Source organism: Enterobacter cloacae complex sp. S1, from assembly GCF_014930525.1.
In the GTDB taxonomy this organism is placed as follows: domain Bacteria; phylum Pseudomonadota; class Gammaproteobacteria; order Enterobacterales; family Enterobacteriaceae; genus Enterobacter; species Enterobacter hormaechei_C.
Genome location: NZ_JADBRE010000039.1, coordinates 1 through 49,300, shown reverse-complemented (window position 1 = coordinate 49,300; position 49,300 = coordinate 1). Strand labels below are relative to the sequence as shown.

The following is a 49,300-nucleotide window of genomic DNA, read 5'->3' as shown; positions in this document are numbered from 1 at the left end:
CGTTTATTGACACTCCTTTAAATTTATTTAACTTATATTTTTTAAAAAACGTCACCTCAAATTTATTGAACGAAGCGATTGAAATACATTGCGGAAACACATTCAAATTCGCTGAAATAAATTAAATAAAAAACATTATTCATTTTTTTCAGTTGCATTATTTATTTAACCCGTCCATTTTTATTGCTCAGTCATTTGAGAACGGAAATTCATATGCAATGGCGTAACTCCTCCCGCCGCTACGGAATAATATCCATGTGTTTACACTGGCTATTTGCACTTGCCGTCTATGCCATGTTTGGTCTCGGACTGTGGATGGTGACATTAAGCTATTATGACAGTTGGTATCATCAGGCCCCCGAATTGCACAAAAGCATCGGGGTTCTGCTGATGATGGGTCTGGTTTTTCGCGTGATCTGGCGACATATCTCTCCGCCCCCTCCAGCACCCAAAAGCCATGGCCGACTTATCCGCATAAGCGCTGTTGGCGCACATATCGCACTCTATGCCCTGCTGTTCGCCATTCTGATCAGCGGCTATCTCATTTCGACCGCAGACGGTAAACCGATCAGCGTGTTTGGGCTTTTTGACGTCCCAGCCACGCTGGCTGACGCCGGTTCACAGGCTGACACCGCAGGTGTGGTTCATCTGTGGCTGGCATGGAGCGTGGTGATCCTGTCTGTCCTGCATGGCCTTGCGGCCCTGAAACACCACTTTATTGATAAAGACGATACGCTGAAGCGCATGCTTGGCCGTTCGTCAGTTGACTCTGGAGCATAAAATGAAAAAACGCCTGTTGGGTATCGCATTAGGTTCGCTGCTATTTACCACCGGTTCGGCCATTGCCGCTGACTATAAAATTGATAAGGAGGGCCAGCATGCCTTCGTCAATTTCCGTATTCAGCATCTGGGTTACAGCTGGTTATATGGCACATTCAATGATTTCGATGGCACATTTACTTTCGACGAGAAAAACCCTGCTACCGATAAAGTGAACGTCACCATTAATACCAACAGCGTCGACACTAATCACGCCGAGCGTGATAAACATCTGCGCAGCGCTGAATTTCTGAACGTGGGCAAATTCCCGCAAGCTACTTTCGCGTCGACAGAGGTGAAGAAAGACGGTGATAAGCTCGCTATTACCGGTAATCTGACGCTGAACGGCGTAACAAAACCGGTCACACTGGATGCCAAATTAATTGGACAGGGCGACGATCCGTGGGGTGGCAAACGTGCTGGATTTGAAGCCGCAGGCAAAATTCATCTGAAAGATTTTAATATCACCACGGATTTAGGCCCGGCATCGCAGGATGTTGAGTTGATTATTTCGGTGGAAGGCGTTCAGCAGAAGTCATAAAACAGGCCCGGCAGGCTTTCGCGCCGCCGGGCAGTGTTTTACTCCGGGTCCGGAATACCCAGTTTGGTATTCAGTCGGCCCCGGGATTTATTAAAGATCTTATTCCCGTTTTCGCGTCCGGCACGGCGACGACGTTGCTCTTCTTCAGGCAAGATACTCTCTTCACTGCACAGCTCGCTACAGCAGCCATTAAACTTCTCGGCACATGCAGGGCACTGAATAAACAGCAGATGACATCCGTCGTTTTTGCAGTTGGTATGCGTATCGCACGGCGTACCGCACTGGTGGCAGTGCGCGATCACGTCCTCTGAAATTCGCTCGCCCATACGCTCGTCAAACACAAAGTTCTTACCGATAAAACGCACCGGTAAACCCTGCTCACGGGCGCGACGGGCATACTCAATGATCCCACCCTCAATGTGCCAGACTTTATTAAACCCGTTGTGCTTCATCCAGGCGCTGGCTTTTTCACAGCGGATCCCCCCGGTGCAGTACATAACGATCTTTTTGTCTTTATGCTCCTGCATCATCTCAACGGCTTTTGGCAGTTGCTCGCGGAAGGTGTCGGCAGGAATTTCCATCGCATTCTCGAAGTGCCCCACTTCATATTCATAGTGGTTACGCATATCAATGAACACCGCATCCGGATCGTCGAGCATCGCGTTCACTTCAGCGGCCTTCAGGTACTCCCCCACATTAGCGGCATTGAAGCTCGGATCGTCAATGCCATCCGCCACAATACGCTCGCGCACCTTCATGCGCAGCACCCAGAATGATTTACCGTCATCATCCAGCGCAATGTTCAGGCGTAAGCCGTTAAGCGCCGGATCAAACCCGTAAAGGAGGTCGCGGAAGGCGCTGACCTTGCTTTCCGGCACGCTGATCTGCGCGTTAATCCCCTCACGCGCCAGATAGACGCGACCAAACACGTTCAGGGCGGTAAAAGCCTGGTAAAGCGCATCGCGGGTCGCCTGGGGATCATCAATGGTGAAATACTTATAGAAAGAGATCGTTGTGCGCGGTTCGGTTTCGGCCAACATACGCGCTTTCAACATCTCATTCGAAACGCGGTTGTGTAACACTGGCATGGTGTACAAGTCCTGCAATCGTTGAGAATTAAAAATCGGTCGGCATGATATAGCAAACAAAGACAATTTACATCCACACAATTTACGCTACATTTCAGTCAACCTGATTAATCAGACTTAACATTTGCATATTCTTTCATGTTTCGATGACAGACATTTTGGCTATGCCTTAAAAAATGAGACAATATCCTTTCAGGACGTTAGAACACAGGACAGACATGACCCAGTTACCGAAATTTACTGCCGCGCTTTTGCATCCCCGCTATTGGTTAACATGGTCAGGCATTGGCTTGTTGTGGCTAATTGTACAGCTGCCTTATCCCGTCATTTTCCGCATGGGTAAAGGACTGGGCCGCATTGCTCAGCAGTTTATGAAGCGTCGCGCCAGGATCGCGTATCGTAACCTTGAGCTTTGTTTTCCTCAGATGAGTGAATCTGAGCGCCACGACATGGTGGTTAAAAACTTCGAATCTGTCGGCATGGGGCTGATGGAGACCGGTATGGCCTGGTTCTGGTCGGATAAACGCATGGCGCGCTGGACGGAAGTGGCCGGGACCGGCATGGAGCCGGTGCATACTCTTCAGGCCAACCAGACTGGCGTCCTGCTGATTGGCGTTCATTTCCTGACGCTCGAAATTGGCGCGCGCATGTTCGGCATGCAGGCCCCGGGTATTGGCGTTTATCGTCCTAACGATAATCCGGTGATCGATTTGATCCAGACCAACGGACGCATGCGCTCCAATAAAAGCATGATCGATCGCAAAGACCTGAAAGGGATGATCCGCGCCCTGAAATCAGGTGAAGTGGTCTGGTATGCCCCGGATCATGACTATGGCCCGCAATCCAGCGTGTTTGTCCCGTTCTTTGCGGTGGAAGATGCAGCGACGACCACCGGGACCTGGATGCTGGCGCGGATGTCCAAAGCGGCTATCGTGCCGTTTGTGCCGCGCCGTAAACCAGACGGTTCAGGCTATCAGCTCATCATGCTGGAGCCGGAACTCGCGCCACCGCTGATTGATGCAGAAACCACCGCCCGCTGGATGAACGGCGTTGTCGAGAAATGCATTATGCTCGCGCCGGAGCAGTACATGTGGCTGCATCGCCGCTTTAAAACCCGGCCTCAGGGCGTCCCTTCCCGGTATTAACCTGCGTGCGGCCTTCCGGGCCGCATGTTGTTTTAGCTTTAAAAGCTCCCCGTCATTGCGGCAATCATACCCCGGGCGCATAATTAGCAGGCTTATTACCTCACTGTTCACGGTGCCCTGCACCTCATTATGCGGATAGTTATGTCCCCCACAGATGCTCCCATAAACTGGAAACGTAACCTGACGGTTGCGTGGCTGGGTTGTTTTCTTACTGGCGCCGCCTTTAGCCTGGTGATGCCCTTCCTGCCCCTCTACGTTGAACAGCTCGGCGTCACCGGACATAGCGCCCTGAATATGTGGTCCGGCCTGGTGTTCAGCATTACGTTCCTGTTCTCCGCCATTGCGTCGCCTTTCTGGGGTGGGCTGGCGGATCGCAAAGGCCGCAAAATTATGCTGCTGCGCTCCGCGCTCGGCATGGCGATCATTATGCTGCTGATGGGGGTGGCGCAGAACGTCTGGCAGTTCCTGATATTACGTGCACTCCTGGGCCTGCTCGGGGGATTTATCCCTAACGCCAACGCCCTGATCGCCACCCAAATCCCGCGCCAGAAAAGCGGCTGGGCGTTGGGCACGCTCTCCACTGGCGGCGTAAGCGGTGCACTGCTGGGCCCACTGGCGGGCGGGCTGCTGGCCGACCACTACGGACTGCGGCCGGTATTCTTCATTACCGCCAGCGTGCTGTTCCTCTGCTTCCTGGTGACGCTTATCTGTATCCGCGAGAATTTCACGCCCGTGGCCAAAAAAGAGATGCTGCACGCCCGGGATGTGCTGGCCTCGCTGAAAAACCCAAAGCTGTTGCTGAGCCTGTTTGTAACCACCATGATTATCCAGGTGGCCACCGGTTCAATCGCGCCTATACTGACGCTCTACGTACGCGACCTGGCGGGAAACGTCAGCAATATCGCCTTTATCAGCGGCCTAATCGCCTCTGTTCCCGGCGTGGCGGCGCTACTGAGCGCGCCGAGGCTCGGCAAGCTGGGAGACCGTATCGGCCCGGAAAAGATCCTTATCTGCGCGCTGATCGTCTCCGTCCTGCTGCTGATCCCCATGGCGTTGGTGCAGTCTCCGTGGCAGCTCGGCGTCCTGCGCTTCCTGCTGGGGGCTGCGGATGGTGCGCTACTCCCGGCTGTACAGACGCTGCTGGTCTATAACTCCACCAACCAGACAGCCGGTCGTATTTTCAGTTATAACCAGTCGTTTCGCGATCTGGGTAACGTCACCGGACCGCTGGTCGGCGCGGGGATTTCGGCCAGCTTCGGTTTCAGGGCGGTCTTTATCGTGACGGCAGGCGTCGTGCTGTTCAACGCCGTTTATTCGTGGCTCAGCTTATCCCGGGCACTACGCCCGGCGCGAATAAGACAACATCGTGACGGCTAATTTTCGCATTCATACTTGCAAAATCACATAATCAGCTATTCTTTCCCTGAATACCTTCACGAAAAACAGGGAGACACCAATGACCATGTACGCCACGCTGGAAGAAGCAATTGATGCCGCTCGCGAAGAGTTCCTCGCCGATAATCCCGGCGTTGAGGAAGAAGATGCTGACGTGCAACAACTTAATATCCAAAAATACGTCCTACAGGACGGCGATATTATGTGGCAGGCCGAATTCTTTGCTGATGAGGGTGAAGATGGTGAATGTCTGCCGATACTGAGTGGTGAAGGTGCACAGGCGGTATTCGACGGCGACTACGACGAAATTGAGTTACGTCAGGAGTGGCTGGAAGAAAATACGCTGCACGAATGGGACGAAGGTGAGTTTCAGCTCGAACCGCCGCTGGATACCGAAGAGGGTCAGGCCGCAGCGGACGAATGGGACGAGCGATAAGTCACTGCTACTCGTAGGGGCCGTGGCTGGCATCGATGGGCAGCAGTAGCGTGTCGAAAATCAGCGAAAACGGCAGATCGAGCACGGTGAGATAGCGCCATGCGGAATCACGGACATCCCACTGTACGCCGGGGTAGTACTGATTCCCGTGGCCCTGCCCGGGGATGGTGCGGCTGATAATGCTGCCGCAGCCGCTGAGCAGGCATGCCATCATGATTACAATGACGACTTTCATTGTTAAACCTCTAAAAAAATACCGGCGCTTAAGCCGGTATTTTATTTGGCGAGCAAAGAAGCGTTACTTCGCCTTCAGTGCCAGCGGATTGAGCTTCACGTCCTTGTAGTAGTTCACCCACGAAGAGTATCTCTCCGGAGCAGACCACACGCGGTAGTGAAGCCGTGCCATCGTCACCGGATCGCTCAACAGCACCAGACGACGGTCGCGGTTAAGCTTTTCTGGCGTCTCGTTCAGCGCCTGCTCAACGTGGCGATCGCGGGCGATCTCCAGCACCTGGCTGGCGCGGTGACGCGCCGTCGCCATCGCGGTTGCCAGCGCGTTGAATGACGGGTTAAACACGGCATGCATAAAGCCATCATCCAGCGTGCGTTTGCGGTTCTGCTCCAGATAGGTATCGGTATCCACCAGCACCTGCGGCGGGGAATACTCTTCCGGGATCAGGAACAGCTTCCAGCGTTTGGTACGCAGGCCCACCGTGGAACGGCTGGAGATCACCGACACAAACGGCGACAGGATCAGCGAGAAGACGATTGGCGCCAGCCAGAACAGGAAACGCAGATCCAGCCAGGCCATACCAACGGCCCACACCAGGCCCAGCAGCAGCTGAGAGCCGTGGCGCATAAAGGCTTCACTCCACGGCGTAGAGTCATCATCACGCTGCGGTGAATTCCACACCACTTCCCATCCCAGGAACGCGCTCACCACAAACACCGTATGGAACAGCATACGCACCGGCGCCAGCAGGACCGAGAACAGCACTTCCAGCAGCAGTGAAAGGGTCACGCGGCAGAAACCACCGTACTCCTTCGAACCTTTGCACCAGATCAGAATGATACTGAGCAGCTTAGGCAGGAACAGCAGCACCATGGTCGACGCGAACAGCGCGATCGCCAGCTCCGGACGCCACTGCGGCCACACCGGGAACAGCTGGCGCGGTTGCAGGAAATACTGCGGCTCCGTCAGGGCATGCACAACCTGCAACGCGGTTGAGAGCGCCAGGAACATAAACCACAGCGGCGCAGACAGATAGGACATAACGCCCGTCAGGAACACCGCACGGTGAACAGGGTGCATCCCTTTCACCAGGAACAGGCGGAAGTTCATCAGGTTACCGTGACACCAGCGGCGGTCGCGTTTGAGCTCATCCAGCAGGTTCGGCGGCAGCTCTTCATACGAGCCAGGCAGATCGTAGGCAATCCAGACGCCCCACCCTGCGCGACGCATCAGCGCAGCTTCCACAAAGTCATGCGACAGAATGGACCCGGCAAACGACCCTTCACCCGGCAGCGGCGCCAGGGCGCAGTGCTCGATGAATGGCTTCACGCGGATAATGGCGTTGTGGCCCCAGTAGTGGGATTCACCCAACTGCCAGAAGTGCAGACCGGCAGTAAACAGCGGCCCGTAGACGCGGGTCGCAAACTGCTGGCAGCGCGCATACAGCGTGTCCATACCGGACGCTTTTGGCGAGGACTGAATAATTCCCGCGTTCGGGTTGGCTTCCATCAGACGGACCAGCCCGCTCAGGCAGTCGCCGCTCATCACGGAGTCTGCATCCAGTACCACCATGTAGCTGTACTGGTTACCCCAGCGACGACAGAAGTCATCAATGTTTCCGCTCTTACGCTTAACACGACGACGACGACGACGGTAGAAGATCTGCCCTTCGCCCTGCACCTCGGCAATCAGTTCCATCCAGGCTTTTTGCTCCGCCACGCAGATATCCGGATTGTAGCTGTCGCTCAGGATATAGACGTCGAAATGCGCCGCGTTACCGGTCGCCTTTACGGACTCCCAGGTAGCACGTAGCCCGGCGAATACGCGGTCAACGTCTTCGTTACAGATAGGCATGATCAGCGCGGTACGGTGCTCAGGATCGAGGGGTTCATCCCCGACCGTCGACGCGGAAATGCTGTATTTGTCACGCCCCATCAGCAGTTGCAGGAAGCCCATCAGCGCCGTCCAGAACCCGGCGGAGACCCAACAGAACAGCACCGCGAACAGCAGAAGAATGCCGCTCTGTAAAATATACGGCAGCAGCTGCATGAAGGAGACCCAGATATCCTGGCCAATCATGTCAGCAGGGTTAATCAACGCCCAGCCCTGGTACGGCAGAATGGTTTTCATGTACCAGGTTGCGACAACCGTCTGCGCCAGCGTCAGCAGCAGCAGAATGTAACGACGAATCGTTCCCACGGTACGCCATTTCTGCTCGGATGCCTGCTGTTCTTTGGTCAGACGTGACAGATAGCGCGGCGTCACGTCACGCCCACGCAGGCGATCCCAGAAGCGGCCCACCGGGTTGGTGCGCCACGGATCGGGGAACATGGAGGAACGCGTGGCCTTCGGCATCGCCTGTAGCTGGTCACGCCCTTCGTCATCCTTGATTAGCTGCCCTTCTGCCAGCGAGTCCGGCCATGCCTGCTCCAGACGTGCCTTCACTGACCCCAGCGGCGTATCATCATCACGGGAAAAGTGACGATGTTCACCATCCAGCGCGGTGTGAACCGCGCGGATGTCGCTCGCAGGGAGTGCCGCTTTTTCAATGTCCGTCAGCGGCATGGCATCAATATATTCAGATGTATTATTCATTGGCAGGTAGCTGATAGCTCCAGGTTTCACTCAGCGGCTTATCGTTACTGACCAGCGCGGCGCGCATTTCAGTGGTCTGTTTCGGATCTTTCACCTTCACGCGCAGGGTCAAACGCCACCCTTTGGTGACCGGGTTGTAACGCACGGCGTTCTCAACGATTTCACCGTTATCGCCAATGCTGGCCTGTGCCGTCACGGCAGTATCCGGGGCCAGTTTTTTCATATCCTGCCCGGTGAAGTCCACGATAAATGCCAGCGTGCCATCCGGCTGACGAATCAGGTTGGACTGCTTCACGTCACCCGTCGAACGACGCGTCTGCATAACATACGCGTTATCCGGTGCGTGCAGTTTGTCTTCGTCACGGCTGAAGGTGATCGCATACTTGAAGTTCATCTCTTTACCGGCTTCCGGCAGCTGATCCGGTGTCCAGTACGCCACAATGTTATCGTTGGTTTCATCGTTAGTTGGAATTTCAACCAGCTCAACCTTGCCTTTACCCCAGTCGCCTTTCGGCGTTACCCAGGCGCTTGGACGCAGATCGTAGCGGTCATCCAGATCTTCAAAGCGGGAGAACTGACGGCCACGTTGCAGCAGACCAAAGCCCTGCGGGTTTTCCATCGCAAAGCTGCTGACGGCGAGGTGTTTCGGGTTGTTCAGCGGACGCCAGATCCACTCGCCGTTACCCGCATGAATGGAGAGGCCGTTGGAATCATGCAGTTCAGGACGGAAATTGGTCGCCGGAGAGGGCTGGTTCGGCCCGAATAGGAACATGCTGGTCAGCGGCGCGACGCCCAGTTTGCCCACTTTATCGCGCAGGTAAACTTTAGACTGTACGTCAACCACCGTGTCACGCCCTGGCATGATCACGAAGCGATAAGCGCCTGTCGCACGAGGGGAGTCCAGCAGCGCATAAATTGTCAGACGTTTGTCGGTTGGTTTTGGACGTTCGATCCAGAACTCGCGAAAACGTGGAAATTCTTCACCTGATGGCAGCGCGGTATCAATTGCCAGACCGCGCGCAGAAAGCCCGTACACCTGCCCCGCGCCAATCACGCGGAAGTAGCTGGCGCCAAGCATGCTGACGATTTCGTCGTTTTTATCTTTGCTGTTAATCGGGTAAAGCACCTTGAAGCCTGCGAAGCCGAGGTCTTTCACCGTGTCTTTATCGTGTTGCACATCGCCAAAATTGAAATAATCCGGGCTGTACTTGATTTTGCGTACCGCGGTCGCCGTCACTTCATTGATGGCAACCGGCGTGTCGAAGTACATACCCTGGTGGTAAAATTCAAGCTTGAACGGGGTTTTAATATTGTTCCAGTACGCTTTATCGTGATTGAACTGGATCTGCTGATAGTCCGCGTATTTCATGTCGCGGAAAACGGAGGGCAGGTTACTTTTTGGCGCTTCGTAGCTCTTGCCCGCCATCGATTTAGCCTGTTTTGCGACATCATCGATGTTAAAGGCCAGTGCAGATGAGGTATACAGTGACAACAGCACTGCTACACCCAACCAACGCATTTTCATCATTTGTGGTTTATGTTTCATAATAAGTAAGCACTTCCCCCTTTGTGTGCTTATATCGATCCGATCCATTTTAATGGAAACTCAGGCAATCCGACAACATTATCACTGCTTTGTTCAGCTCGCTGGCTCATGGATTAAGCAAATGAAAGAACCCGCTTTTCACTTTGCGTGCTTATCCTGGAGACAGGGTGTCGGTCTTGGTGTAGGGTTGGCTCCGAATGTAACCATTATGAGCCTTAGGGATAAGGCGAAAAGTCTGAGAATGCGCAAAGTTATATGAGCACAACCCCTGTACAACGTGAATATTTCCTCGACTCGATCCGCGCATGGCTCATGCTATTGGGGATCCCTTTTCATATTTCACTGATCTATTCCAGCCACACCTGGCACGTGAACAGCCAGATGCCCTCCTGGTGGCTGACGCTGTTTAATGATTTTATCCATGCCTTCCGCATGCAGGTGTTTTTTGTCATTTCCGGTTATTTCTCTTACATGCTCTTCTTGCGCTATCCCCTCAAACGATGGTGGAAAGTGCGCGTGGAGCGCGTGGGCATACCGATGTTGACGGCCATTCCGCTGCTGACGCTGCCGCAGTTCATCATGTTGCAGCATGTTAAAGGCAAGGCGGAAAACTGGCCGAATCTCTCCTTCTATGAGAAATACAACACTCTGGTCTGGGAGCTGATTTCCCACCTCTGGTTCCTGCTGGTACTGGTGGTGCTAACCACGGTGAGTTTGTTGATCTTCAGCCAGCTGCGCCAGCGCGCAAGCACCGCATCCTCGACCTTCTTCGCCAACATCACCCTGGGCAAGCTGTCGCTCCTGTTTCTTGCGCTGGGGGTCGCGTATGCCGCCGTCAGGCGTACCCTGCTCATTGTCTACCCTACCATTCTGAGCGATGGGCTGTTTAATTTCGTGGTGATGCAGACCCTGTTCTACATTCCCTTCTTCCTGATTGGGGCGCTGGCATTTATTCATCCCCGGCTTAAAGCGCTGTTTACCACCCCCTCCCCCTGGTGTGCGGTGGGTGCTGCGCTGGCCTTTGCCGCCTATCTTCTCAATCAGCGCTATGGCAGCGGGGACGCGTGGATGTATGAGACAGAGAGCGTGATAACGATGCTGATGGGCCTGTGGATGGTTAACGTGGTGTTCGCCCTTGGCCATCGTCTGCTGAATTTTAAATCCAGCCGCGTTACCTATTTCGTTAATGCTTCGCTGTTTATCTACCTGGTTCACCATCCGCTGACGCTGTTTTTCGGGGCGTACATTACGCCGCATATTGCCTCGAATGCGCTGGGCTTCTTCACCGGCCTGGTCTTTGTGGTTGGTATTGCCATCGTGTTGTATGAAATCCACCTGCGGATCCCGCTTTTGCGTTTCCTGTTCTCAGGCAAACCTCAGGTTAAAGCGGGATAACAAAACGGCGCCTCCAGGGCGCCGTTTTTGCATTCAGACATCAAAATGCCTGGCTGCGCGCGGTCAAAATCCGCTGATACAGGTCGGCGGTGTGCTCATCGAAGCAGACAAAAATGACTTTTTCCGGCATGGGTTTGAGGGAAAGGTAGTGATAAACGGTATTCACGGCGATTGTAGCTGCCGCTTCCTTTGGATAACCGTACACCCCGGTGCTAATGGCGGGGAACGCCATGGTCTTATACCCGTTATCCGCCGCAAGCCGCAGGCAGTTACGATACGCCTGCTCCAGAATCTCAGCCTCATGGCGGTCGCCACCGTGCCAGACGGGTCCAACGGTATGGATCACCGCCTTGGCCGGGAGATCGCCCGCAAGCGTAATAACAGCATGCCCCGGCGGGCACTCTCCCTGCTGCTGACGCACGGTTTTGCATGCTTCAAGGAGTTGAGGGCCTGCGGCCCGGTGAATGGCACCGTCCACCCCGCCCCCACCCATCAGGGAGGAATTGGCTGCGTTGACGATCACGTCAACGTGTACCGTCGTGATATCGCCATGAATAACGTCGATTTGCGGTCTCATAAACACCCTCTGCAACCCGCCTTTTTCATCAGTGTATCGCAGAGGGAGAAGGAGAAAAACTGCCGCGAAAAAAACGTCGGTTAGCGGTAATCCACCTGAACGACCGCAAGCGTTTTCTGTTCATTCAGGTATTTCATGCTGACAGCGGCCAGAGCTGAATGAGGATGATGGCCCCGGAGCGCCTCGTCATAACTGATGGTATGCGTTTTCATACGGTTATTTTCCGGACAGGAGATCGCAAACTGCTGATGCCGGGGCGTGACTTCGCACGGGTCAGCGACCACGGCGCCACGAAAATGAATCACCCCACCATTTTCTATAGTTGCTGAATAAGCCGGAGATAAAAAAGAGGACAGGATCAGTCCCAGACCAGAAATAATACACGCTGCGGATTTGAACATTATTTGTACTCCTCAATGAAATTCGTCCTTGAGGGGTAAAAACGCTCCGTTATGACGTATCAATTTAAGCAACCCGATGACTGGGTTCTTGATATCAGCATAGCTTACCTGTGCAGCGCCGCCACTTTATTAAATCATTGATTTCATGAATTATTAAAGCGTACTTACCGGTGCGTTCCACTGCTGTGATAAATGAAGCGATTTTCCATCGGAAACGGTGACGATTATTTTTACCGCCTCCCCTGAACGAATATTTAAACTGATTCGCGTTAAATCAATCGGCTGATTAGCGGGTATAAAAAGAGTATTTTTCTGCCGCGATGTACTTTGTCCCGCTTGCCCTTGTCGGACAGATAACACCTCAACCTGACATTCGCAGGCGTCTGCCAGCGTGACCTGAGGAATAATGGTTGTCATATTTGCCTGCTGTGAGGTGCTGAACGTTATCTGGCTGGCAAGCGCGGCAAGAAGAATGAAGGTGCTCATGAGATCCTCCCGAAAAAAAACAGGGCGCATGCCCTGTTTTTTGGTACAGAAATGAATCAGTACTGATGTGCGGTCGCGTTGTTGCCAAAGCCAACCTGGTGCACAGTCACCGTTGAGCCGGACGCTGTCTGGTCTACCGCCGCGCCGTTGCCGCCGCCGAACTGTTTCACGTTGATAACAGAGTCTTTGCTATTCCACTGGTCGATGGTGGCGCTGTTACCAAAGCCTTTTTGCAGCAGATCGATAGAACTGTCATCAGAGCCCTGGCCAACATCTGCACCGTTACCGCCACCGTGCTGGGTAATGGTTAATTCAGAATCTCGGGCGTCCGTCTGCAAAGCAAGTGCGGAGTTACCGCCGCCGTACTGGTAAATGCTCAGGGTTGAGTCAGGGCCGTTATTGCCGCCACCCCAACCACCACCGTGGCCGCCGCCAAATTGTGGTACCGCACCTGCGAAAGCACTGCCAGAAACTACGATTGCTGCAATAACTGCCACTTTGAAAAGTTTCATGGTAAACCCCCATCGGATTGATTAAGGCGTCACACATCGCTAGCGTTGAATAACGCGAATAGCCATTTGCGACTGTCTCTGTACTACAACTGCTGTTTTCTGCGTACCATACTGCGTTATATTCGCCCTGTTACCCGAGCCTTTCTGGATAATCATGGCGGTGTTGCCAAAAGCGCCCTGCTTAATACTCGCATCGTTGCCGTTACCGGTCTGATCGATATAAGCAAGGTTATACGTCCCTGACTGATCAACATGCGCGCGGTTATTCCCGCCCTCCTGGGAAATAATGGACAGCAATTTAGAACCGCCCTGGCGTACATCAGCATTATTACCTGCGCCCTGTTGACCAATAATGGCTGCCTGATTGTATGAAGCTTTACTTAATTCATTTATCGCAAAATTATATTCAGAACTGGCTAAATCTGAATCACCTGCGACTACAAACCCAGGCGCACCCAGTAATGTAAACATCATAAACAACATTTTGTTTTTCATGCTGTCACCCTGGACCTGGCTATAAAATAGGTATGTCTTTACCCGTTAACGCGATTCGTTTTGTTAACGCCGCGTTACGGAAAAGAGTATGTCTGCCGAAACATATTTAATATCTCACCCGTGTGCCTTATTTTTATATGCTCATTCACCTCAAAGTCGTAAATCTCGCCTGAAACGACGCGACACACCACTAATGCAGAAATAAATTCTTGTCTGAGCGTCTGGACAACAGCGAGACAGGCTGTCCAACCTGTACCGGCTTCTACAGACAAACATGGCAATGTCTTTTGCCAGGTGCGTGACACGAAGCAAGTTTTCTTAAGAAAAATTTCCAGCTTAGAGAAGTCTTAACTTTTTAGCTGAGTTCATACTTTTTACCGGCTGGCTTACAATAATTAAAAGCCCAATAATTCAATTCGTTATAATATATTGTATGACTTTCAAAATCTGTGCACGTTTATACACCTGTACAACTTTCCCCTTATCTTAAAATCTATTCACCCTTAAAAATACACAACTTAATATCGAATTTTACATTCTGTTACATGATTAACACTTGCTTTAAAGTTTGCAATAGCTAGATTGAAAACAGCAGTACGTTATTTGTTTTTAATTTTACCGCCTCCTTTGGAGGAAGGTTTTTTAACTACACACAGCAGTGCCACACCTGTCAGTACTTCTGGTGCCCTTTTCAATAATACGAGGGCAGCTGCCGGGTGTCATAAATAACGTGGGGTTTCATCATGTTTAATGAAGTCCATAGCTTACCCGGTCATACATTATTGTTGATCACAAAACCTTCCTTACAAGCGACAGCATTATTGCAGCATTTAAAACAATGCCTCTCGCTTAACGGGAAACTGCATAATATTCAACGTTCTTTTGATGATATCGCTCCTGGCAGCATCATTCTTCTCGATATGATGGAAGCGGATAAAAAACTGGTCCATTACTGGCAGGATAATTTAAGCAGGAAAAACAATAATATCCGCGTATTGTTATTAAATACGCCTGATGAGTATCCTTTCCGCGATATTGAGAGCTGGCCGCATATTAACGGCGTGTTTTACGTCACTGAAGAAGAAAACCGTGTCGTGGAGGGTTTGCAGGGCATATTGCGGGGGGAGTGTTATTTCTCGCAAAAACTGGCCAGCTACCTCATTACCCACTCCGGAAATTATCGCTATAACAGTTCAGAATCTGCACTTCTGACGCACCGTGAGAAAGAGATCCTGAACAAACTGCGTATTGGTGCTTCAAATATTGAAATCGCCCGTTCGTTATTTATCAGCGAAAATACGGTTAAGACGCATCTTTATAATCTTTTCAAAAAGATAGCTGTTAAAAATCGCACGCAGGCGGTGTCGTGGGCCAACGATAACCTCAGGCGTTAATAGCATGAAACGCACCCTAAGTTGGATTGCCGCCGCAGGCATTATGCTTGCTGCCGGAAACCTTCAGGCTGTTGAGGTGGAAGTTCCCGGACTGTTGACCGATCACACCGTCACCTCTGTCGGACACGATTTTTATCGTGCCTTCAGCGATAAGTGGGAAAGCGATTATCCGGGTAACTTAACCATCAACGAACGGCCCAGTGCGCGGTGGGGAAGCTGGATCACAATAACCGCTAATCAGGACGTTATTTACCAGACTTTTTTATTCCCAACGAAAAGAGACTTCGATCAGAACGTCGCTTTCGCGCTGGCACAAACAGAAGAAGCTATTAACCGCCTACAGTTAGACAAAGCCCTTTTGAGCACAGGCGATTTAGCAAAAGATGAGTTCTAGCAACGACACCTATTTCGGAGGCTGTAATGCGTCTCGCACACACAGTGATTTCGTTAATGCTCATTGCGCCGTTGAGCTGGGCCGGAAATATGACATTCCAGTTCCGCAACCCTAATTTTGGCGGCAACCCGAATAACGGAGCCTTTATGCTTAACCAGGCTCAGGCTCAAAACTCTTATAAAGACCCCAGCTATGACGATGATTTCGGTATCGAGACCCCGTCGGCCCTGGATAATTTCACTCAGGCCATCCAGTCGCAAATATTAGGTGGCTTATTAACCAACATTAATACCGGAAAACCCGGCCGGATGGTCACTAACGACTTTATCGTCGATATTGCCAATAAAGACGGGCAGCTTCAGTTAAATGTGACAGACCGAAAAACCGGTAAAACGTCGACAATCCAGGTTTCCGGTTTGCAGACCAGTTCAACTGATTTCTAAACAACCCCGAAATAAGGACAATTATTATGCAGCGCTTTTTTATTTTAGTTGCAGTGTGCTTATTAAGCGGTTGTTTAACTGCCCCGCCAAAAGAAGCCGCTAAACCCACCCTGATGCCTCGTGCCCAGAGCTACCGGGATCTGACGCATCTGCCGGTCCCTACCGGGAAGATATTCGTCTCGGTCTATAACATTCAGGATGAGACGGGCCAGTTCAAACCGTATCCGGCCAGTAACTTCTCGACGGCCGTACCGCAGAGCGCCACCGCGATGCTGGTCACCGCCCTGAAAGATTCTCGCTGGTTTATCCCGCTGGAACGTCAGGGGCTGCAAAACCTGCTTAACGAACGAAAAATCATTCGTGCCGCGCAGGAGAATGGTACCGTTGGCGTCAATAACCGCATGCCGCTACAGTCTCTCACCGCAGCCAATATCATGGTGGAAGGCTCGATTATCGGCTACGAAAGTAACGTGAAATCGGGCGGCGCGGGTGCGCGTTACTTTGGCATCGGGGCCGACACGCAGTATCAGCTGGATCAGATTGCCGTCAACCTGCGCGTGGTTAACGTGAGCACGGGTGAGATATTATCCTCCGTGACCACCAGCAAAACGATTCTCTCTTATGAAGTGCAGGCCGGGGTGTTCCGCTTTATCGATTACCAGCGTCTGCTGGAGGGTGAAATTGGCTATACCTCTAACGAGCCGGTCATGCTGTGTCTGATGTCGGCCATCGAAACCGGCGTGATTTTCCTGATTAATGACGGTATCGATCGCGGCTTGTGGGATCTTCAGAATAAAAGTGACGTGAGTAATGCGGTGCTGGTGAAATACCGTGAGATGTCGGTGCCGCCGGAGTCATAATCGGCGGCGCATAAAAAAGGCGAGATTTCCGTCTCGCCTTTTTTTATTTACTTACCGCAGGAACGCTCTGGCTCTTCTCGCGTCGGGCCGCAAGCCAGAGGCCGCTGTTCTTCATGGCGTAGCCAAACAGTAACCCCAGCATGAGCGAAGGGACCACCAGCTTCCAGTCCCCCTGCCCCGCAAAGGTCGCGCAGGCACCCATGAACGTGCCGGGCACAAAGGACAACAGCAGATGTTTTGCCTGAACGCACATCAGGAAGGCCACAATGCCGGTGATGGCGTACCCCAGGATTTCCACCTGCGGCGCCAGCGCGCTGCCTTTCATAATGACCAGCGCCCAAATCACACCGCTCATCAGAGTACAGCCGGAGATGAAGAGCCCTTTGAGACCACCCTGCGGGCAGGCGAAATAGGCCGTGCAGCCAAGAAAACCAGCCCAGCTCAACAAGCCGAGAGAGACAGCCACCCAACCCCAGAGGCCGGAGAGGATGCCAGTCGTGATTGCAATACAAAGTAGTATGTTCATGGTGCGCATCTTAGCAGATGCGCACCATAGAAATGAGATCAGAAGCACATTACGTGCAAGTTGAAATGTATCGTTGCAGGATTTTTGTGATTCAAATCACTCTTCGTTCTCTTCTTCCAGCTCGTCCCACATGGCAGCGATAGCGTCACGCGTCAGCGGAGCCAGCGTTCTCCAGAACGGCGAGGTGGCATGGGCTTCAACTTTACCCAGGAAGGTGCCAACCCACGGAAGCAAATACGTTTCGAACAGGGTTTCAATCGCCTCGTTCTCATCATCACCTGCATTATCTTCAATCCAGGAGGCCGCCAGCAGCAGGGTACCGATATGATCGGCAGGCATATCCGTCAGCGGCATGCCCCGTTCTGAAAGAAACGCCCGAACTTCCGCTTCGGTCGCACCTTCCTGCCAGGCAGAACGATACGGCGACACGCGACACTCTTCCCCCACAAACAGCGCGTTGTAATCCGTTGAAATCTGCTGCATATCACAGCTTTTTTGCAAGCGTTCCAGCAACTCATCCTGTTCCAGCGGCCAGCTCTGCGCCAGTTTACCTTCACGAATCAGGGTAAACAGCGGAACCAGCAGCGGATCCTGCGGCTGGCGGTAATATAAGGTGCCCAGCACGCGGCAAAGGATGGAAAACTCATTCATGTTTTTATTCCGTTATTAATTAAAGATCGGCAAATTCATCAATCGGCGCCATGCCGCGCGACTCAAGGAAGTCGAGCATACGACGCGGCGTGACGTTCAGGATCTGTTCTTCCGGGAAATTCACGTCCCGCAATATTTTCAGGCACTCGCTGAAATCACCCAGCGTGAAGGCCGTGTGTGAATCAGAGCCCAGCGCCACCATGCCGCCCGCGTCACGCACGGCCGCCGCCACTTCGCGGCAGTTGGCTTCACTGCCCTTACGCGAGTGAACAAAGGAGGAGTTGTTAATCTCCAGCGCCACGCGGTGCTTCGCTGCCGCCTGCGCCACGGCCTGAATATCAATCGGGTATTTCGGATTTCCCGGGTGGCTAATAATGTGCACGTTGCCGCTGGCAATAGTGGCAATCATCGCTGCGGTGTTGGTCTCTTTATCCTGGGGCGCAAAGACCGGCTCGTGGAAGCCGGCGAGGATCAGATCTAACGAGGACAGCATCGGGCCGGTGCAGTCAATCTCACCGTCAGTATTTTTGATGTTCGCTTCGATGCCGCGCAGTATCCCGATACCGTCCACCAGGCGTGGCCAGATACGCATATTCACAAAATGCCAGTAGTGCGGCGCATCCGCCATATCCGGACCGTGATCGGTTATCGCAAACAGTTTAATGCCTTTCAGCTTCGCCTGAGCGATATAATCATGGAGGTTACTGTAAGCGTGGGTACTGGCGACGGTGTGCATATGCAGGTCAACGGGATACATCTTTCTCTCCTCTGCGGTTTTTCCAAAGGATAGCAGTTATCAGCGGCGAATATTAGCAAAAACCCGGCGAACGCCGGGTTTCTCTCAGTAGCCTCGCTGTCTGTCGACCTGTCCGGTCACCGCGTTGCCCTTCTCTATTTCGCTGATGGTATGCGAGATGTACGCCACGGCCTCCGCCGGTCGCGTCACGGCCGCAATATGAGGCGTCATCGCCACGCGCGGATGTGCCCAGAGCGGGCTGTCTTTTGGCAGCGGTTCGCGGCTATACACATCCAGCATTGCGCCTTTCAGTTTACCGCTATCCAGCGCTTTCAGCAGATCGTCTTCCACAACGTGTACCCCGCGCGCCAGGTTCATTAAGTAGCTGTCTTCTGCCAACTGGTTGAGGAGCGTGCCATTGATAATGCCGACCGTTTCCGCCGTATTCGGCAGCAGGTTAATAAGGACGCGAGTCCCTTTCAGGAACGCCGGGAGTTCGTCCGTTCCGGCAAAGCTCTCGACGCCTGGATAATCCTTACGGCTCCGGCTCCAGCAGCGCAGTGGGAAGCCCCACGGCGCGAGCGCTTCGGCGACTTTCGAACCCAGTACACCCGCGCCGAGGATGCCGATGGTGAAATCTTCATGCTGATAATCCGGAAGCGGTTCCCAGTGGGATTGCTGTTTAAACGCCTGATAATCGTCGAAACGGCGGAACCAGTGCAGCACCTGGCTCACGGCATATTCCTGCATCTGCTGCCCCATACCGGTATCTTCCAGACGAAACAGGGGAATATCCTCCGGCAGCATTTCAGGGTGTGCCTTCAGCTTACTGAGAATGGAATCCACACCCGCACCAAGAGCAAACACCGCCTTCAAACGGCGTCCCTGAAGCATTTCGACCGGGGGATGCCAGACCAGCGCGTAGTCGGCATGTTCATTATCGCCCTGTTTCCATTCGCGAACGCGTGCGCCAGGCAGTGCCGCCGTGAGCGCGTTAATCCAGTAAGCCGTATCAAAAGTGGGGTGATAGAAGATAATATCCATAGTCATTGCCTTTTATTGCGCTGTTTTATTTTCATTTTCAACTGGCTTGCCAGCATAACAAATTTATCGCTAAACCGCGTTGCTGATAAAAGAGGCGCATTTCGCACATTTCGGAATCAGGTTGCCTGAAGTTTGTCTAAACACGCTAAATTACTGAAAAAGTGGGTTGACGGCAGTACGGCTTTTCCTTACATTAGCGCCCGTCCCGACAACAACGGGATGACAATATGGTGAGGTGTCCGAGTGGCTGAAGGAGCACGCCTGGAAAGTGTGTATACGGCAACGTATCGGGGGTTCGAATCCCCCCCTCACCGCCATATTTGAAGAAGAGCTCGCATGAAAATGCGGGCTTTTTTTTCGTATGTTGCACGCCTTTGGGGGGGATGAGAACCCCCGACCGGGGTTCGACAACTGGCGCAGCCAGTTGGACAGACTGAGAGCGTAGCGAACAGGCTGCCCGCAGGGCGAGCGAAGCGAGTCAATCCCCCCCTCACCGCCATATTTAAGATGAGAGCTCGTACGAAAGTACGGGCTTTTTTCTTTTATATTCTCCGTAAGGAGATTCGCTCCCTGCGTTCTTTATGTCGGGTGGCGCTACGCTTACCCGACCTACAAAAAGCTAGTCTTCAACCATCTTTGCATACTCTTCGGTGAGAAAATCCACCAGCGTCCTGACCGATGGCAGCAGGCCGCGCCGGGATGGATACACCGCGTGGATCACTTCCCGTCTGGGTTCCCAGGCATTCAGCACCCGAACAAGTTCACCTGAAGCCAGCTGATCCTTCACCATCAAAATGGGCAGCTGTACCACGCCCACGCCCGCCATCGCCGCCTCCCGCAGCGCCAGCATGTCGGTAGTCACCAGGCGCGGCGTGAAGTGAATTTCTGCCTTTGCGCCCTCCGGCCCGCTCAATTCCCACTTATGCAGGTGCTTGCCCGCCCCCATACTTAACCCCGGCCACTCGCTGAGTTCAGAGGGCATCGCCGGGTTGCCCATCCGTTCAATCAGTGCCGGCCCGGCAACCAGACAGTGCCCCCTGTCCGCCAGCACCCTTAATACCAGATCGCTGTCATCAAACGGGCGCGGACGAACGCGGATCGCCACATCCACCCCCTCCGCCACCAGATCGACCCGGCGGTTGGTGGCTTCGAGCTGGAGGTTGATCCCTGGATAGCGCGCCATAAACCGCGCCAGCATGGGCCCCACGTGAACGTGCAGCAAGGTGACAGGACAGGTGATCCGGACCATACCGCGCGGCTCAGCCTGTAAAGCAGCCACCGCCTCCTCCGCAGCTTCAGCTTCCACCAGCATGGCTTTACAGTGCTGATAGAACGTCTGCCCCACCTCCGTCACCGCAAACTGCCGCGTGGTACGTTGGATCAACCGAACGCCCAGGCGTTCTTCCAGCTGCGCAATCCTACGGCTCAGTTTCGACTTAGGCTGATCGAGCGCCCGACCCGCCGCCGCAAAGCCACCATGCTCCACCACCTTCACAAACCATACGAAATCATTGAGATCCTGCATACGCCTCCATTGTTCCATTTAAGGAACAGTGAATGTCATTTTTGCTATCTACCGGGATATTAACCCTGAATATAAGCTAATTCCATCAACAGGACATCAGGAGTTAATCATGAAAAACGTAACAGGCGTGTATACCGCACCTCGTCCGCACTGGGTCGGTGACGGTTTTCCGGTTCGTTCGATGTTTTCTTACCAGACGCACGGCGAGCCCCTGAGCCCGTTCCTGCTGCTGGACTACGCCGGACCGCATACCTTCCCGGCGGACGGCGCGAAACGCGGCGTGGGCGAGCACCCTCATCGCGGTTTTGAAACGGTGACCATCGTCTACTCAGGCGAAGTGGAGCACCGTGATTCCACCGGCAGAGGCGGCGTTATTGGCCCAGGCGACGTGCAGTGGATGACGGCAGGCGCAGGCATTTTGCACGAGGAGTTCCACTCCAGCGCGTTTTCGCAGAAAGGCGGTGAACTGAAAATGATGCAGCTGTGGGTCAACCTGCCCGCCAAAGACAAAATGGCGACGCCTGGCTACCAGAGCATCACTCAGGCGGATATCCCGGTGGTCACCCTGCCGGATAACAGCGGAACATTGCGCGTGATTGCTGGCCGTTTTGGAGAGGTAACCGGCCCGGCGCATACCTTCTCACCGCTGAACGTGTGGGATCTCGCGCTGCGCCAGGGTAGCCATCTGACGCTCAATCAGCCCGAAGGCTGGAGCACGGCGCTGGTTGTCGTTGAAGGCAGCGTGACGGTGAACGGCACCACGCATGCCGGTGAGGCGCAACTGGTCGTGCTGAGTCAGAGCGGTGACAAACTGCATCTCGAAGCCAGCAGCGATGCCAAAGTGCTGCTGATGGCCGGGGAGCCGCTGAATGAACCCATCGTGGGCTATGGCCCGTTTGTGATGAACAGTAAAACCGAAATTGCCGAGGCTATTCGCGATTTCAACTCCGGCCGCTTTGGCCAAATCTAAACGTAATAAGGAGCGCATTATGTCTACCCCTGCAAACTTCAACGGTGCACGTCCCGTTATTGACGTAAACGATGCCGTTATGCTGCTTATCGATCACCAGAGCGGGCTGTTCCAGACCGTAGGAGACATGCCAATGCCTGAGCTGCGCGCCCGTGCAGCAGCGCTGGCAAAAATCGCCTCGCTGGCGAAGATCCCGGTGATCACCACGGCGTCGGTTCCACAGGGACCGAACGGCCCGCTTATCCCGGAGATCCACGCCAACGCGCCGCACGCACAGTATGTGGCACGCAAGGGTGAGATCAACGCCTGGGATAACCCGGAGTTCGTGGCGGCGGTGAAAGCCACCGGGCGCAAAACGCTGATTATCGCGGGGACGATCACCAGCGTCTGCATGGCCTTCCCGTCCATCAGCGCGGTGGCGGACGGATATAAAGTGTTTGCGGTGATTGATGCATCCGGCACCTACAGCAAAATGGCGCAGGAGATCACCCTGGCGCGCGTAGTGCAGGCAGGCGTGGTGCCGATGGACACGGCTGCTGTTGCTTCCGAAATTCAGCGCACGTGGAACCGTGAAGATGCGGGTGAATGGGCTGAGGTGTACACACACATCTTCCCGGCCTACCAGCTGCTGATCGAAAGCTACAGCAAAGCGCAGGACGTGGTGAAAAATAGCGAAGTGCTCGATTCGCAGCGTTAATCCTGCGCGCTGCGACATAAGCTGATTAAGGCTTAACCGAACAAGCACGAATGCTGAAAATCTGCTTGACCGTTTTAGCGCAACTCCCTATAGTAGCGCCCCGTTGCCCCCCAAGCGGTCAGGCAGCAAAACAATATGGTGAGGTGTCCGAGTGGCTGAAGGAGCACGCCTGGAAAGTGTGTATACGGCAACGTATCGGGGGTTCGAATCCCCCCCTCACCGCCATATTCAAGACAAGAGCTCGTACGAAAGTACGGGCTTTTTTCTTTTATATTCTCCGAAAAGGGGGGGATGAGAACCCCCGACTGGGGTTCGACAACTGGCGGCAGCCAGTTGGACAGACTGAGAGCATAGCGAACAGGCTGCCCGCAGGGCGAGCGAAGCGAGTCAATCCCCCCCCTCACCGCCATATTTGAAGAAGAGCTCGCATGAAAATGCGGGCTTTTTTTTCGCATGTGCACGCCTTTGGGGGGGATGAGAACCCCCGACCGGGGTTCGACAACTGGCGCAGCCAGTTGGACAGGCTGAGAGCGAAGCGAACAGGCTGCCCGCAGGGCGAGCGCAGCGAGTCAATCCCCCCGGTGCTATATGCAGCTCGGTGCGGCCTGAGCCCCTCACCCTAACCCTCTCCCCAGGGGAGAGGGGTTAAAATGCACAAAAAACAAAGCCCGGTTTCCCGGGCCTTGAATACAACAGCATACTCAATAATACGCTTCCAACGTGCGTTGACACAGCGCTGAGCGCACACAGTCATCTTTGGTGAAGCGGACCACCCCTATCATCTCATCTTCCTCAAAACGTGACATGGCATCGCTCAGGCCGGACTTCACGCCCGACGGCAGGTCACACTGGGTAATATCGCCGTTGACGATAACCGTCACGTTCTCCCCGAGGCGCGTTAAAAACATCTTCATTTGCGCAGCGGTCACGTTCTGAGCCTCGTCAAGAATGACGACCGCATTTTCAAATGTACGTCCGCGCATATAGGCGAACGGCGCGATTTCCACCTTGCCAATCTCTGGTCGCAGGCAGTACTGCATAAAGGAAGCGCCCAACCGCTTCACCAGCACGTCATAGACGGGCCTGAAGTACGGGGCAAACTTCTCGGAAATATCGCCGGGCAGGAAGCCCAGATCTTCATCCGCTTGCAGTACCGGACGGGTAACGATGATCCTTTCCACGTCCTTATGAATCAGCGCCTCCGCCGCTTTGGCGGCGCTGATCCAGGTTTTCCCGCATCCGGCTTCCCCGGTTGCAAAGATGAGCTGTTTACTCTCGATAGCATTCAGGTAGTGCGCCTGAGCTTCATTCCGCGCCACTATTGGCGATGCATCGCGGCTGTCCCGCGCCATGCCAATGGATTCTACGCCGCTCATCTGCACAAGCGAGGTGACCGATTCTTCTTCACGCTGTTTATGGCTACGTGAATCCCGTCTCAGCACACGTTTTGCTTCACGACGAGCTTTGATCACTGCTTTCTGTCTTCCCATGGATAGCACCTTGAGTTGTTGGTATTCATCACACGCGCCAGCATCGGCACGATTATGCGCACGAACATCAGAGGGTTGGCTTCCTTGTAAGCCATTGCTTGCATTACCGGATGACGATATACAACGGCTACGCGCACCGTTATGCACGTCGGTAGAAAAAGGTTCTTGAGGTGAAGGAGAGAATTTGGTGGTGAGGAAATCGCTGCCGGAGTCTGAGCCTCCGCGCCGGGTACTGCGGTTGATGTGTTTACCTTGTCCAGTACAGGACGCAACCATTCGCGATCTCCATAGTGAGTTAATATCACTGCCGGGAACTACCGCTGTCTTCTCTTAAGTACATCAGGAATTATCATAAATGCAACATTTATTTTACCTGAATGCAACTTTTAGGACTGCCCCTACATGGAAAATCAGTCTTATATAGAAATATTACAGAAATATAACAATAAGATAGTCCTTCGAAAAAATAATGTCCCCGCGAACTGTCGCAGGGACGATTATCAGGCTTCTATCAGACCCTGAGCGAGCCAGGCGTTCGCGTCACGCGCGCCGGGCAGGGCAAAGAAATAGCCGCCGCCGATGGGCTTAATATATTCCTCCAGCGCTTCGCCGTTGAGCCGCTTCTGCACGGTGAGGAATCCCTTCTCCAGATCGTGCTGATAGCAGACAAACAGCAGTCCCATATCAAGCTGACCGGAGTTGGTCGCTCCCAGCGAGTAGCTGTAGCCCCTGCGCATCATCAGGCTGGACTGCGTCTCTTTGGTGCGAGGATTGGCGAGGCGAATATGGCTGTCCAGCGCGATGACATCCCCGTTCGGATCGCGGGCGTAGTCGGGTTCATCGTGCTCGTGCTTCATGCCGAGCGGTGCGCCGGTTTGCTTATCGCGACCAAAGATAGTTTGCTGCTCTTTCAGCGGCGTGCGATCCCAGAACTCCACGTGGAACTGAATGATACGCACCGCCTGATAGGTGCCTCCGACCGCCCAGGCCGGTTCGCCCTGATCCGCCGTCACCCATACCACGTTCTTCATCAACGCGGTATTGCTGCTGTCCGGGTTGGCGGTGCCGTCTTTGAAGCCCAGCAGGTTGACCGGCGTCTCTTTCCCTTTACTGCGCGCGGCGTGGTCAGAGATAAAACCTTCCCGCTTCCAGCGCACGCTCAGCAGATCCGGGGTGTGCTTGATAATATCGCGCAGGGCGTGGATCACCGTATCCTGGGTATTGGCGCAGATCTGCAACAGCAGATCGCCGTGGCACAGCGCCGCGTCGAGAGAATCATTCGGGAATCGCGTCATTTTTTGCAGCGCTTTCGGCTTCTGCTTCGCCAGTCCGTAGCGATCATCAAACAGCGATTCCCCCACCGACACGGTGATGGTCAGATTATCGGGAGCGATAAACGCGCCGAGGATGCCGGAATCCATCGGCGGCAGGCGCGGATTCGGTGTTTCCGGTGCGGGACCGCCGGCGGTGAGGAAGGCAATACGCGTGGTCAACAGCCTGAACAGACGCTCAAGGTCGGCTTTATCACTCGCCAGCGAATCGAAAGCCACCAGCATCATCGAGGCCTGCTGCGGCGTCAGGATCCCCGCCTGGTGCTCACCATAAAACGGCTGCGTTTCCATACGCGCATCCGGGGAGAGCGTGCCAGGGGCGCTTTGCGGTTTTGCCGCATGCGCCACCGGACAGCCTCCCGCCAGGGCAAACGCGCCGCCCAGCGCCCCTACCCCTTTTAACAACCGACGTCGGGAAGGTTCCGCCACGTCGTATTCGTCATGCTTGTTCATCGCTTAATCCAGACCCAGTACGCCACGCAGCAGGGAGAGATCTTCCGCCAGGGTGGTTATCGGGCCTTTCAGCGCGTTACGGTCAGCATCGGTCAGCTTGTCGTAGGTTTCGAACCCGTCTTTGGTGCGATATTTCGCCAGGATAGCGTCAACTTTCTTAAAGTTGGCATCCACTTTCGCCAGCAGCTCGCCGTTCTCTTTTTGCAGCTGAGGCCGCAGCAGCTCGACAATTTTCTGTGCGCCGTCGACGTTCGCCTGGAAGTCCCACAGATCGGTGTGGCTGTAACGATCTTCTTCACCGCTGATTTTGCTGGCGGCCACTTCTTCAATCAGGCCCGCTGCGCCACCCACCACTTTCGACGGTGGGAATGCCAGCTCGCTGATGCGTTTTTGCAGCTCCAGCACGTCGCTGTTGAGCTGCTCGGCGTATTTCTCCATCCCACTGGTGGAGTTATCGCCAAACAGGGCTTTTTCCAGACGGTGGAAGCCGGTGAATTTCGGATCGGCGGCCTTCTGCTCGTAGTCGTCTTCACGGGCGTCAATGCTGCCATCGAGATCAGAGAACAGTTCGGCAATCGGCTCAATGCGCTCGTAGTGCTGACGGGTAGGCGCATACAGGGATTTCGCTTTTTCGATATCGCCCGCTTTCACCGCGTCGGTAAAGGCTTTGGTGCCTGCCACCAGGTCCGCTGTCTCTTTGGTGACGTAGGCTTTATAGGCGGTAATGGCGTCGCCGAGGCTTAGCAACGCCGTGCCCTTGGCCGCGTCCGCCGTCGCTGCGCCTTTGACGATCAGCTTACCTTTCGGGTTAGTCAGCAGGCCGCAGGTCATGTCATATTCCCCGGGCTGAAGATTTGCGGTCATCTTCTGGCTGAAGCCCGGCGCGATATTCTCGCGCTCTTCCACCACCATCACGCCTTTCAGGATCTCCCACTCCAGCGCCTTCTGGCTGTGGTTCTGAATAATAAACTGCGTTTTACCGCTGTTAACCGTGATGGTCATCGGCTCGCACTGTTTATCGTTGACGGTGACTTTTACCTGCGGAATATCTGCCGCCTGAGCGGTGAAGGCAGACACGAACAGCGCGGCAATGCCTGCGCATAACGCACTACGACGGAACTGAATGGCCATGACTCTTCCCTTTAAAAGTATGTTGTAACTAAAACAGCACTTACGGCGCTACGCGCGACGTCTGCGAGCCGGTACGCGGCGGCATAGCGAACAGGATCAGCGCCGGAACCAGATAGATAAAGTACATCGCCACTTCGCTGACGCTCGGCGTTTCCTGGTAGCCGAAGATCCCTTCGAGCAGGGTACCGGTCAGTGAATGGGTCGACAGGACGTTGCTGAGATCGAACGCCACGTCCTGGAAGTGGTTCCACAGACCCGCTTCGTGGAAGGCGCGGATCGCCCCTGCCGCCAGCCCTGCGGCCACCAGCAGAATAAACAGGCTGGTCCACTTGAAGAACGCGCCCAGGTTAAGACGAATGCCGCCCCAGTAGAGCAGGAAGCCAAGCACAACCGCCGTGGCCAGCCCGAGCACCGCGCCCAGTGGGGGCCAGATGCCCACGTCCTGTTGAAAAGCCGCGAGCAGGAAGAACACAGACTCCAGGCCTTCACGCGCCACGGCGAAAAAGACCATCATGATCAGCGCCCAGCCGTGGTGGTTGCCTTTTTGCAGGGCGTTATCCACCGCCTGCTCAAGCTGTACTTTCACGTTACGGGAGACCTTGCGCATCCAGAACACCATCCAGGTGAGGATCACCACCGCAATCACGGCGACGATCCCTTCAAACAGCTCCTGCTCTTTCTGCGGGAACTCCCCGGTGGTTTCGTTGATGAGGATACCGAGGCCCAGGCAGAGCGCCGCAGCAAGGAAAACCCCAACCCACATCACGCCAATCCAGCGTCCGCGCTGGGTACGCTTCAGATAACTGGCGATAAGGCTAACAATCAGGGCCGCTTCAAGGCCTTCACGTAACATAATGAGAAAAGGAACAAACATGCCGACACCTTAAATGTTTATCGCGGTCAACTGATGCAAAGAAAAGTAAATTCTTGTGATAGTGATTATCATTACGGCAACAAGAAAAACAAGCGAAATGTGTTGCGTTTTGATGACCAGATGTAAACGCATTGCGGAGTAATAATTGCCTGAGTAACCGTTACGTTTATAAGGTATAACGAAAATGCCCATTTACGGTTAACCGGGGCTGTGGCTAAATGTCCGCCTCGAAAACCAACTGAAAATAAGCCATGTTTAAAATTGTCCATTTCCTGCTGGCGCTGGTGATTATTCTTGCGCTCGCCTGGCTGGTGAGTTTCGACCGCCGAAAAATTCGTATTCGTTTCGTTTTACAGCTGATCGTGATCGAAATCGCGCTGGCGTTCTTTTTCCTCCACGCAGAAAGCGGCCTGTTTATTATTAAATACGTCTCCGGTTTCTTTGAGTCGCTGCTTAAATTCGCTGCCGAAGGGACGAATTTTGTCTTTGGCGGGATGGGGGAAAAAGGGCTGGCGTTCATTTTCCTTGGCGTGCTCTGCCCCATTATTTTTATCTCGGCACTGATTGGTATTCTTCAGCACTGGCGTATTCTGCCGATCTTTATTCGGGTGATCGGGACGCTGCTGTCAAAACTGAACGGCATGGGCAAGCTGGAATCCTTTAACGCGGTGAGTTCGCTGATCCTCGGTCAATCGGAAAACTTCATTGCCTACAAAGGCGTGCTGGGCGATCTCTCCTCGCGTCGTCTGTTTACGATGGCTGCCACGGCCATGTCGACGGTTTCGCTGTCGATTGTCGGGGCCTATATGACTATGCTCGACGCCAGATTTGTCGTCGCGGCGCTGATCCTGAACATGTTTAGCACCTTTATTATTCTTTCGGTTATTAACCCGGCCCGCCCGGAAGCGGAGCCGGATATCAAGCTGGAAAAACTGCACGAATCCCAGAGCTTCTTTGAAATGCTGGGCGAGTATATTCTGGCCGGTTTTAAGGTGGCGATGATTATTCTGGCGATGCTGATTGGCTTTATCGCCCTTATTAGCGCCATTAACGCCCTCTTCTCCGGCATATTTGGCATGAGCTTCCAGCAGATTCTGGGTTATGTGTTTTATCCGCTGGCGTGGCTTATTGGTATTCCGCTGAGCGATGCCTTAAACGCGGGGAGCATTATGGCAACCAAGCTGGTGGCGAATGAATTTGTGGCGATGATCGAGCTGCAAAAAATAGCCCATCAAATGTCACCGCGCGGGCTGGGTATTTTGTCCGTGTTCCTGGTGTCGTTCGCTAACTTCGCTTCCATTGGCATTGTGGCGGGGGCAATAAAAGGTCTGAATGAGCAACAGGGTAACGTGGTGTCGCGGTTTGGTTTACGCCTGGTATACGGGGCAACGCTGGTAAGCCTGCTGTCGGCGAGTTTTGCGGGGTTGGTGCTCTGATGCAATGCCGGGTGGCGCGCAGCGATCCCGGCCTACAAAACAACAACGGCGGGATTTCCCGCCGTTTTCATTAAAACTGCACGCACACCGGCTGGTCGACCCGCATCACCGACTCCTGCGCGAAGCGTGACTTATAGATCCCGCGCAACGCTTCGATATTCTTCTCACTCTGCGCGTCTTTAGCGTGGATCAGCATCAATGCCTTGCTCGGCTCGCGTGCCACTTTTCCATCATTCCCCAGCCACTGACCGCGCGCATCAAATACCGTTAAACCATCGCGAAAGCGTGGCGTCACGTCCTGGTCGACAAACTGCTGCCATTCGTTGCCTGTGATTTGCGCCCCGGCAGGACGGTTTAAGCCGAAATAGAGCGTGGTCTGCTGCATCTGATTTTCTGCTTTGCAGGTTTCCACCGCCGCATGCTGCGAGGGTGCGTTACAGCCCGCCAGCAGCACGAATGCTGCCACCATTAACCCTGTTTTAATTCTCATTGATGAAGACTCACAAAGGTGAAAGGACTATCCCCTCTCCCCACCGGGGAGAGGGTTAGGGTGAGGGGAAAATTACTCAGCCTGGAGCTTAGACGGCGGCGCTGAGTGATAGTGCGCGTCCGCCTCCGCAAAGCGTTTCTGCATGGCGGCAGACGGCGCTTTACCCAGCAGGCTAAACACCACGATACCGAGGCTGCCGAAGATGAAGCCCGGAATAATTTCGTACAGGCCCAGCCACGCGAACTGTTTCCAGACGATAACGGTTACCGCACCGATAATCATCCCCGCCAGCGCGCCGTTGCGGGTCATGCGTGACCACAGTACAGAGAACAGCACCACCGGACCAAATGCTGCACCAAAGCCCGCCCAGGCGTAGCTCACCAGCCCCAGCACGCGGTTTTCCGGGTTTGCCGCCAGCGCAATTGCAATTAGCGCCACCAGCAGTACCATAAAGCGCCCTACCCACACCAGCTCTTTCTGGCTCGCGCCCTTACGCAGAAACGCTTTGTAGAGGTCTTCGGTGATGGCACTGGAACACACCAGCAACTGGCAGCTCAGGGTGGACATCACCGCCGCGAGGATCGCGGAGAGCAGAATACCGGCAATCCACGGGTTGAACAGGATCTGCGCCAGCTCGATGAACACGCGCTCGGCGTTCTGGTTCACAGCGCCCGCCTGCGCCGGGTTGTTATTGAAGTAGGCGATGCCGAAGAAGCCAACCGCACACGCCCCCGCCAGACACAGGATCATCCACGTCATGCTGATACGACGCGCGTGAACGATGGTATGGTGAGAATCCGCCGCCATGAAACGCGCCAGAATGTGCGGCTGGCCAAAGTAGCCCAGGCCCCAGCCCATCAGAGAGACGATGGCGACGAAGTTCAGCCCTTTCAGCATATCGACGTTTTCAATGCTCTTCTGCTTGATCACTTCCAGCGATTCGCCAAAGCCGCCGACGGTAAAAATGACAATCACCGGGGTCAGGATCAGGGCGAAGATCATCAGGCTCGCCTGCACGGTATCGGTCCAGCTAACCGCCAGGAATCCGCCCACGAAGGTATAGATGATGGTCGCGGCCGCACCGGCCCACAGCGCCGTTTCATAGCTCATGCCAAAGGTGCTTTCGAACAGGCGCGCGCCCGCCACGATGCCGGAGGCACAGTAGATGGTGAAGAACAGCAGGATCACCACCGCGGAGATAATGCGCAGGATACGGCTGTTATCTTCAAAGCGTCCGGTGAAGTAGTCCGGCAGCGTCAGGGCGTTGTTGTTGGCTTCGGTGTGCACGCGCAGACGGCCTGCCACCAGCTTCCAGTTGATCCACGCGCCAACGGTCAGGCCGATGGCGATCCAGCTTTCGGAGATACCGGAGATGAAAATCGCGCCCGGCAGCCCCATCAGCAGCCAGCCGCTCATGTCGGAAGCGCCCGCAGAGAGTGCGGTGACCATCGGGCCTAAGCTGCGCCCGCCGAGGATGTAGTCGTCAAAGTTTTTAGTGGAACGCCATGCCAAAAACCCTATCAGGATCATGCCAAAAATATAAACGAGAAATGTCACCAGCATCGGTGTGCTAATAGCCATTCAAATTCTCCAAAATGTCGAGCGACAACCGTCCGGGTTGCCTTGTTATGTCATCACCGGAACGTAGTGATGTGTGTATGTGTTTCCGTTGGGCGCGCTATCCTGCCGTATACGCATCCCACTGACAAACGATTTAACACTGCATTTACATGAATTTCATCCCTGGTTTTATACGTCTTTCCTATAGGTTGCACTCGCTCACGCTTTTACGGGTTGCACCTTTAAAAAGTGTTAAGCACCGCATAAAAACTGGGCTCAGAAACCGCCGCACGTTCTTTTTCACAGCTAACCAATCGTTAACAATCCATTCATTTTCCAGCTTGCAGACCAGGTCACATTTAACACGGTTGCACAAAGTTGCAACATGGTGGATATTTCACGCTATCAACAGAACGCTATTACAGAACAACAGGAGTTTTGGCATGGGGATGACCACCATGGGGGTTAAGCTGGATGACGCTACCCGCGAACGGATTAAAACCGCTGCGACCCGCATCGACCGCACACCGCACTGGTTAATCAAGCAGGCGATTTTTAACTATCTGGAAAGACTGGAGAGTGAAGAAGGCCTGCCGGAGCTGCCTGCCCTGCTGGCGGGTGCAGCGAACGAAAGCGAAGAGGCCGCGACGGCCGTTGAAGAGAACCACCAGCCGTTCCTCGAATTTGCCGAGCAGATCCTGCCGCAGTCCGTCAGCCGCGCCGCCATTACCGGCGCCTACCGCCGTGCCGAAACCGACGCCGTGCCGATGCTCCTGGAGCAGGCGCGCCTGCCGGAAGCCGTTGCCGCTCAGGCGCACAGCCTCGCGTATCAGCTCGCCGACAAGCTGCGTAACCAGAAAACCGCCAGCGGACGCGCCGGTATGGTGCAGGGTCTGTTGCAGGAGTTCTCCCTCTCCTCGCAGGAAGGCGTGGCGCTGATGTGTCTGGCGGAAGCGCTGCTGCGTATTCCGGATAAAGCCACCCGCGATGCCCTGATCCGCGACAAAATCAGCAACGGCAACTGGCACTCCCACATTGGCCGCAGTCCGTCCCTGTTCGTTAACGCCGCCACCTGGGGCCTGCTGTTTACCGGCAAGCTGGTCTCCACCCATAACGAAGCCAACCTGTCGCGCTCTCTGAACCGCATCATCGGCAAAAGCGGCGAGCCGCTGATCCGCAAGGGCGTGGACATGGCGATGCGCCTGATGGGCGAGCAGTTCGTCACCGGGGAAACCATTGCCGAAGCGCTGGCGAACGCCCGCAAGCTGGAAGACAAAGGCTTCCGCTACTCCTACGACATGCTGGGTGAAGCGGCGCTGACCGCCGCCGACGCGCAGGCCTACATGGTCTCTTACCAGCAGGCGATCCACGCCATCGGTAAAGCCTCCAACGGCCGCGGCATTTATGAAGGCCCGGGCATCTCCATTAAGCTCTCCGCCCTGCACCCGCGCTACAGCCGTGCGCAGTACGACCGGGTGATGGAAGAACTCTACCCGCGCCTGAAGTCCCTGACCCTGCTGGCGCGCCAGTATGACATCGGCATCAACATCGACGCCGAAGAGGCGGACCGTCTGGAGATCTCCCTCGACCTGCTGGAAAAACTGTGCTTCGAGCCGGAGCTGGCGGGCTGGAACGGGATTGGTTTCGTTATCCAGGCCTACCAGAAACGCTGTCCGTTCGTCATTGACTACCTGATTGACCTGGCCAGCCGCAGCCGTCGCCGCCTGATGATCCGTCTGGTGAAGGGCGCCTACTGGGACAGCGAAATCAAACGCGCCCAGATGGAAGGTCTGGAAGGTTATCCGGTCTATACCCGCAAGGTCTATACCGACGTCTCTTACCTCGCCTGCGCGAAAAAACTGCTCGGCGTGCCGAACCTGATTTATCCGCAGTTCGCCACCCACAACGCCCACACCCTGGCGGCGATTTACAGCCTCGCGGGTCAGAACTACTATCCGGGCCAGTACGAGTTCCAGTGCCTGCACGGCATGGGTGAACCGCTGTACGAGCAGGTGACCGGTAAAGTGGCCGACGGCAAGCTGAACCGTCCGTGCCGAATTTATGCCCCGGTAGGTACCCACGAAACCCTGCTGGCCTACCTGGTGCGTCGTCTGCTGGAGAACGGGGCGAACACCTCCTTCGTTAACCGCATCGCCGATACCACCCTGCCGCTGGACGAACTGGTGGCCGATCCGGTACAGGCCGTTGAGAAGATGGCGGCGCAGGAAGGCCAGATTGGTCTGCCGCATCCGAAGATTGCCCTGCCGCGCGAGCTGTATGGTGCAGGTCGCGTCAACTCGGCGGGTCTGGATCTCGCCAACGAACACCGTCTGGCGTCGCTCTCTTCTGCCCTGCTAAACAGCGCATTGCAGAAGTGGCAGGCCAGGCCGATCCTTGAGCAGTCCGTTGAGGACGGTGAAATGCAGCCGGTGATCAACCCGGCAGAGCCGAAGGATATCGTCGGCTACGTGCGCGAAGCCACGGAAGCGGAAGTGGAGCAGGCCCTGGAGAGCGCGGTGAACAACGCGCCAATCTGGTTTGCCACCCCGCCGCAGGAGCGTGCCGCCATTCTGGAACGCGCGGCGGTGCTGATGGAAGATCAGATGCAGCAGCTTATCGGCATTCTGGTGCGTGAAGCGGGTAAAACCTTCAGCAACGCCATCGCCGAAGTGCGCGAGGCGGTCGACTTCCTGCACTACTACGCCGGTCATGTGCGCGATGATTTCGACAACGAAACCCACCGTCCGCTCGGCCCGGTGGTGTGTATCAGCCCGTGGAACTTCCCGCTGGCGATCTTCACCGGCCAGATTGCCGCGGCGCTGGCCGCAGGCAACAGCGTTCTGGCGAAACCGGCAGAGCAGACCCCGCTGATTGCCGCCCAGGGCATTAGCATTCTGCTGGAAGCGGGCGTACCGGCGGGCGTGGTGCAGCTGCTGCCAGGGCGCGGTGAAACGGTCGGGGCCAAACTGACCTCCGATAACCGCGTACGCGGCGTGATGTTTACCGGTTCTACCGAAGTGGCCTCCCTGCTACAACGCAACATCGCCACCCGTCTGGATGCGCAGGGCCGTCCTACCCCGCTGATCGCTGAAACCGGCGGCATGAACGCCATGATCGTGGACTCCTCCGCGCTCACCGAGCAGGTCGTCGTTGACGTGCTGGCCTCTGCTTTCGACAGCGCGGGCCAACGCTGTTCCGCCCTGCGCGTACTGTGCTTACAGGATGACGTGGCTGACCACACGCTGAAGATGCTGCGCGGTGCGATGGCGGAATGCCGCATGGGCAACCCGGGCCGTCTCACCACCGACATCGGGCCGGTGATCGACGCGGAAGCCAAAGCCAACATCGAAAACCACATTCAGACCATGCGTGCCAAAGGCCGTCCGGTGTTCCAGGCGGTGCGCGAGAACAGCGAAGATGCCCGCGAGTGGCAGACAGGCACCTTCGTGCCGCCAACGCTGATTGAGCTGGCAAGCTTCGACGAGCTGAAAAAAGAGGTCTTCGGTCCGGTACTGCACGTGGTGCGCTACAACCGTAACAACCTCAACGAGCTGATCGATCAGATCAACGCCTCGGGTTACGGCCTGACGCTTGGCGTGCATACCCGTATCGACGAAACTATTGCCCAGGTGACCGGCAATGCTAAAGTCGGCAACCTGTACGTCAACCGCAATATGGTTGGCGCGGTCGTGGGCGTGCAGCCATTCGGCGGTGAAGGTCTCTCCGGCACCGGCCCGAAAGCGGGCGGTCCGCTCTATCTGTACCGCCTGCTGGCAAACCGTCCGGAAAATGCGCTGGGCGTGACGCTGGCGCGTCAGGACGCGGAATATCCGGTGGATGCGCAGGTGAAAGCCGTGCTGACCCAGCCGCTGGACGCGCTGATTAAGTGGGCTGAAAATCGTCCCGAGCTGCATGCGATTGCACAGCAGTACGGCGAGCTGGCGCAGGCGGGAACACAGCGTCTGCTGCCGGGTCCAACCGGTGAGCGCAACACCTGGACGTTGATGCCGCGCGAGCGTGTGCTGTGCGTGGCGGATAACGAGGAGGATGCGCTGGTGCAGCTGGCAGCCGCAACGGCAACGGGCTGTGAGGTGCTGTGGCCGGAAGATGCCCTGCATCGCGACCTCGCCAAACAGTTGCCAAAAGCGGTCTCGGCCCGCATTCGCTTTGCGAAGGCCGATGCCCTGCTGACCCAGCCGTTTGACGCGGTGATCTACCACGGTGATTCCGACCAGCTGCGCGAACTGTGCGAGCAGGTTGCGGCCCGCAGCGGCGCGATTGTCTCGGTGCAGGGCTTCGCCCGCGGGGAGACCAACCTGCTGCTGGAGCGTCTGTACGTTGAGCGCTCGCTCAGCGTCAACACCGCGGCGGCGGGAGGTAACGCCAGCCTGATGACAATCGGTTAATCGTGTAAACTCTCCCCGGTGACGCTACGCTTACCGGGGCTACAAAACAGCCCAGGCCGGATAAGCACAGCGTATCCGGCTTTTTACATGGAGGGGATGATGAAAAGAGTATTTCTCGCAGGTGCAGCCCTGCTCATGAGCGCCAGCGCGCTGGCCGACGAGTGCGATAACGCGACCACCCAGCTTGAACTGAACACCTGTAGCGCGCAGCAGTACCAGGCCGCCGATAAAAAGCTCAACGAGACGTATCAGGCCGCCATCAAACGTGCGGCAGCGCCTCAGCGCGATCTCCTGAAAAAGGCGCAGCAGGCGTGGATTAGCCTGCGCGACGCGGACTGTGCGTTTATCGGTTCGGGTACGGAAGGCGGGAGCGTTCAGCCAATGATTGTGAACCAGTGTCTGGCGGAGAAAACCGCGGAGCGCGAAGCGTTTCTGGCCACGCTGATGCAGTGTGAAGAGGGCGACTTAAGCTGTCCTCTTCCGCCGGGAAACTAGCGCACGCGGATCCCTTCGATAATCATCCGCTGTACGTTTTCCAGGGTGCTCTGGAAAAACGCCTCGTCCTGGAGCGTTTTACCGGTCACCGCCTCGACCTGGGCCGCGAAGTCAGCGTAGTGCTGGGTTGAGGCCCAAATCATGAAGATCAGATGATGCGGATCGACGGGCGCCAGTTTTCCGCTGGCGACCCATCCGGCAATAATGGCCGATTTATCGTCCACCAGCTGCTTTAGATCTCCCGTCAGCTCCGCCTGCAACAGCGGCGCGCCCTGCAACATCTCCAGGCAGAACAGCCTTGATGCCTGCGGGTAATCACGCGATACCTCCAGCTTCAGGCGTATGTACTCCTCTATCGCCACCAGCGGGGCCAGCTCTTCGCGAAACGCCTTGAGAGGTGCCAGCCAGATATCGAGGATCTGCTGCATCACCGCGATATAGAGCGCCTCTTTTGACGGGTAGTAGTAGAGCAGATTGGTTTTGGATACCCCGGCCTGCTCCGCCACCTGCTCAAGGCGCGTACCGTGAATACCAAACTGCGAAAATGTCTCCAGCGCAGCGCTGAGGATCGCCTGTTTCTTGGCGCTCACCGCCTGCGAACGTTTACCGGGTGTTTTCACTGCGCCTTGTGTCATTTTCGCTCTCCATTTTCTGTCCTGCGCTCAGCATAGCAAAACCCCCGTCTCGCCACGACCTTCTGCACCCTCAGCGCGCATGAGTGCCTGTTTTCTGTGCAATGATTTTGACCATCCAGTCCACATTTTCGCTGTTAATTTTAACAACCATCATTTAACACATTAATAACAAAGTGATTTTCAAAACTGGCACTGCCTTTGCAAAAACATCGTGACACCTGCGACGTAATGAAGAGAGGTTCGTGATGAAAATTGGCGTATTTGTACCGATCGGCAACAACGGCTGGCTTATCTCGACCACTGCCCCGCAATACATGCCGACCTTTGAGCTGAATAAAGCCATCGTGCAGAAAGCGGAGCACTACCACTTCGACTTTGCGCTCTCGATGATCAAGCTGCGCGGTTTCGGCGGTAAGACCGAATTCTGGGACCACAACCTGGAGTCTTTCACCCTGATGGCGGGCCTGGCGGCGGTAACCTCGCGCATCCAGATTTACGCCACCGCCGCCACCCTTACCCTTCCCCCGGCAATCGTGGCGCGGATGGCCTCCACCATCGACTCCATCTCCGGCGGGCGCTTTGGCGTTAACCTGGTCACCGGCTGGCAAAAGCCGGAGTACGAGCAGATGGGAATCTGGCCGGGGGACGATTACTTTTCCCGTCGCTACGACTACCTGACCGAATATGTGCAGGTGCTGCGCGATCTGTGGGGCACCGGCAAAAGCGATTTCAAAGGCGACTTCTTCACCATGAACGACTGCCGCGTCAGCCCACAGCCGTCGGTGCCGATGAAGGTTATCTGCGCCGGGCAGAGCGACGCGGGAATGGAATTCTCGGCGAAATACGCCGACTTTAACTTCTGCTTCGGCAAAGGCGTTAACACCCCTGCCGCCTTCGCGCCCACCGCGGCACGCATGAAAGCGGCGGCCGACAAAACCGGGCGCGACGTGGGTTCCTACGTGCTGTTTATGGTGATTGCCGACGAAACCGATGACGCCGCGCGCGCCAAATGGGAACGATACAAGGACGGCGCGGATGACGAAGCGCTGAGCTGGCTTACCGAGCAGAGCCAGAAGGATACCCGCTCCGGCGCGGACACCAACGTTCGCCAGATGGCCGACCCGACGTCTGCCGTCAATATCAACATGGGCACCCTGGTTGGCTCGTATGCCAGCGTCGCCAGAATGCTCGACGAAGTGGCTGCCGTGCCCGGCGCCGAAGGCGTGCTGCTGACCTTCGATGATTTTCTCACCGGCGTGGAAACTTTCGGCGAGCGCATTCAGCCGCTGATGCAGTGCCGCGCCCACATCCCTGCCGTGACGAAGGAGGTGGCGTAATGACGACCCTCAACGCTCGCCCGGAAACCATTACCTTTGACGCGCAGCGCAGCGCGCTGATCGTGGTGGATATGCAAAACGCCTATGCCAGTAAAGGCGGGTATCTGGATCTGGCCGGGTTTGACGTCTCCACCACGCAGCCGGTGATTGAGAACATCAAAACCGCCGTGAGCGCCGCGCGTGCTGCGGGCATGCTGATCGTCTGGTTCCAGAACGGCTGGGACGACCAGTACGTCGAGGCTGGCGGTCCCGGCTCACCCAACTTTCACAAATCCAACGCCCTGAAAACCATGCGCCAACGGCCCGAACTCCAGGGCACGCTGCTGGCGAAAGGCGGCTGGGATTATCAGCTGGTGGATGAGCTGGTACCGGAGGCCGGCGATATCGTGCTGCCGAAACCGCGCTACAGCGGCTTTTTCAATACCCCGCTCGACAGCCTGCTGCGCAGCCGGGGCATTCGTCATCTGGTGTTCACCGGCATCGCCACCAACGTGTGCGTGGAGTCGACCCTGCGCGACGGCTTTTTCCTCGAGTATTTTGGGGTGGTACTGGAGGATGCCACCCATCAGGCCGGGCCGGATTTTGCCCAGAAAGCCGCCCTGTTCAATATCGAAACCTTTTTTGGCTGGGTCAGTAACGTCAATGATTTCTGCGACGCGCTGGATCCCCCGCTCGCCCGCATCGCCTGAGGAGAACCACTATGCCGAAATCCGTGATTATTCCGCCGGGCACCAGCACCCCGATTGCCCCGTTTGTCCCCGGCACCCTCGCCGACGGCGTGGTGTATGTCTCGGGCACGCTGCCGTTTGATAAAGACAACAACGTGGTGTTTATCGATGACCCAAAGGCGCAAACCCGCCACGTGCTGGAGACGATCAAAACCGTGATCGAAACGGCGGGTGGCACTATGGAGGACGTGACCTTCAACAGCATCTTTATCACCGACTGGAAAAACTACGCCGCGATTAACGAGATTTACGCGGAGTTTTTCCCCGGCGATAAACCGGCGCGGTTTTGCATCCAGTGCGGGCTGGTAAAGCCCGAAGCGCTGGTTGAAATTGCCACCGTTGCGCACATCGCGAAGTGAGGCGGCCATGAAACTGTCCATTTCACCGCCCCCCTTTGCGGGCGCGCCCGTGGTGGTACTGATTGCCGGGCTCGGCGGCAGCGGCAGCTACTGGCTGCCCCAGCTCGCCGTGCTGGGGCAGGAGTATCAGGTGGTGTGCTACGACCAGCGGGGCACGGGGAATAACCCGGATACCCTGCCGGAAGACTACACCCTCGCACACATGGCCGACGAGCTTGCGCTGGCGTTAGCCGAGGCCGGGATCGCCCGTTACTGCGTGGTCGGCCACGCGCTGGGGGCGCTGGTCGGCCTGCGGCTGGCCATCGATAAGCCCGACGCCCTCACCGCGCTGGTCTGCGTCAACGGCTGGCTGACCCTCAATGCCCATACCCGCCGCTGTTTTGACGTTCGCGAACGTCTGCTGCATGCGGGCGGCGCGCAGGCGTGGGTAGAGGCACAGCCGTTGTTCCTCTACCCGGCAGACTGGATGGCCGCCCGCGCCCCGCGGCTGGAGGCCGAGCACGCGCTGGCGCTGGCCCATTTTCAGGGCAAAGCCAATCTGCTGCGCAGGCTGCATGCCCTGAAACAGGCCGATTTCAGCCGCCACGCTGCACGCGTTCGCTGCCCCGTACAGATTATCTGTTCCACCGACGATCTGCTGGTGCCGTCCGTCTGCTCCGCTGAACTGCACGCCGCCCTCCCGCACGCCCGCAAAACGGTCATGCGCCAGGGCGGGCATGCCTGCAATGTGACCGCGCCGGACATCTTTAACACTCTGCTGCTGAACGGGCTTGCCAGCCTGCTGCACATCCCAGAACCCGCTTTGTAAGGAGCTTGAATGAGCGAAGCCATCACGCCCGCCGCGCTGGAAACGCTGTTTACCGGCGCACGTACCCATAACGGCTGGCTGGATATACCGGTCAGTGACGAGACGCTGCGCGAGATTTATGACCTGATGAAATGGGGGCCGACGTCCGCCAACTGCTCCCCGGCGCGCATTGTGTTTGTGCGAAGCCCGGAAGGAAAAGAGAAGCTGCGCCCGGCGCTCTCCAGCGGCAACCTTGAGAAAACGCTCACTGCCCCGGTCACGGCGATTGTCGCCTGGGACAGCGAGTTTTATGAGCGCCTGCCTGAACTGTTCCCGCACGGCGATGCCAGAAGCTGGTTTACCTCCAGCCCCGCGCTGGCGGAAGAGACCGCCTTTCGCAACAGCTCAATGCAGGCCGCGTACCTGATTTTCGCCTGCCGCGCGCTCGGGCTGGACACCGGGCCGATGTCGGGTTTTGACCGGGAAAAAGTGGACGCGGCCTTTTTCACGGGCACGCTACTCAAAAGCAATCTGCTGATTAACATCGGCTATGGCGATACGACCAAACTGTATGGACGCCTGCCGCGTCTGGCCTTTGACGATGCCTGCGGGCTGGCGTAAGGAGCGAACGTGATGACACCGGATAAACAAACCTTTCGCGACGCTATGGCCTGCGTCGGCGCAGCGGTCAATATCATTACCACCGACGGCCCGGCAGGCCTGGCGGGCTTCACCGCCAGCGCGGTATGCAGCGTCACGGATTCCCCGCCTACCCTGCTGGTGTGCCTGAACCGCGGCGCGTCGGTCTGGCCGATTTTCAGCGAGAACCGCACCCTGTGCGTTAACACGCTGAGTGCCGGACAGGAGCCTTTATCCAACCTGTTTGGCGGGAAAACGCCGATGGCGGACCGCTTTGCCGCTGCCCGCTGGCAGACAGGCGACACGGGCTGCCCGCGTCTGGAAAATGCGCTGGCCTCGTTCGACTGCCGCATCAGCCAGGTGGTGAGCGTTGGCACTCACGACATTCTGTTTTGCGACATCGTATCCATCGTACGCCACCCGGCGCCGCAAGGGCTGGTGTGGTTCGACCGCGGCTATCACGCACTTATGCGACCCGCCTGTTAATCCGCATTCAGGAGACAGATCATGTTCGGACTTCCCCACTGGCAGTTGAAATCGACCTCTACAGAAGCAGGCGTGGTCGCGCCAGATGAAAGGCTCCCGCTCGGGCAGACCATGGTGATGGGCGTGCAGCATGCGGTCGCGATGTTTGGTGCGACGGTGCTGATGCCCATGCTGATGGGGCTGGATCCTAACCTCGCCATTTTGATGTCGGGTATGGGTACCCTGCTGTTCTTTTTTGTCACTGGCGGGCGTGTGCCCGGCTATCTGGGCTCCAGCGCCGCCTTCGTGGGGGTGGTCATTGCAGCGACCGGGTTTAACGGTCAGGGTATTAACCCCAACCTGAGCGTGGCCCTCGGCGGCATTATCGCCTGTGGGCTGGTCTACACCCTGACCGGTCTGGTGGTGATGAAAGTCGGCACGCGCTGGATCGAGCGGATGATGCCCCCCGTCGTCACCGGGGCGGTGGTGATGGCGATAGGCCTGAACCTCGCGCCGATTGCGGTGAAGAGCGTTTCCGGCTCACCATTTGAAAGCTGGATGGCGGTGATAACGGTGCTGTGCATCGGCGTGGTGGCGGTCTTTACGCGCGGCATGATCCAACGGCTGCTGATCCTGGTCGGGCTGATTGCGGCCTGTCTGGTCTACGCGCTGCTGGCGAACGTGTTCGGTCTCGGCAAACCGGTTGATTTCACACTGATTCACCAGGCCGCCTGGTTCGGCCTGCCGCAGATGACCTCACCCACCTTTAACGCTCAGGCGATGATGCTCATCGCGCCTGTCGCGGTGATTCTGGTGGCTGAAAACCTGGGCCACCTGAAAGCCGTAGCGGGAATGACCGGGCGCAATATGGATCCGTATATGGGACGGGCGTTTGTGGGAGACGGTCTGGCGACCATGCTCTCCGGCTCGGTCGGCGGCAGCGGCGTGACGACCTACGCGGAAAACATCGGCGTGATGGCTGTGACCAAAGTCTACTCGACGCTGGTCTTCGTGGCGGCGGCGGTGATGGCGATGCTGCTCGGCTTTTCCCCGAAATTCGGCGCATTGATCCACACCATCCCGGCCCCCGTGATTGGCGGCGCCTCGATTGTGGTATTTGGTCTGATTGCCGTGGCAGGGGCACGTATCTGGGTGCAGAATCATGTTGATCTGAGCCAGAACGGTAACCTGATCATGGTGGCGGTAACGCTGGTGTTGGGGGCGGGTGATTTCGCCCTGACGCTGGGCGGATTTACGGTGGGCGGGATTGGCACGGCGACCTTCGGCGCGATCCTGCTCAATGCCCTGCTGAGCCGCCGGAAAAGGGATGTACCGCAAGGAAAAGCCATCACCCCCTCCACCTGAAATACGTGCCGCTTTCTTGCCGGGTGACGCTACGCTTACCCGGCCTACAATTGGCAAGTAGGCCCGCGCAAGCGAAGCGCCGCCGGGCTAAACGGGCAGGCTGCGCGTTATTAGCTATCTGCCCCTTGTTCAGCGCTCAATCCAGCAGTCGCCTTACGTCGTTTTTTTAACTTCAACTCGCTCACCAGCACCCCGGCGATAATAAACGCCGCGCCCACCAGCGCCAGCAGCGGCAGACGCTCCCCGGCGAGTCGCCCGAAAATACCCGCCCATACCGGTTCACCGGTATAAATGACCGTCGCCCGAGTCGGGGATACGCTGCGCTGCGCCCAGTTCATGGTGACCTGGATAATGGCGCTGAAAATGCCCAGCCCCAGCGCCACGACGATAAGCCCGGTAGACATCGGCGGGACGGACTCCCCTGCCGGCACCATCGTCGCGAACGCCACCAGCGACGCGGTGGCAAGCTGCACGACCGTCACCCGCTTGACGTCCACTTTTCCTGCCCAGGCGCTAATCAGGATAATTTCTGCCGCAATGGCGACGGCCCCCACCAGAGTGATGATCTCCCCCGGCCCCAGCGCCAGCAGATTATTTTCCGGCCCGGCTAATAAAATAAGGCCGATGAACGCCAGCACGATGCCAATGCACGACATCAGGCCCGGCATTCTGCCGAGGCACAGCCACTGCAACAGCGGCACCAGCGGTACGTACATGGCGGTGATGAAGGCGGATTTACTGCTGGAGATAGACTGGAGCCCCCACGTTTGCAGGCTGTAGCCCATGGCAATCGCCACACCAATGGCGACACCCGCCTTAAGCTCTCTCAGGGTCAATCCGCGCAGGGTTTTCAGCGAAATGAGCGCCACGGCAATCGCCGCGGTTGCAAAGCGCAGCCCCACAAAGAAAAACGGATCGCTCATCGTGACCGCGTACTGAACGGCAAGAAAGGTTCCGCCCCAGAACATGGTGATCAAAATCAGGATCGCTTCCTGAGGCTTAATGGAGAAGGTAAAACGGGAAACGGACATGGGACACCAGCACGAAGAATCAATCCTGTAGTGTGCGATGCCTTTGATGACAGTTCAATGTAGCAGACATAAAAAAACCGCCGGGAAACCCGGCGGCAGGGAGTTAACCCGGCGTACTACTTGTTGCTGCCGTGGCTATTTTTACCCCCTTTTTTACCAGCCTCTGATGCGCGCTGAGGGTCGTTTTTAAAGTTGCCCCCGCTAGACTGGCCACCTTTACGACCTGCTTCTGATGCTCTTTCACGGTCTTCAGCGAAATTACCTGAACCACCACGATGGTTTGCCATCTCTAACCTCCAGAGTGTGAAACATTAGACATCATATTGCATTCAGTAAAAGAGGATTCTTTCACCTCGCGGCTCAAGGACAGTGCCTTTATCTGTGCCGCGTGAAACTAAGCTTAGTGTAATGCGGCTATCCGGCAAGCGAGAGGTAATATTCTGCAACATGATCTCAGCCTTTCGTATGTAATATCGGTGAAGTCATTCATAAGCCATTCTTATATTTTGAAAATCCGCGCCGCGAAAGTTGTTTCATTTTGCTACAAGGCGCGTAACCAAAAGATATTGTTATATATCAAAGAAATGCCGTTCATTTTTGCAGTCTGGCTGTGATGTCATATCTTTAAAGGAACGCAGCGATCCGCTGTAAGAAAAACCAACGAGGAGTGATGCAAAATGGCAAAAGTTCTGGTGCTCTATTATTCCATGTATGGACACATTGAAACCATGGCTCACGCAGTAGCAGAAGGCGCAAACAGAGTAGACGGCGTTGAGGTCGTGGTTAAACGCGTACCGGAAACCATGCAGGCGGAAGCCTTCGCCAAAGCCGGGGGGAAAACACAAAACGCCCCGGTCGCCACCCCGCAGGAGCTCGCGGACTATGATGCCATTATCTTCGGCACCCCGACCCGCTTCGGCAATATGTCCGGCCAGATGCGCACCTTCCTCGACCAGACGGGCGGGCTCTGGGCCTCCGGCGCGTTATACGGCAAGCTGGCCAGCGTGTTCAGCTCTACCGGCACGGGCGGCGGCCAGGAGCAGACGATCACCTCCACCTGGACTACTCTTGCCCATCATGGGATGGTGATTGTGCCGATTGGCTACGGCGCGCAGGAACTGTTCGATGTTTCCCAGGTTCGTGGCGGGACACCGTATGGTGCGACCACCATTGCCGGTGGCGATGGTTCACGTCAGCCAAGCAATGAAGAACTTTCAATCGCCCGCTATCAGGGTGAATACGTCGCGGGTCTTGCCAAAAAACTGAACGGCTAACCCAACAGGAGGACAAGTATGCCAACTCAAGAATCCAAAGCTCACCACGTGGGCGAATGGGCAAGTTTACGCAATACCTCTCCGGAGATTGCCGAAGCCATCTTTGAAGTCGCCAATTATGACGAAAAGCTGGCTGAGCAGATTTGGGAAGAAGGCAACGATGAAGTGCTGGTTCGCGCCTTCGAAAAAACCGACAAAGACTCGCTGTTCTGGGGCGAGCAAACCATCGAACGTAAAAACGTCTGAACGTTCCCCCCGCCCGCGCGGGGGTCTCCTATACACTCATCCTCCAGCGCTATTGCCGGAGGATTTTTGCATCTTCCCCCGTTTGGTTCTTTCTGTTTGGTATTTGCTTAATTCTGATGTTTTGCTGCATATGGGCGGCTAAAGAGATGAAAATTATAATGTTCATCATTGAGTCACCAACTTCGGCAACAGCTATACATGCTGACAGGCCTCACCCGCAGCTCTTTGACGCCAGTACGTCGTCCTGAAGTACCGTATCGGTCTTGCGAAGCAAGGTCGGGTAATCAGCGGCATCTACCGCTTTGCGATCCCTGAGCAGCCAGACCTCACTATCAATTGCGGCCTGCGAGCAGGGTTAACACTAAATAGAGGCTTGTAGCAAATTCTTCGTAGAAAAGCAACCATTAATACTGCGATAAAAAAGCACTGAAAACTCGCTTCATCATAAAACAACCATCATTTTTGGGTTCTTACTATTCAATAAAAGAATGAGTAAAAAACACTCCACCATTTTTTCTTTTTTACGGGGATTGTGTAACCTTCGGTAAAATCATTCACCCCGTTAAGATATAATGACTTATCTTCTCCATCAGTATCATCAGGGAAAAGTATATCATTTCCAAAAATAGTATATTGGTCTGTAAACCAAAATGGTGAACTTTGGCCTAAATAATTATTATCCGCATCATACAGTACCAAAAAAACATCACCTTCGAAAGCCCATTGAAAAAAAGATACTGGGGTAGTGGGCAGGACATAATAAGCCACAATTTTGTATTTTCCATCTTCACTAATTTTTTCGTGTGTTTTGTTGAAATCTCCAGTGAAGGCTGTTGGTGATAAAATCATCCACAATATAAAAAATGGTGTGAATAATAGACATAATTTCAACCTTTTCATTTTATTCATAGAATCACCAAACGGTCTTTATCTAATGGTGGCAGCCAAAGCAAATCAGAAAAAACTATATAGTCTCCACCAGTGTTATGTTTTTTTTGCCATTTCCTGAAGTCGGAATTAAACACTGGCACAAAGCCGGGAAATATTTCAACTAAAAGTCCAAATGCACCTGATCCGTAGGATGACATATACGAAAGTGTTTCCACTTTATTTAGAATTCGTTCTTTCCCCCAAATGCCTAATGACTCTGGTATATCGATACCAAATTTATGATTATCCAGAAAGTCGTATGTATCTTTAATATAAAACCCTAAAGACTCAATAGTCAGAGTAAGTATGTCATTAAGTAGATTGACTGTCCCACGGACGCATACTTTTAAATTACAATTACCAATTGCGCCATACCAATCATTTATCGTATCGAATTTATCGCCAATTATAAGAAAATTAGCCTGAGCTGTCGCATCTAATTCTTTCACATCATCTGAAAACCCAAACTTAATAGTTCCCCCTTCAGAGATATCTAACTTGGATATATGCCTTTTTAATATCTTTCGGCTATTTATGGTGTGCCACGTTGACCTAAGCTCATTAATACCATTTTTAACCTGGGGATACTGATTCGCCCATGCCATTTTCACAATGTTATCATTCACCTTAGATGGAGGGAGGCTTCTTGCATCGCAGTTTAAAAGTTCCGTTTTTGATTCTTTATTAAATGAGTAAGTTGGGAAAATACTGAACCAATGCTCCATTAATTTGGGTGCCATTTCCCAGCCCATCTTTCTCATTGCATTGGGAATCATATCAATGTGAAAGAAATCAACACTGACCTTCTTTTCCTGCTGCTCCTGCTCTTTTGTGGTTGTTGTTGATGAAACTGCCATTACCTTGTCCCCGCTCTGATCTGGAAAACATAGACCAGGTTTACGTTTTCTTCTGTATCTGAATTTACTACATGCGTCAGGGCTGAATCCGTTCTTCCTGCCGCTGTACCGGTAGGTGTCTGTAATTGATATGCAAACTCAATATTTTCAGATTCTGTTAAGGAATCCAGGACCCTGAAATACGCTGTATTTGGACCACATGATAAATTTGGTAATGGAGCGGGCATTTCAGTCGGACGCTGCTCCAGGGTAATGCTTCCCGCCGCCATCGTCCTTTTCACCTTTCGCAGGTACATTGCTGTCGTGCCGTATTCAACCTTCCCCGCCTCAAGTTTCAGGTAACTGCCGCCACCAATCAGCGTGATACCTTTTTTCCCGGCCAGAGAGATGTCACCCGCCGAGCTCATCGTCAGCTTCTTCTCCGCAAACAGCCGCAGGCTGGCATTCTGCGCCTGGCCTCCTACAGGCCCTTCCCCGGATTTCAGGCTCAGTTGTCCGGTGCGGGCAAACAGCCCCAGCTTCTCCCCGGTAAGCAGGGTCGCATTGCCCATTGTTCCGGCGCTGATATCGCCCCCGGCGTTAATGGCGACGTTTTTTGTGGCTGTCATTTGCAGATGCTCCCCGCTGGTCAGCGCCATCCCTTCCGGGGCGGACATCAGCAGCGCCTCATTGAAAGGCTTCAGCCGCTGCGCAAACATCGCTATCTGGCTGTCAACATCCGCCTTCAGTGCCTGAGCCTGCTCCGCAGCGATTTCCAGCTGCTGCAGTTGCTGGTTAAGCCGGTCGATTTCCTTCAGCGCAGCGCTCATATCCAGTGCGTCACCCTGCGCTTTCGCCTGCGCATCCGCGCTGACAAACAGTCCCTTGCCTGCTCTCAGGGTTCCCCGTTCGTCGGTGCGCAGCTCCATTCCCTGACCGCGACGTTGCCCCTGGCTGTCCACCAGATGCCCGCTGTTGAGCTGCGTCCTGCCGTACTCCGTGGCAAGTTTGATATGCTCCTCTCCGCGCTTATCCTCCATGCGCAGCTTGTTGTTTGCCGGGGTTCGCAGGATATTACGGGTATGGTTGTCGCGGGTGACGTGGTCCGGGTGCTCCGAGTCGTGCAGCGCATACGCAATGTACGGCAGGTCAATATCGCCGTTGCTGTACGCAATCGCCACTTCGGTCCCGTCGGTCAGTGGCGTATGCCAGCCGTACGTCTCCCCGGCATACGGTTTCGCCATCCGCAGCCACAGGTATGCGAATCCCTGTTCAGCATCGTCCCGGTCAAAGTCCAGCCTGACGCGGTAGCGTCCCTGGTCGTCCAGGTGGGCGTAGATATCGTTCTTTTCCCGGCTCTCAATGCGGGCCGGAAGCGTGCCGTGAATTTCCGGGCGCGGGATGTCCGCCGGGCGGAAACAGTAACGTTCGGTGTAAGGCATGCCCCACACCGATACGTGCAGGCGGGAATCCCGCGCTCCCCGGAAGGCCACCAGCGTGAGGATGGCCCCCTCTTTCAGGGCGGCAATGACATCGCCCTGCGGCTCCAGCACCTGACCAGGTGACAGTACGGAGGCGTTGCTGAACAGGTGGATACGGGCTGATTTATTGAGTTCCCGCTCGTGATGAAGCCGGGCATAAAATGCGCCGGACTCGGTTTCCGGCTCCGGGTCGCTGTCGTCGCCTGCTTCCCGGTACGGCGCGGCGTAGCGGTAGTGCTCACCCGTCGTCACCGCATTACTGCGCACGCTGACCGTCGCATCCATCGGCGTGGTGGCTGTCCGGTAGTTGTAATCCCGCGTGGCGACGGTGCCGGTGACTACCCTGTGCCAGGTCCGCACATCCCAGACTGACTCCGCCGCACCGTCAAACAGACCCGATGGCTCACGGTACGGCAGGCGCACGTCAAACCGGTAGTTAAGCTGGCTGTCGGCAAAAATGTACGTATCCAGACCGCGCACATCATCCATCTCCGTACGCCAGTAAATCCCCACCTCTGACAGAATGCGCTGGATAAACTGTAAATCCGTCTCCCGCCACTGGGTGATAAGTTCACGCGCCGGGTAGCTGCGCTCCAGACGAAACTCAAAGTCCGGCCC

General features: G+C 55.4%; 50 protein-coding genes, 2 tRNA genes and 2 other RNA genes. 28 read left to right on the top strand and 26 right to left on the bottom strand.

All coding sequences use genetic code 11. The features are described from left to right. Positions 1-213 precede the first annotated feature (213 nt). Positions 214-780: a cytochrome b gene (locus IM290_RS20455; protein WP_193042517.1), complete on the top strand. Its 567-nt coding sequence runs from the start codon at positions 214-216 to the stop codon at positions 778-780. 1 nt (position 781) lies between these two features. Further along, positions 782-1,360, top strand: a complete 579-nt coding sequence (locus IM290_RS20450; protein ID WP_193042518.1) for a YceI family protein — start codon at positions 782-784, stop codon at positions 1,358-1,360. Between the two features lie 38 nt (positions 1,361-1,398). On the opposite strand, the gene IM290_RS20445 is transcribed toward IM290_RS20450, so the two are convergent. Continuing rightward, the gene (locus tag IM290_RS20445; protein WP_015570841.1) at positions 1,399-2,448 is read right to left on the bottom strand and encodes a rhodanese-related sulfurtransferase; all 1,050 of its coding nucleotides are present in this window, start codon (positions 2,446-2,448) and stop codon (positions 1,399-1,401) included. Between the two features lie 218 nt (positions 2,449-2,666). Here IM290_RS20445 and IM290_RS20440 point away from each other — a divergent pair, with 218 nt between their 5' ends. From IM290_RS20440 to IM290_RS20430, 3 genes are all read left to right on the top strand, one after another. Continuing rightward, a complete protein-coding gene (locus IM290_RS20440) occupies positions 2,667-3,593 on the top strand; it encodes a Kdo(2)-lipid IV(A) acyltransferase (RefSeq protein WP_003858019.1) in 927 nt (308 codons plus the stop codon). A 141-nt stretch (positions 3,594-3,734) separates the two neighbouring features. Next, positions 3,735-4,970 (top strand): multidrug efflux MFS transporter MdtG, encoded by a 1,236-nt coding sequence (gene mdtG, locus IM290_RS20435; protein WP_193042519.1) that lies wholly within the window; start codon positions 3,735-3,737, stop codon positions 4,968-4,970. 79 nt (positions 4,971-5,049) lie between these two features. Then, entirely contained in the window at positions 5,050-5,424 is a 375-nt protein-coding gene (locus IM290_RS20430; protein ID WP_015570844.1) for a MysB family protein, read from the top strand. 7 nt (positions 5,425-5,431) lie between these two features. Here IM290_RS20430 and IM290_RS20425 read toward each other — a convergent pair whose 3' ends face one another. The 3 genes from IM290_RS20425 to mdoG form a co-directional block, all read right to left on the bottom strand. Beyond that, positions 5,432-5,659 carry a YceK/YidQ family lipoprotein gene (locus IM290_RS20425; RefSeq protein ID WP_015570845.1) on the bottom strand — a complete coding sequence of 76 codons (228 nt, stop codon included), beginning with the start codon at positions 5,657-5,659 and terminating at the stop codon, positions 5,432-5,434. A gap of 63 nt (positions 5,660-5,722) precedes the next feature. Beyond that, positions 5,723-8,251, bottom strand: coding sequence for a glucans biosynthesis glucosyltransferase MdoH (gene mdoH, locus IM290_RS20420; RefSeq protein ID WP_193042520.1), 2,529 nt, complete (start codon positions 8,249-8,251; stop codon positions 5,723-5,725). Beyond that, positions 8,244-9,797, bottom strand: coding sequence for a glucans biosynthesis protein MdoG (mdoG, locus tag IM290_RS20415; protein WP_015570847.1), 1,554 nt, complete (start codon positions 9,795-9,797; stop codon positions 8,244-8,246). The genes mdoH and mdoG overlap by 8 nt, the downstream gene beginning before the upstream one ends. A 255-nt stretch (positions 9,798-10,052) precedes the next feature. On the opposite strand from mdoG, the gene mdoC reads away from it, so the two are divergent. Beyond that, positions 10,053-11,192, top strand: coding sequence for a glucans biosynthesis protein MdoC (gene mdoC, locus IM290_RS20410; protein ID WP_193042521.1), 1,140 nt, complete (start codon positions 10,053-10,055; stop codon positions 11,190-11,192). A gap of 40 nt (positions 11,193-11,232) precedes the next feature. Here the strand turns inward: mdoC and ymdB are convergent, their stop codons facing one another. From ymdB to csgB, 5 genes are all read right to left on the bottom strand, one after another. Beyond that, positions 11,233-11,769, bottom strand: a complete 537-nt coding sequence (gene ymdB / locus IM290_RS20405) for an O-acetyl-ADP-ribose deacetylase (protein WP_015570849.1) — start codon at positions 11,767-11,769, stop codon at positions 11,233-11,235. 80 nt (positions 11,770-11,849) lie between these two features. Beyond that, positions 11,850-12,170, bottom strand: a complete 321-nt coding sequence (locus IM290_RS20400) for a type 1 fimbrial protein (RefSeq protein ID WP_017384751.1) — start codon at positions 12,168-12,170, stop codon at positions 11,850-11,852. 153 nt (positions 12,171-12,323) lie between these two features. Further along, entirely contained in the window at positions 12,324-12,656 is a 333-nt protein-coding gene (csgC, locus tag IM290_RS20395; protein ID WP_045342804.1) for a curli assembly chaperone CsgC, read from the bottom strand. A 56-nt stretch (positions 12,657-12,712) separates the two neighbouring features. Further along, positions 12,713-13,168: a curli major subunit CsgA gene (gene csgA / locus IM290_RS20390; RefSeq protein ID WP_003858043.1), complete on the bottom strand. Its 456-nt coding sequence runs from the start codon at positions 13,166-13,168 to the stop codon at positions 12,713-12,715. Positions 13,169-13,207: 39 nt separating this feature from the next. After that, positions 13,208-13,663, bottom strand: coding sequence for a curli minor subunit CsgB (gene csgB, locus IM290_RS20385; RefSeq protein WP_193042522.1), 456 nt, complete (start codon positions 13,661-13,663; stop codon positions 13,208-13,210). Positions 13,664-14,406: 743 nt separating this feature from the next. On the opposite strand from csgB, the gene csgD reads away from it, so the two are divergent. Genes csgD through csgG form a run of 4 tightly spaced genes read left to right on the top strand, consistent with a single transcriptional unit; the run spans position 14,407 to position 16,754 of the window. Further along, a complete protein-coding gene (gene csgD / locus IM290_RS20380; protein WP_017384754.1) occupies positions 14,407-15,057 on the top strand; it encodes a biofilm master transcriptional regulator CsgD in 651 nt (216 codons plus the stop codon). Between the two features lie 4 nt (positions 15,058-15,061). Next, positions 15,062-15,451: a curli production assembly/transport protein CsgE gene (gene csgE / locus IM290_RS20375; protein WP_003858052.1), complete on the top strand. Its 390-nt coding sequence runs from the start codon at positions 15,062-15,064 to the stop codon at positions 15,449-15,451. A gap of 26 nt (positions 15,452-15,477) precedes the next feature. Further along, on the top strand, positions 15,478-15,894 hold the full coding sequence (csgF, locus tag IM290_RS20370) for a curli production assembly/transport protein CsgF (protein WP_003858054.1): 417 nt from the start codon (positions 15,478-15,480) through the stop codon (positions 15,892-15,894). Positions 15,895-15,920: 26 nt separating this feature from the next. Further along, positions 15,921-16,754, top strand: coding sequence for a curli production assembly/transport protein CsgG (gene csgG / locus IM290_RS20365; protein WP_003858055.1), 834 nt, complete (start codon positions 15,921-15,923; stop codon positions 16,752-16,754). Between the two features lie 43 nt (positions 16,755-16,797). Here the strand turns inward: csgG and IM290_RS20360 are convergent, their stop codons facing one another. From IM290_RS20360 to ghrA, 4 genes are all read right to left on the bottom strand, one after another. Continuing rightward, a complete protein-coding gene (locus IM290_RS20360; protein WP_072203222.1) occupies positions 16,798-17,280 on the bottom strand; it encodes a DUF1097 domain-containing protein in 483 nt (160 codons plus the stop codon). A gap of 96 nt (positions 17,281-17,376) precedes the next feature. Continuing rightward, positions 17,377-17,931, bottom strand: a complete 555-nt coding sequence (locus tag IM290_RS20355; RefSeq protein ID WP_003858059.1) for a molecular chaperone — start codon at positions 17,929-17,931, stop codon at positions 17,377-17,379. 19 nt (positions 17,932-17,950) lie between these two features. Continuing rightward, positions 17,951-18,688 (bottom strand): phosphatase, encoded by a 738-nt coding sequence (locus IM290_RS20350; RefSeq protein ID WP_032670147.1) that lies wholly within the window; start codon positions 18,686-18,688, stop codon positions 17,951-17,953. Between the two features lie 84 nt (positions 18,689-18,772). Beyond that, the gene (ghrA, locus tag IM290_RS20345) at positions 18,773-19,711 is read right to left on the bottom strand and encodes a glyoxylate/hydroxypyruvate reductase GhrA (protein ID WP_032670148.1); all 939 of its coding nucleotides are present in this window, start codon (positions 19,709-19,711) and stop codon (positions 18,773-18,775) included. 229 nt (positions 19,712-19,940) lie between these two features. Between ghrA and IM290_RS20340 the strand changes: the two genes are divergently transcribed. After that, a tRNA-Ser gene (locus tag IM290_RS20340) sits at positions 19,941-20,028 on the top strand. Positions 20,029-20,073: 45 nt separating this feature from the next. Then, positions 20,074-20,210, top strand: a non-coding RNA gene (locus IM290_RS20335) — RtT sRNA. Between the two features lie 120 nt (positions 20,211-20,330). Here the strand turns inward: IM290_RS20335 and IM290_RS20330 are convergent. Beyond that, positions 20,331-21,236 carry a LysR family transcriptional regulator gene (locus IM290_RS20330; protein WP_017384759.1) on the bottom strand — a complete coding sequence of 302 codons (906 nt, stop codon included), beginning with the start codon at positions 21,234-21,236 and terminating at the stop codon, positions 20,331-20,333. A gap of 109 nt (positions 21,237-21,345) precedes the next feature. Between IM290_RS20330 and IM290_RS20325 the strand changes: the two genes are divergently transcribed. From IM290_RS20325 to IM290_RS20310, 4 genes are all read left to right on the top strand, one after another. Continuing rightward, positions 21,346-22,206, top strand: coding sequence for a pirin family protein (locus IM290_RS20325; RefSeq protein WP_047741392.1), 861 nt, complete (start codon positions 21,346-21,348; stop codon positions 22,204-22,206). Positions 22,207-22,225: 19 nt separating this feature from the next. Beyond that, positions 22,226-22,903, top strand: coding sequence for an isochorismatase family protein (locus tag IM290_RS20320; RefSeq protein WP_003858068.1), 678 nt, complete (start codon positions 22,226-22,228; stop codon positions 22,901-22,903). 137 nt (positions 22,904-23,040) lie between these two features. Further along, positions 23,041-23,128: transfer RNA gene (locus IM290_RS20315), tRNA-Ser, on the top strand. Positions 23,129-23,173: 45 nt separating this feature from the next. Then, positions 23,174-23,312, top strand: a non-coding RNA gene (locus tag IM290_RS20310) — RtT sRNA. A 292-nt stretch (positions 23,313-23,604) separates the two neighbouring features. On the opposite strand, the gene phoH is transcribed toward IM290_RS20310, so the two are convergent. The 4 genes from phoH to efeU all read right to left on the bottom strand — a co-directional run bounded on the left by phoH (position 23,605) and on the right by efeU (position 28,182). Continuing rightward, on the bottom strand, positions 23,605-24,393 hold the full coding sequence (phoH, locus tag IM290_RS20305; protein ID WP_193042523.1) for a phosphate starvation-inducible protein PhoH: 789 nt from the start codon (positions 24,391-24,393) through the stop codon (positions 23,605-23,607). A gap of 500 nt (positions 24,394-24,893) precedes the next feature. Beyond that, on the bottom strand, positions 24,894-26,177 hold the full coding sequence (efeB, locus tag IM290_RS20300; RefSeq protein ID WP_193042524.1) for an iron uptake transporter deferrochelatase/peroxidase subunit: 1,284 nt from the start codon (positions 26,175-26,177) through the stop codon (positions 24,894-24,896). A gap of 3 nt (positions 26,178-26,180) precedes the next feature. Further along, positions 26,181-27,308: an iron uptake system protein EfeO gene (efeO, locus tag IM290_RS20295; protein ID WP_039271135.1), complete on the bottom strand. Its 1,128-nt coding sequence runs from the start codon at positions 27,306-27,308 to the stop codon at positions 26,181-26,183. Positions 27,309-27,348: 40 nt separating this feature from the next. Continuing rightward, a complete protein-coding gene (gene efeU, locus IM290_RS20290; RefSeq protein WP_017384765.1) occupies positions 27,349-28,182 on the bottom strand; it encodes an iron uptake transporter permease EfeU in 834 nt (277 codons plus the stop codon). A gap of 251 nt (positions 28,183-28,433) precedes the next feature. On the opposite strand from efeU, the gene IM290_RS20285 reads away from it, so the two are divergent. Further along, on the top strand, positions 28,434-29,618 hold the full coding sequence (locus IM290_RS20285) for a NupC/NupG family nucleoside CNT transporter (protein WP_193042525.1): 1,185 nt from the start codon (positions 28,434-28,436) through the stop codon (positions 29,616-29,618). 70 nt (positions 29,619-29,688) lie between these two features. Here the strand turns inward: IM290_RS20285 and IM290_RS20280 are convergent, their stop codons facing one another. Both IM290_RS20280 and putP read right to left on the bottom strand, forming a co-directional pair. Then, complete coding sequence (locus IM290_RS20280; protein WP_193042526.1) at positions 29,689-30,108, bottom strand: DUF3574 domain-containing protein; 420 nt, start codon at positions 30,106-30,108, stop codon at positions 29,689-29,691. A 72-nt stretch (positions 30,109-30,180) separates the two neighbouring features. Beyond that, positions 30,181-31,689: a sodium/proline symporter PutP gene (gene putP, locus IM290_RS20275; protein WP_193042527.1), complete on the bottom strand. Its 1,509-nt coding sequence runs from the start codon at positions 31,687-31,689 to the stop codon at positions 30,181-30,183. Between the two features lie 422 nt (positions 31,690-32,111). Between putP and putA the strand changes: the two genes are divergently transcribed. Both putA and IM290_RS20265 read left to right on the top strand, forming a co-directional pair. Continuing rightward, the gene (gene putA, locus IM290_RS20270; RefSeq protein WP_193042528.1) at positions 32,112-36,074 is read left to right on the top strand and encodes a trifunctional transcriptional regulator/proline dehydrogenase/L-glutamate gamma-semialdehyde dehydrogenase; all 3,963 of its coding nucleotides are present in this window, start codon (positions 32,112-32,114) and stop codon (positions 36,072-36,074) included. A gap of 99 nt (positions 36,075-36,173) precedes the next feature. After that, positions 36,174-36,569 (top strand): lysozyme inhibitor LprI family protein, encoded by a 396-nt coding sequence (locus IM290_RS20265; protein ID WP_017384770.1) that lies wholly within the window; start codon positions 36,174-36,176, stop codon positions 36,567-36,569. On the opposite strand, the gene rutR is transcribed toward IM290_RS20265, so the two are convergent. After that, positions 36,566-37,204 (bottom strand): HTH-type transcriptional regulator RutR, encoded by a 639-nt coding sequence (gene rutR / locus IM290_RS20260; protein ID WP_003858090.1) that lies wholly within the window; start codon positions 37,202-37,204, stop codon positions 36,566-36,568. The two genes, IM290_RS20265 and rutR, sit on opposite strands and share 4 nt — an antisense overlap. A gap of 245 nt (positions 37,205-37,449) precedes the next feature. Here rutR and rutA point away from each other — a divergent pair, with 245 nt between their 5' ends. Genes rutA through rutG form a run of 7 tightly spaced genes read left to right on the top strand, consistent with a single transcriptional unit; the run spans position 37,450 to position 42,884 of the window. Beyond that, positions 37,450-38,541 (top strand): pyrimidine utilization protein A, encoded by a 1,092-nt coding sequence (gene rutA, locus IM290_RS20255; RefSeq protein WP_003858092.1) that lies wholly within the window; start codon positions 37,450-37,452, stop codon positions 38,539-38,541. Further along, the gene (gene rutB, locus IM290_RS20250; protein WP_032653188.1) at positions 38,541-39,230 is read left to right on the top strand and encodes a pyrimidine utilization protein B; all 690 of its coding nucleotides are present in this window, start codon (positions 38,541-38,543) and stop codon (positions 39,228-39,230) included. Before rutA ends, rutB begins: the two co-directional genes overlap by 1 nt. 11 nt (positions 39,231-39,241) lie before the next feature. Next, positions 39,242-39,628: a pyrimidine utilization protein C gene (rutC, locus tag IM290_RS20245; protein ID WP_015570870.1), complete on the top strand. Its 387-nt coding sequence runs from the start codon at positions 39,242-39,244 to the stop codon at positions 39,626-39,628. A gap of 7 nt (positions 39,629-39,635) precedes the next feature. Then, a complete protein-coding gene (gene rutD, locus IM290_RS20240; RefSeq protein WP_193042529.1) occupies positions 39,636-40,436 on the top strand; it encodes a pyrimidine utilization protein D in 801 nt (266 codons plus the stop codon). Between the two features lie 9 nt (positions 40,437-40,445). Next, positions 40,446-41,036, top strand: a complete 591-nt coding sequence (locus tag IM290_RS20235) for a malonic semialdehyde reductase (protein ID WP_017693662.1) — start codon at positions 40,446-40,448, stop codon at positions 41,034-41,036. A 12-nt stretch (positions 41,037-41,048) separates the two neighbouring features. Next, positions 41,049-41,540, top strand: coding sequence for an NADH-dependent FMN reductase RutF (gene rutF / locus IM290_RS20230; RefSeq protein ID WP_015570873.1), 492 nt, complete (start codon positions 41,049-41,051; stop codon positions 41,538-41,540). 21 nt (positions 41,541-41,561) lie between these two features. Beyond that, positions 41,562-42,884 (top strand): pyrimidine utilization transport protein G, encoded by a 1,323-nt coding sequence (rutG, locus tag IM290_RS20225; RefSeq protein WP_193042530.1) that lies wholly within the window; start codon positions 41,562-41,564, stop codon positions 42,882-42,884. Between the two features lie 110 nt (positions 42,885-42,994). Here the strand turns inward: rutG and IM290_RS20220 are convergent, their stop codons facing one another. Continuing rightward, complete coding sequence (locus tag IM290_RS20220; RefSeq protein ID WP_023296284.1) at positions 42,995-43,915, bottom strand: DMT family transporter; 921 nt, start codon at positions 43,913-43,915, stop codon at positions 42,995-42,997. A gap of 116 nt (positions 43,916-44,031) precedes the next feature. Continuing rightward, on the bottom strand, positions 44,032-44,202 hold the full coding sequence (locus IM290_RS20215; RefSeq protein ID WP_001273664.1) for a general stress protein: 171 nt from the start codon (positions 44,200-44,202) through the stop codon (positions 44,032-44,034). Positions 44,203-44,592: 390 nt separating this feature from the next. Here IM290_RS20215 and wrbA point away from each other — a divergent pair, with 390 nt between their 5' ends. Then, a complete protein-coding gene (gene wrbA / locus IM290_RS20210) occupies positions 44,593-45,189 on the top strand; it encodes an NAD(P)H:quinone oxidoreductase (RefSeq protein WP_006809323.1) in 597 nt (198 codons plus the stop codon). 18 nt (positions 45,190-45,207) lie between these two features. Further along, positions 45,208-45,435 (top strand): YccJ family protein, encoded by a 228-nt coding sequence (locus IM290_RS20205; RefSeq protein ID WP_006809324.1) that lies wholly within the window; start codon positions 45,208-45,210, stop codon positions 45,433-45,435. Positions 45,436-45,912: 477 nt separating this feature from the next. Here the strand turns inward: IM290_RS20205 and IM290_RS20200 are convergent, their stop codons facing one another. The 3 genes from IM290_RS20200 to IM290_RS20190 form a co-directional block, all read right to left on the bottom strand. Beyond that, positions 45,913-46,344, bottom strand: a complete 432-nt coding sequence (locus tag IM290_RS20200) for a DUF6201 family protein (protein ID WP_050597034.1) — start codon at positions 46,342-46,344, stop codon at positions 45,913-45,915. Further along, positions 46,341-47,222, bottom strand: coding sequence for a DUF6402 family protein (locus tag IM290_RS20195; RefSeq protein WP_193042531.1), 882 nt, complete (start codon positions 47,220-47,222; stop codon positions 46,341-46,343). Before IM290_RS20195 ends, IM290_RS20200 begins: the two co-directional genes overlap by 4 nt. Beyond that, a partial coding sequence (locus IM290_RS20190; protein ID WP_193354494.1) for a type VI secretion system Vgr family protein occupies positions 47,222-49,300 on the bottom strand: 2,079 nt, incomplete at its 5' end. The genes IM290_RS20190 and IM290_RS20195, both read right to left, overlap by 1 nt.

Excerpts from the sequence above, each read along its gene's own strand:
- IM290_RS20455 (WP_193042517.1), top strand. The coding sequence starts at position 214 with ATGCAATGGCGTAACTCCTCCCGCCGCTACGGAATAATATCCATGTGT.
- IM290_RS20450 (WP_193042518.1), top strand. The coding sequence starts at position 782 with ATGAAAAAACGCCTGTTGGGTATCGCATTAGGTTCGCTGCTATTTACC.
- IM290_RS20445 (WP_015570841.1), bottom strand. The coding sequence starts at position 2,448 with ATGCCAGTGTTACACAACCGCGTTTCGAATGAGATGTTGAAAGCGCGT.
- IM290_RS20440 (WP_003858019.1), top strand. The coding sequence starts at position 2,667 with ATGACCCAGTTACCGAAATTTACTGCCGCGCTTTTGCATCCCCGCTAT.
- mdtG (WP_193042519.1), top strand. The coding sequence starts at position 3,735 with ATGTCCCCCACAGATGCTCCCATAAACTGGAAACGTAACCTGACGGTT.
- IM290_RS20430 (WP_015570844.1), top strand. The coding sequence starts at position 5,050 with ATGACCATGTACGCCACGCTGGAAGAAGCAATTGATGCCGCTCGCGAA.
- IM290_RS20425 (WP_015570845.1), bottom strand. The coding sequence starts at position 5,659 with ATGAAAGTCGTCATTGTAATCATGATGGCATGCCTGCTCAGCGGCTGC.
- mdoH (WP_193042520.1), bottom strand. The coding sequence starts at position 8,251 with ATGAATAATACATCTGAATATATTGATGCCATGCCGCTGACGGACATT.
- mdoG (WP_015570847.1), bottom strand. The coding sequence starts at position 9,797 with ATGAAACATAAACCACAAATGATGAAAATGCGTTGGTTGGGTGTAGCA.
- mdoC (WP_193042521.1), top strand. The coding sequence starts at position 10,053 with ATGAGCACAACCCCTGTACAACGTGAATATTTCCTCGACTCGATCCGC.
- ymdB (WP_015570849.1), bottom strand. The coding sequence starts at position 11,769 with ATGAGACCGCAAATCGACGTTATTCATGGCGATATCACGACGGTACAC.
- IM290_RS20400 (WP_017384751.1), bottom strand. The coding sequence starts at position 12,170 with ATGTTCAAATCCGCAGCGTGTATTATTTCTGGTCTGGGACTGATCCTG.
- csgC (WP_045342804.1), bottom strand. The coding sequence starts at position 12,656 with ATGAGCACCTTCATTCTTCTTGCCGCGCTTGCCAGCCAGATAACGTTC.
- csgA (WP_003858043.1), bottom strand. The coding sequence starts at position 13,168 with ATGAAACTTTTCAAAGTGGCAGTTATTGCAGCAATCGTAGTTTCTGGC.
- csgB (WP_193042522.1), bottom strand. The coding sequence starts at position 13,663 with ATGAAAAACAAAATGTTGTTTATGATGTTTACATTACTGGGTGCGCCT.
- csgD (WP_017384754.1), top strand. The coding sequence starts at position 14,407 with ATGTTTAATGAAGTCCATAGCTTACCCGGTCATACATTATTGTTGATC.
- csgE (WP_003858052.1), top strand. The coding sequence starts at position 15,062 with ATGAAACGCACCCTAAGTTGGATTGCCGCCGCAGGCATTATGCTTGCT.
- csgF (WP_003858054.1), top strand. The coding sequence starts at position 15,478 with ATGCGTCTCGCACACACAGTGATTTCGTTAATGCTCATTGCGCCGTTG.
- csgG (WP_003858055.1), top strand. The coding sequence starts at position 15,921 with ATGCAGCGCTTTTTTATTTTAGTTGCAGTGTGCTTATTAAGCGGTTGT.
- IM290_RS20360 (WP_072203222.1), bottom strand. The coding sequence starts at position 17,280 with ATGAACATACTACTTTGTATTGCAATCACGACTGGCATCCTCTCCGGC.
- IM290_RS20355 (WP_003858059.1), bottom strand. The coding sequence starts at position 17,931 with ATGAATGAGTTTTCCATCCTTTGCCGCGTGCTGGGCACCTTATATTAC.
- IM290_RS20350 (WP_032670147.1), bottom strand. The coding sequence starts at position 18,688 with ATGTATCCCGTTGACCTGCATATGCACACCGTCGCCAGTACCCACGCT.
- ghrA (WP_032670148.1), bottom strand. The coding sequence starts at position 19,711 with ATGGATATTATCTTCTATCACCCCACTTTTGATACGGCTTACTGGATT.
- IM290_RS20330 (WP_017384759.1), bottom strand. The coding sequence starts at position 21,236 with ATGCAGGATCTCAATGATTTCGTATGGTTTGTGAAGGTGGTGGAGCAT.
- IM290_RS20325 (WP_047741392.1), top strand. The coding sequence starts at position 21,346 with ATGAAAAACGTAACAGGCGTGTATACCGCACCTCGTCCGCACTGGGTC.
- IM290_RS20320 (WP_003858068.1), top strand. The coding sequence starts at position 22,226 with ATGTCTACCCCTGCAAACTTCAACGGTGCACGTCCCGTTATTGACGTA.
- phoH (WP_193042523.1), bottom strand. The coding sequence starts at position 24,393 with ATGGGAAGACAGAAAGCAGTGATCAAAGCTCGTCGTGAAGCAAAACGT.
- efeB (WP_193042524.1), bottom strand. The coding sequence starts at position 26,177 with ATGAACAAGCATGACGAATACGACGTGGCGGAACCTTCCCGACGTCGG.
- efeO (WP_039271135.1), bottom strand. The coding sequence starts at position 27,308 with ATGGCCATTCAGTTCCGTCGTAGTGCGTTATGCGCAGGCATTGCCGCG.
- efeU (WP_017384765.1), bottom strand. The coding sequence starts at position 28,182 with ATGTTTGTTCCTTTTCTCATTATGTTACGTGAAGGCCTTGAAGCGGCC.
- IM290_RS20285 (WP_193042525.1), top strand. The coding sequence starts at position 28,434 with ATGTTTAAAATTGTCCATTTCCTGCTGGCGCTGGTGATTATTCTTGCG.
- IM290_RS20280 (WP_193042526.1), bottom strand. The coding sequence starts at position 30,108 with ATGAGAATTAAAACAGGGTTAATGGTGGCAGCATTCGTGCTGCTGGCG.
- putP (WP_193042527.1), bottom strand. The coding sequence starts at position 31,689 with ATGGCTATTAGCACACCGATGCTGGTGACATTTCTCGTTTATATTTTT.
- putA (WP_193042528.1), top strand. The coding sequence starts at position 32,112 with ATGGGGATGACCACCATGGGGGTTAAGCTGGATGACGCTACCCGCGAA.
- IM290_RS20265 (WP_017384770.1), top strand. The coding sequence starts at position 36,174 with ATGAAAAGAGTATTTCTCGCAGGTGCAGCCCTGCTCATGAGCGCCAGC.
- rutR (WP_003858090.1), bottom strand. The coding sequence starts at position 37,204 with ATGACACAAGGCGCAGTGAAAACACCCGGTAAACGTTCGCAGGCGGTG.
- rutA (WP_003858092.1), top strand. The coding sequence starts at position 37,450 with ATGAAAATTGGCGTATTTGTACCGATCGGCAACAACGGCTGGCTTATC.
- rutB (WP_032653188.1), top strand. The coding sequence starts at position 38,541 with ATGACGACCCTCAACGCTCGCCCGGAAACCATTACCTTTGACGCGCAG.
- rutC (WP_015570870.1), top strand. The coding sequence starts at position 39,242 with ATGCCGAAATCCGTGATTATTCCGCCGGGCACCAGCACCCCGATTGCC.
- rutD (WP_193042529.1), top strand. The coding sequence starts at position 39,636 with ATGAAACTGTCCATTTCACCGCCCCCCTTTGCGGGCGCGCCCGTGGTG.
- IM290_RS20235 (WP_017693662.1), top strand. The coding sequence starts at position 40,446 with ATGAGCGAAGCCATCACGCCCGCCGCGCTGGAAACGCTGTTTACCGGC.
- rutF (WP_015570873.1), top strand. The coding sequence starts at position 41,049 with ATGACACCGGATAAACAAACCTTTCGCGACGCTATGGCCTGCGTCGGC.
- rutG (WP_193042530.1), top strand. The coding sequence starts at position 41,562 with ATGTTCGGACTTCCCCACTGGCAGTTGAAATCGACCTCTACAGAAGCA.
- IM290_RS20220 (WP_023296284.1), bottom strand. The coding sequence starts at position 43,915 with ATGTCCGTTTCCCGTTTTACCTTCTCCATTAAGCCTCAGGAAGCGATC.
- IM290_RS20215 (WP_001273664.1), bottom strand. The coding sequence starts at position 44,202 with ATGGCAAACCATCGTGGTGGTTCAGGTAATTTCGCTGAAGACCGTGAA.
- wrbA (WP_006809323.1), top strand. The coding sequence starts at position 44,593 with ATGGCAAAAGTTCTGGTGCTCTATTATTCCATGTATGGACACATTGAA.
- IM290_RS20205 (WP_006809324.1), top strand. The coding sequence starts at position 45,208 with ATGCCAACTCAAGAATCCAAAGCTCACCACGTGGGCGAATGGGCAAGT.
- IM290_RS20200 (WP_050597034.1), bottom strand. The coding sequence starts at position 46,344 with ATGAATAAAATGAAAAGGTTGAAATTATGTCTATTATTCACACCATTT.
- IM290_RS20195 (WP_193042531.1), bottom strand. The coding sequence starts at position 47,222 with ATGGCAGTTTCATCAACAACAACCACAAAAGAGCAGGAGCAGCAGGAA.